The organism is Streptomyces sp. NPDC025806, from assembly GCF_055558275.1.
In genome coordinates, this window is the sequence record NZ_JBVHMU010000027.1 from 1 (window position 1) to 55,433 (window position 55,433).

58 protein-coding genes (1 of these 58 running past the window's edge) are annotated in these 55,433 nt (G+C 69.9%); 32 read left to right on the forward strand and 26 right to left on the reverse strand.

From position 1 onward, the window contains the following. Window positions 1-942, reverse strand: a 942-nt coding sequence (locus ACZ4E1_RS36545; protein ID WP_467547704.1) for a helix-turn-helix domain-containing protein, incomplete at its 3' end; no start/stop codon positions are given. 708 nt (window positions 943-1,650) lie between these two features. Here ACZ4E1_RS36545 and ACZ4E1_RS36550 point away from each other — a divergent pair. The 9 genes from ACZ4E1_RS36550 (at window position 1,651) to ACZ4E1_RS36590 (ending at window position 11,795) form a co-directional block, all read left to right on the forward strand. Then, window positions 1,651-2,178: an ATP-binding protein gene (locus ACZ4E1_RS36550; protein WP_467547706.1), complete on the forward strand. Its 528-nt coding sequence runs from the start codon at window positions 1,651-1,653 to the stop codon at window positions 2,176-2,178. Continuing rightward, window positions 2,171-2,812 (forward strand): hypothetical protein, encoded by a 642-nt coding sequence (locus ACZ4E1_RS36555; protein WP_467547708.1) that lies wholly within the window; start codon window positions 2,171-2,173, stop codon window positions 2,810-2,812. Before ACZ4E1_RS36550 ends, ACZ4E1_RS36555 begins: the two co-directional genes overlap by 8 nt. Then, the gene (locus tag ACZ4E1_RS36560; protein ID WP_467547710.1) at window positions 2,809-3,225 is read left to right on the forward strand and encodes a hypothetical protein; all 417 of its coding nucleotides are present in this window, start codon (window positions 2,809-2,811) and stop codon (window positions 3,223-3,225) included. The genes ACZ4E1_RS36555 and ACZ4E1_RS36560 overlap by 4 nt, the downstream gene beginning before the upstream one ends. Window positions 3,226-3,389: 164 nt before the next feature. Then, window positions 3,390-3,563: a hypothetical protein gene (locus ACZ4E1_RS36565; RefSeq protein ID WP_467547712.1), complete on the forward strand. Its 174-nt coding sequence runs from the start codon at window positions 3,390-3,392 to the stop codon at window positions 3,561-3,563. Window positions 3,564-3,679: 116 nt separating this feature from the next. Beyond that, window positions 3,680-6,625 carry a lantibiotic dehydratase gene (locus ACZ4E1_RS36570; protein WP_467547835.1) on the forward strand — a complete coding sequence of 982 codons (2,946 nt, stop codon included), beginning with the start codon at window positions 3,680-3,682 and terminating at the stop codon, window positions 6,623-6,625. Beyond that, complete coding sequence (locus tag ACZ4E1_RS36575) at window positions 6,622-7,767, forward strand: lanthionine synthetase C family protein (RefSeq protein WP_467547714.1); 1,146 nt, start codon at window positions 6,622-6,624, stop codon at window positions 7,765-7,767. The genes ACZ4E1_RS36570 and ACZ4E1_RS36575 overlap by 4 nt, the downstream gene beginning before the upstream one ends. Before the next feature lie 14 nt (window positions 7,768-7,781). Further along, a complete protein-coding gene (gene fxlM, locus ACZ4E1_RS36580; RefSeq protein WP_467547716.1) occupies window positions 7,782-8,984 on the forward strand; it encodes a methyltransferase, FxLD system in 1,203 nt (400 codons plus the stop codon). Between the two features lie 61 nt (window positions 8,985-9,045). Beyond that, window positions 9,046-9,594 carry a GntR family transcriptional regulator gene (locus tag ACZ4E1_RS36585; RefSeq protein ID WP_467547718.1) on the forward strand — a complete coding sequence of 183 codons (549 nt, stop codon included), beginning with the start codon at window positions 9,046-9,048 and terminating at the stop codon, window positions 9,592-9,594. A 221-nt stretch (window positions 9,595-9,815) separates the two neighbouring features. After that, window positions 9,816-11,795, forward strand: a complete 1,980-nt coding sequence (locus ACZ4E1_RS36590; protein WP_467547720.1) for a zinc finger domain-containing protein — start codon at window positions 9,816-9,818, stop codon at window positions 11,793-11,795. Window positions 11,796-11,822: 27 nt separating this feature from the next. Here the strand turns inward: ACZ4E1_RS36590 and ACZ4E1_RS36595 are convergent, their stop codons facing one another. The 6 genes from ACZ4E1_RS36595 to ACZ4E1_RS36620 all read right to left on the reverse strand — a co-directional run bounded on the left by ACZ4E1_RS36595 (window position 11,823) and on the right by ACZ4E1_RS36620 (window position 17,588). Further along, complete coding sequence (locus ACZ4E1_RS36595; RefSeq protein ID WP_467547722.1) at window positions 11,823-12,512, reverse strand: hypothetical protein; 690 nt, start codon at window positions 12,510-12,512, stop codon at window positions 11,823-11,825. A gap of 239 nt (window positions 12,513-12,751) precedes the next feature. Continuing rightward, on the reverse strand, window positions 12,752-14,518 hold the full coding sequence (locus tag ACZ4E1_RS36600; RefSeq protein ID WP_467547724.1) for a hypothetical protein: 1,767 nt from the start codon (window positions 14,516-14,518) through the stop codon (window positions 12,752-12,754). 197 nt (window positions 14,519-14,715) lie between these two features. Beyond that, on the reverse strand, window positions 14,716-15,114 hold the full coding sequence (locus ACZ4E1_RS36605) for a GNAT family N-acetyltransferase (RefSeq protein WP_467547726.1): 399 nt from the start codon (window positions 15,112-15,114) through the stop codon (window positions 14,716-14,718). 467 nt (window positions 15,115-15,581) lie between these two features. Next, window positions 15,582-16,217: a hypothetical protein gene (locus ACZ4E1_RS36610; protein ID WP_467547728.1), complete on the reverse strand. Its 636-nt coding sequence runs from the start codon at window positions 16,215-16,217 to the stop codon at window positions 15,582-15,584. 278 nt (window positions 16,218-16,495) lie between these two features. After that, window positions 16,496-16,798: a hypothetical protein gene (locus ACZ4E1_RS36615; protein ID WP_467547730.1), complete on the reverse strand. Its 303-nt coding sequence runs from the start codon at window positions 16,796-16,798 to the stop codon at window positions 16,496-16,498. 58 nt (window positions 16,799-16,856) lie between these two features. After that, window positions 16,857-17,588, reverse strand: coding sequence for a DinB/UmuC family translesion DNA polymerase (locus ACZ4E1_RS36620; protein ID WP_467547732.1), 732 nt, complete (start codon window positions 17,586-17,588; stop codon window positions 16,857-16,859). Window positions 17,589-17,657: 69 nt separating this feature from the next. Between ACZ4E1_RS36620 and ACZ4E1_RS36625 the strand changes: the two genes are divergently transcribed. Further along, window positions 17,658-19,421 carry a pentapeptide repeat-containing protein gene (locus tag ACZ4E1_RS36625; protein ID WP_467547734.1) on the forward strand — a complete coding sequence of 588 codons (1,764 nt, stop codon included), beginning with the start codon at window positions 17,658-17,660 and terminating at the stop codon, window positions 19,419-19,421. 182 nt (window positions 19,422-19,603) lie between these two features. Here the strand turns inward: ACZ4E1_RS36625 and ACZ4E1_RS36630 are convergent, their stop codons facing one another. From ACZ4E1_RS36630 to ACZ4E1_RS36665, 8 genes are all read right to left on the reverse strand, one after another. After that, a complete protein-coding gene (locus ACZ4E1_RS36630; RefSeq protein WP_467547736.1) occupies window positions 19,604-20,359 on the reverse strand; it encodes a PIG-L deacetylase family protein in 756 nt (251 codons plus the stop codon). A gap of 63 nt (window positions 20,360-20,422) precedes the next feature. Then, window positions 20,423-21,316, reverse strand: coding sequence for an aminoglycoside phosphotransferase family protein (locus tag ACZ4E1_RS36635; protein ID WP_467547738.1), 894 nt, complete (start codon window positions 21,314-21,316; stop codon window positions 20,423-20,425). Window positions 21,317-21,420: 104 nt separating this feature from the next. Next, the gene (locus ACZ4E1_RS36640) at window positions 21,421-22,599 is read right to left on the reverse strand and encodes a GNAT family N-acetyltransferase (RefSeq protein WP_467547740.1); all 1,179 of its coding nucleotides are present in this window, start codon (window positions 22,597-22,599) and stop codon (window positions 21,421-21,423) included. Window positions 22,600-22,621: 22 nt separating this feature from the next. Then, window positions 22,622-23,158 (reverse strand): MaoC family dehydratase, encoded by a 537-nt coding sequence (locus ACZ4E1_RS36645; protein ID WP_467547742.1) that lies wholly within the window; start codon window positions 23,156-23,158, stop codon window positions 22,622-22,624. After that, complete coding sequence (locus ACZ4E1_RS36650) at window positions 23,155-24,018, reverse strand: HpcH/HpaI aldolase/citrate lyase family protein (RefSeq protein ID WP_467547744.1); 864 nt, start codon at window positions 24,016-24,018, stop codon at window positions 23,155-23,157. The genes ACZ4E1_RS36645 and ACZ4E1_RS36650 overlap by 4 nt, the downstream gene beginning before the upstream one ends. Then, window positions 24,015-25,031, reverse strand: coding sequence for a 4-hydroxy-2-oxovalerate aldolase (gene dmpG, locus ACZ4E1_RS36655; protein ID WP_467547746.1), 1,017 nt, complete (start codon window positions 25,029-25,031; stop codon window positions 24,015-24,017). The genes ACZ4E1_RS36650 and dmpG overlap by 4 nt, the downstream gene beginning before the upstream one ends. Next, complete coding sequence (locus ACZ4E1_RS36660) at window positions 25,028-25,912, reverse strand: acetylating acetaldehyde dehydrogenase (RefSeq protein ID WP_467547748.1); 885 nt, start codon at window positions 25,910-25,912, stop codon at window positions 25,028-25,030. Before ACZ4E1_RS36660 ends, dmpG begins: the two co-directional genes overlap by 4 nt. Window positions 25,913-25,935: 23 nt before the next feature. Further along, window positions 25,936-26,634 (reverse strand): 2-keto-4-pentenoate hydratase, encoded by a 699-nt coding sequence (locus ACZ4E1_RS36665; RefSeq protein WP_467547750.1) that lies wholly within the window; start codon window positions 26,632-26,634, stop codon window positions 25,936-25,938. Between the two features lie 349 nt (window positions 26,635-26,983). Here ACZ4E1_RS36665 and ACZ4E1_RS36670 point away from each other — a divergent pair, with 349 nt between their 5' ends. From ACZ4E1_RS36670 to ACZ4E1_RS36690, 5 genes are all read left to right on the forward strand, one after another. Next, on the forward strand, window positions 26,984-28,243 hold the full coding sequence (locus tag ACZ4E1_RS36670; protein WP_467547752.1) for an XRE family transcriptional regulator: 1,260 nt from the start codon (window positions 26,984-26,986) through the stop codon (window positions 28,241-28,243). Then, window positions 28,240-28,761 carry an NUDIX domain-containing protein gene (locus ACZ4E1_RS36675; RefSeq protein ID WP_467547754.1) on the forward strand — a complete coding sequence of 174 codons (522 nt, stop codon included), beginning with the start codon at window positions 28,240-28,242 and terminating at the stop codon, window positions 28,759-28,761. The genes ACZ4E1_RS36670 and ACZ4E1_RS36675 overlap by 4 nt, the downstream gene beginning before the upstream one ends. Window positions 28,762-29,126: 365 nt before the next feature. Then, window positions 29,127-29,732 (forward strand): hypothetical protein, encoded by a 606-nt coding sequence (locus ACZ4E1_RS36680; RefSeq protein WP_467547755.1) that lies wholly within the window; start codon window positions 29,127-29,129, stop codon window positions 29,730-29,732. A gap of 69 nt (window positions 29,733-29,801) precedes the next feature. Next, window positions 29,802-30,347: a sigma factor-like helix-turn-helix DNA-binding protein gene (locus ACZ4E1_RS36685; RefSeq protein WP_467547757.1), complete on the forward strand. Its 546-nt coding sequence runs from the start codon at window positions 29,802-29,804 to the stop codon at window positions 30,345-30,347. After that, a complete protein-coding gene (locus ACZ4E1_RS36690; protein WP_467547759.1) occupies window positions 30,344-32,866 on the forward strand; it encodes a helicase associated domain-containing protein in 2,523 nt (840 codons plus the stop codon). Before ACZ4E1_RS36685 ends, ACZ4E1_RS36690 begins: the two co-directional genes overlap by 4 nt. 43 nt (window positions 32,867-32,909) lie before the next feature. Here ACZ4E1_RS36690 and ACZ4E1_RS36695 read toward each other — a convergent pair whose 3' ends face one another. Next, window positions 32,910-33,221 carry a DUF6300 family protein gene (locus ACZ4E1_RS36695; protein WP_467547761.1) on the reverse strand — a complete coding sequence of 104 codons (312 nt, stop codon included), beginning with the start codon at window positions 33,219-33,221 and terminating at the stop codon, window positions 32,910-32,912. Window positions 33,222-33,396: 175 nt separating this feature from the next. Here ACZ4E1_RS36695 and ACZ4E1_RS36700 point away from each other — a divergent pair, with 175 nt between their 5' ends. After that, window positions 33,397-34,761, forward strand: coding sequence for a hypothetical protein (locus tag ACZ4E1_RS36700; RefSeq protein ID WP_467547763.1), 1,365 nt, complete (start codon window positions 33,397-33,399; stop codon window positions 34,759-34,761). A gap of 3 nt (window positions 34,762-34,764) precedes the next feature. On the opposite strand, the gene ACZ4E1_RS36705 is transcribed toward ACZ4E1_RS36700, so the two are convergent. Beyond that, window positions 34,765-35,163, reverse strand: coding sequence for a GNAT family N-acetyltransferase (locus ACZ4E1_RS36705; protein ID WP_467547765.1), 399 nt, complete (start codon window positions 35,161-35,163; stop codon window positions 34,765-34,767). Window positions 35,164-35,238: 75 nt separating this feature from the next. Next, complete coding sequence (locus ACZ4E1_RS36710) at window positions 35,239-37,896, reverse strand: ATP/GTP-binding protein (protein WP_467547767.1); 2,658 nt, start codon at window positions 37,894-37,896, stop codon at window positions 35,239-35,241. Window positions 37,897-38,010: 114 nt separating this feature from the next. Here ACZ4E1_RS36710 and ACZ4E1_RS36715 point away from each other — a divergent pair, with 114 nt between their 5' ends. Next, entirely contained in the window at window positions 38,011-38,292 is a 282-nt protein-coding gene (locus ACZ4E1_RS36715; protein WP_467547769.1) for a hypothetical protein, read from the forward strand. On the opposite strand, the gene ACZ4E1_RS36720 is transcribed toward ACZ4E1_RS36715, so the two are convergent. After that, the gene (locus ACZ4E1_RS36720) at window positions 38,279-40,048 is read right to left on the reverse strand and encodes a zeta toxin family protein (protein WP_467547771.1); all 1,770 of its coding nucleotides are present in this window, start codon (window positions 40,046-40,048) and stop codon (window positions 38,279-38,281) included. The genes ACZ4E1_RS36715 and ACZ4E1_RS36720 overlap by 14 nt on opposite strands. Window positions 40,049-40,134: 86 nt before the next feature. Here ACZ4E1_RS36720 and ACZ4E1_RS36725 point away from each other — a divergent pair, with 86 nt between their 5' ends. The 3 genes from ACZ4E1_RS36725 (at window position 40,135) to ACZ4E1_RS36735 (ending at window position 42,247) form a co-directional block, all read left to right on the forward strand. Continuing rightward, complete coding sequence (locus ACZ4E1_RS36725; protein WP_467547773.1) at window positions 40,135-40,401, forward strand: RNA polymerase subunit sigma-70; 267 nt, start codon at window positions 40,135-40,137, stop codon at window positions 40,399-40,401. A gap of 815 nt (window positions 40,402-41,216) precedes the next feature. Continuing rightward, entirely contained in the window at window positions 41,217-41,777 is a 561-nt protein-coding gene (locus ACZ4E1_RS36730) for a hypothetical protein (RefSeq protein WP_467547775.1), read from the forward strand. Continuing rightward, window positions 41,774-42,247 carry a helix-turn-helix transcriptional regulator gene (locus ACZ4E1_RS36735; RefSeq protein WP_467547777.1) on the forward strand — a complete coding sequence of 158 codons (474 nt, stop codon included), beginning with the start codon at window positions 41,774-41,776 and terminating at the stop codon, window positions 42,245-42,247. Before ACZ4E1_RS36730 ends, ACZ4E1_RS36735 begins: the two co-directional genes overlap by 4 nt. Before the next feature lie 411 nt (window positions 42,248-42,658). Here ACZ4E1_RS36735 and ACZ4E1_RS36740 read toward each other — a convergent pair whose 3' ends face one another. The 3 genes from ACZ4E1_RS36740 to ACZ4E1_RS36750 form a co-directional block, all read right to left on the reverse strand. Further along, on the reverse strand, window positions 42,659-42,880 hold the full coding sequence (locus tag ACZ4E1_RS36740) for a hypothetical protein (RefSeq protein WP_467547779.1): 222 nt from the start codon (window positions 42,878-42,880) through the stop codon (window positions 42,659-42,661). 386 nt (window positions 42,881-43,266) lie between these two features. Beyond that, complete coding sequence (locus ACZ4E1_RS36745) at window positions 43,267-43,542, reverse strand: hypothetical protein (protein WP_467547781.1); 276 nt, start codon at window positions 43,540-43,542, stop codon at window positions 43,267-43,269. 45 nt (window positions 43,543-43,587) lie between these two features. Then, window positions 43,588-45,567: a hypothetical protein gene (locus ACZ4E1_RS36750; RefSeq protein ID WP_467547783.1), complete on the reverse strand. Its 1,980-nt coding sequence runs from the start codon at window positions 45,565-45,567 to the stop codon at window positions 43,588-43,590. 155 nt (window positions 45,568-45,722) lie between these two features. On the opposite strand from ACZ4E1_RS36750, the gene ACZ4E1_RS36755 reads away from it, so the two are divergent. The 5 genes from ACZ4E1_RS36755 (at window position 45,723) to ACZ4E1_RS36775 (ending at window position 48,575) form a co-directional block, all read left to right on the forward strand. Beyond that, window positions 45,723-46,466, forward strand: coding sequence for a TIGR02391 family protein (locus ACZ4E1_RS36755; protein WP_467547785.1), 744 nt, complete (start codon window positions 45,723-45,725; stop codon window positions 46,464-46,466). Between the two features lie 199 nt (window positions 46,467-46,665). Next, window positions 46,666-47,037, forward strand: coding sequence for a hypothetical protein (locus ACZ4E1_RS36760; protein ID WP_467547787.1), 372 nt, complete (start codon window positions 46,666-46,668; stop codon window positions 47,035-47,037). A gap of 111 nt (window positions 47,038-47,148) precedes the next feature. Beyond that, window positions 47,149-47,835 (forward strand): ATP-dependent DNA ligase, encoded by a 687-nt coding sequence (locus tag ACZ4E1_RS36765; RefSeq protein ID WP_467547789.1) that lies wholly within the window; start codon window positions 47,149-47,151, stop codon window positions 47,833-47,835. A gap of 272 nt (window positions 47,836-48,107) precedes the next feature. Further along, a complete protein-coding gene (locus ACZ4E1_RS36770; protein ID WP_467547837.1) occupies window positions 48,108-48,320 on the forward strand; it encodes a DUF6332 family protein in 213 nt (70 codons plus the stop codon). A 30-nt stretch (window positions 48,321-48,350) separates the two neighbouring features. Then, on the forward strand, window positions 48,351-48,575 hold the full coding sequence (locus ACZ4E1_RS36775) for a hypothetical protein (protein WP_467547791.1): 225 nt from the start codon (window positions 48,351-48,353) through the stop codon (window positions 48,573-48,575). Between the two features lie 19 nt (window positions 48,576-48,594). Here the strand turns inward: ACZ4E1_RS36775 and ACZ4E1_RS36780 are convergent, their stop codons facing one another. Continuing rightward, entirely contained in the window at window positions 48,595-48,882 is a 288-nt protein-coding gene (locus ACZ4E1_RS36780; RefSeq protein ID WP_467547793.1) for a hypothetical protein, read from the reverse strand. 152 nt (window positions 48,883-49,034) lie between these two features. On the opposite strand from ACZ4E1_RS36780, the gene ACZ4E1_RS36785 reads away from it, so the two are divergent. The 5 genes from ACZ4E1_RS36785 to ACZ4E1_RS36805 all read left to right on the forward strand — a co-directional run bounded on the left by ACZ4E1_RS36785 (window position 49,035) and on the right by ACZ4E1_RS36805 (window position 51,836). Next, window positions 49,035-49,271, forward strand: coding sequence for a type II toxin-antitoxin system CcdA family antitoxin (locus ACZ4E1_RS36785; RefSeq protein ID WP_467547795.1), 237 nt, complete (start codon window positions 49,035-49,037; stop codon window positions 49,269-49,271). Further along, window positions 49,268-49,603: a hypothetical protein gene (locus tag ACZ4E1_RS36790; protein WP_467547797.1), complete on the forward strand. Its 336-nt coding sequence runs from the start codon at window positions 49,268-49,270 to the stop codon at window positions 49,601-49,603. Before ACZ4E1_RS36785 ends, ACZ4E1_RS36790 begins: the two co-directional genes overlap by 4 nt. Window positions 49,604-49,704: 101 nt before the next feature. Next, window positions 49,705-50,280 (forward strand): transcriptional regulator, encoded by a 576-nt coding sequence (locus ACZ4E1_RS36795; protein WP_467547799.1) that lies wholly within the window; start codon window positions 49,705-49,707, stop codon window positions 50,278-50,280. A 91-nt stretch (window positions 50,281-50,371) separates the two neighbouring features. Further along, on the forward strand, window positions 50,372-51,136 hold the full coding sequence (gene lexA, locus ACZ4E1_RS36800) for a transcriptional repressor LexA (protein ID WP_467547801.1): 765 nt from the start codon (window positions 50,372-50,374) through the stop codon (window positions 51,134-51,136). A 91-nt stretch (window positions 51,137-51,227) separates the two neighbouring features. Next, the gene (locus ACZ4E1_RS36805; protein WP_467547803.1) at window positions 51,228-51,836 is read left to right on the forward strand and encodes a hypothetical protein; all 609 of its coding nucleotides are present in this window, start codon (window positions 51,228-51,230) and stop codon (window positions 51,834-51,836) included. Between the two features lie 271 nt (window positions 51,837-52,107). Here the strand turns inward: ACZ4E1_RS36805 and ACZ4E1_RS36810 are convergent, their stop codons facing one another. Then, window positions 52,108-52,695 carry an IS1096 element passenger TnpR family protein gene (locus ACZ4E1_RS36810; RefSeq protein WP_467547805.1) on the reverse strand — a complete coding sequence of 196 codons (588 nt, stop codon included), beginning with the start codon at window positions 52,693-52,695 and terminating at the stop codon, window positions 52,108-52,110. A gap of 116 nt (window positions 52,696-52,811) precedes the next feature. Next, window positions 52,812-53,336 (reverse strand): hypothetical protein, encoded by a 525-nt coding sequence (locus tag ACZ4E1_RS36815; protein ID WP_467547807.1) that lies wholly within the window; start codon window positions 53,334-53,336, stop codon window positions 52,812-52,814. A 234-nt stretch (window positions 53,337-53,570) separates the two neighbouring features. Here ACZ4E1_RS36815 and ACZ4E1_RS36820 point away from each other — a divergent pair, with 234 nt between their 5' ends. Next, window positions 53,571-54,710 carry a hypothetical protein gene (locus tag ACZ4E1_RS36820; RefSeq protein ID WP_467547809.1) on the forward strand — a complete coding sequence of 380 codons (1,140 nt, stop codon included), beginning with the start codon at window positions 53,571-53,573 and terminating at the stop codon, window positions 54,708-54,710. Between the two features lie 59 nt (window positions 54,711-54,769). Here ACZ4E1_RS36820 and ACZ4E1_RS36825 read toward each other — a convergent pair whose 3' ends face one another. Further along, window positions 54,770-55,045, reverse strand: coding sequence for a hypothetical protein (locus ACZ4E1_RS36825; protein WP_467547811.1), 276 nt, complete (start codon window positions 55,043-55,045; stop codon window positions 54,770-54,772). A gap of 353 nt (window positions 55,046-55,398) precedes the next feature. On the opposite strand from ACZ4E1_RS36825, the gene ACZ4E1_RS36830 reads away from it, so the two are divergent. Then, window positions 55,399-55,433: the 5' portion of a hypothetical protein gene (locus ACZ4E1_RS36830; protein ID WP_467547813.1), read on the forward strand. It continues 148 nt past the right edge of the window; only the first 35 of its 183 coding nucleotides appear in the window; its start codon is at window positions 55,399-55,401; the stop codon falls past the right edge of the window.

Below are 55,433 nucleotides of genomic sequence, written 5' to 3' on the forward strand. Positions count from 1 at the left end.
CCGGATGCACAACCTCGCCCTCGCCTGATAGGGCAGCGGGCACGGTAGCCCACCATGCCCGAGGCGACCAGAAGATCTTTTACGGGACAACCCTTTGGTGATGAACTTGACGGATTCCTCGAAGGGGAGGGCGGCTGCCCGAAGCCGTTCAAAGGCGGATCCATAGGTGCGAACTTCGTCTGTCTCCTCGATGTATCGCACGGCCGTGAGGCTTTCCTCGTAGACGACGTCGAGGGAGGCGTGCTCGGGGAAACTCAGAATGTTGAACGCACCGAACGCTCCTGGATGGGGCGGGACGTTGGCGGGCAAGACCTGGAGGCTGACATGCGGCAGCTCCGACACGTGGAGAAGACGCTGCAGCTGTTCACGCATGATCGACGGATCTGCGGGCTGAGCCCGCAGCGCGTTCTCGTGAATGATCGCCCAAACCTCGGGAGGTCCGAGCTGGTCGCGGGAGGTCAGCACTGCCTGCCGCGCGATGCGGATCTCGACGAGTTGGCTGACCCAGTCCTCCGAGGCTGCCGTCATGCCGGTGGCAGCGATGACCTGGCGGGCGTAGGCCGCGGTCTGGAGCAGGCCCGGGATGATGCCGAGCTGGAAGAGGCGGATCGATGAGACTTCCGCCTCGAGCCCGATGAGGTCTTCGTACGTCGGAGTCAGGATGCCGCGGTAGGAATGCCACCAGCCGCGCCGGGACCCGTCTTTGGTGAGGGTGAGCAGGGCTTTGCGTAGCTCAAGGTCCTCGATCTCGTAGACATCGAGGAGTATGTCGACATCGGAGGCCTGGGCAGCCGTGCGCGCCGTTTCCAGCCGGGAGAGCTTGACCGCATTGATCGCGCCGCTGGTCTTGTCGGCGACACCCTCCAGGGTCCACCCCCTGCTCTCGCGGTACTCGCGGAGCTTGGTGCCAAGTCGTCGCCGGCGGACGGTTGGTGCACTCACCGCCTGCCCCCCTTCTCCGTTGATGCTGGTCAGTCTGCCTTGTGCCGTGATCGCCTCGCCACCCTCGTGAGCAGGACCTTAAGCGGGCATATGCAAGTCTTGCCTCATTAGCGTGAAAGGCTTGCACGCTTTGTTGGCGATGGAGCACTCTATGTGTGACGACGCTCACCTGGAACGCGCAGGGAGTGCACCCATGGCGCGCTGATTCCAGGCGCGCAGGCGCCGAATGCGGGTCGATCTGCCGCATGCGACGCCCTGACTACCTCTCAGGAGGACGGCGCGCATGACCCAATACCTCGCCGGTCACCGTTGGGGGAGCTCGGCCCCGCCCGCGTGCGGCCCGCGGCAGCCAACGATGGTGTGTCTGAACAGCGTTGACGTAGTGCGGTTACGTCGCTCTCTCGCCCTGTACACACTGTCTGTACTCAGAGGCCGAGGCATTCCGGTCGGGCCGATTCTGCGCAGCAGGGCCCGTGCAACCATCGAGGTCGTGGTTCCGACGGGAACTGCGGCGACCTGGCCCGGCTTGCCAGGCACTCGGTGCGTTGCCGGAGTCGACCTTGCAGGCCCGGGGCGTGCCTGGATCTCACCAGCTCGCCCTGCTCGTGCCGGGACAACCGATCCGGACGCCCTGTGCGAGGCGATCACCGTCGCCCTTGTCCACCGCGTACCGCCGCAGTTCCGACCCAGCACACCGGCGCGGCGCTCATGAGCGCCCGCGAGCAGCGCACGCCGCTGGCCGGTCCGGCCTTCGCGCCAAACTCCCAGTCCGCCGTTGAATCTGTTGCGCGGCCCACCGTCACCAACAGCGGACGGCAGCAGATGCGTGTGACCGTCAGGCTGCCCTGCACCCGCGACCGCTGCGACACCCCTCGGCGGGCTCGCCACTACGTCCGTGACGCCCTGCACGAATACGGGATCCCAGGCCAGCTCGTCGACGACTTGGTCCTGGTGGCCAGCGAACTTACGACGAACGCAGTCGTGCATGTCGGTCACGGCGACATGTTCGTGCAGGTCACGGTGACCCGCTCCGAGGTGGCCGTGTCCGTGACGAATCAGGGACTGTCCTGGCGCCGCACACTCCTGCCTGCGGGCCCGGACGACCTTCACGGTCGTGGACTCGCGATCGTGCGAGCGCTTGTGGACCGCGTCGAGGTGCTCGAGCACCGTCAGACCACCGAGGTGCTGGCCACGGTCTCCCTCGCCGAGTCTGTGGGGGAGAGCAGCCGTGGCTGAAGCGTTCGAGCGGTTGCCGAAGGGCGTGCTTCTGGAGCCGGTGCCTGCTGTCGTCGCCTGGTCCGCGGAGGTCACCCCCACCACCGGGCTCCTCATGACGGGGACCGGCATCGGCTACTGGGACGAGCGCCCGCAGGACAGGGACATCGACGGGATTCTGTGGGCGCGGCGGACGGTCTGTCAGGAGGGCCAGCCGCGCTACGCGGACCTGCATCCCGCCCGTCAGCGAGCTCACATGGAACAGCTGCTGTGTCAGGTGTGCTCGGCGCCGGCCGACCGCACTGCGCAGGGCGTGCTGTGGCTGCTGCCCGACCCCGTCCCTCATGCGTGGCCGGGCTGGCCGGACGAGGTCTGCACGACGAACCCTCCCGTGTGCGCACCCTGTGCCCGCACCGCGGCAGCGGTGTGCCCGCGGCTCCAGCGCGGCCACCGCCTGGTCCGCGCCCGTGAGGCCGAGGTCGTTGGGGTGCACGGACGTGTCTACGCGCCCGCTGCCGGTGGGAACTGCGAGCTGGCGGAGGTGGGCCGGCGCATCGTCACATTCGGCGAGCGGGCTATCACCTGGACTGTCGCCTCCGCTTTGGTGCGTGAGCTCCACGCCTGCGCACCTCAGCCCTGGGAAGGCCTCAGGTGAGCGACGTCCGATACACGCAGCCTGCCGTGACCGCCGCCTCGGTGGCCTCGGCGCCGTCGCGGGGCAGGGGCGCGTCCTACTGGTGTGACGCGGCGGTGCACCTTCCCGCCGGCCGCATGATCTGGCTTGGCGGCCGCTCCTGCAGAACAGCGGAGGGCGGTCTCGCCTGGATCCGGCGCCGCGCAGCACAGATCGCAGAGCAGCTCGATGCGGATCTGGCCCGGCCGGTCCGTGGCTGGCTGTTCGACGAGACAGAGGCAGTGCGGGCTCTGGCCGAGCTGAGCAGCGGGGCGACATACGCGCTCGTCGTGTACGACGACACGACCGCCGACGACGCAGCCCAGTTCGTCGTCGCCGTCACACCGCCCGAGTGCTGCCCGGACCCGCACGAGGCGGGGGAGTCGCCTCCGTAGCCGCAGCGTCTTGCCAGCACGCGGCCCAAGTACTCGGCAGACAGCAGAGCTCCTCAGTGCCCGCGTTGTGCGCCGCACCCCTTTCCGCCCGTGCGGCTGACAACGGGGGTCCTGGAGGCCCCTCCGCCCGGTACTTCGGGCGGCACCACCAACCTAGGAGAGCCATGACGACCTCGATCTCGATGCCTCCCGCTGCGACGCACGCGCCGGAGCTCCCGGCGACCGACGAGTGGGTGCTGACGACCACCATCACGCACACCCCGATCCCGATCGTCGAAGCGTGCGACACCAGCGACGGCTGCGCCAAGACCTGCGACTCCTCCTGCACCTCCAGCTGACCCACCCTCGCGTCTGTCGGGGATCCCGGAAACGCCTGGGCTCCCCGACAGACGCACCACCGTGAAGGGGGACCCCGATGACGACCTCGCCAGTGTTTCGCCGGCGCGGCGACGTGATGGTGCTGCGGGCTGCGGCGAGGCCGTTGCGTGACCGTCCCGTTGTCTGGCCTGACCTGAACTCGGCGCAATCGAGCCTGGACTGGCTCGCCGGGATCTTTACGGACACGGACTTCGTCACCGCGTTACGTGTCGCATCACCCGGTCTGGTCACCGCTGTTGAGCGAATCCTGCGAGATGGTGACAGCGCCTCACCGAAGCGGATCCGCAAGGCTACCTGCTCGTCCGCGGCCTATGTTCTGCGGTCCATCTGCCGCCCCACTCCGTTCGGCCTGTTCGCAGGCGTTGCCCTGGCCGAGTACGGTCCGGCATCGGCCGAATTCGGCGTCGCACACCGGCCGCTGGGCCGTCCGGACACGCTCTGCGTCGACCGAGTCCGCCGCGACCTTGAGCGCCGGGCCGATGTGCTGCCGCACATCGAGCTCCAGGTCAGCACACTGGCCGCGGTGCGCGGCACGACGATCGTGGTGCCGCGCGCGGGCGGGCGTCTCGCGAGTGCGCCCATCACCCGCCCTCTGTCGGTCCTCCTGGCCGCTACGTCCGCGCCGACGCCCGGCCGCGAGGTGATCCGCCTCCTGGAGAACTCCGGAGGAAGCCGTGAGCAGGCGATCGCCCTGATCGCACAAGCCCTGACCGACGGCTACCTGACGAGCGGCCTCGCCGCCCCGATGACCGACACCGACCCGGCCGGCCACATCGTGCGCACGCTGCGCCCGCACGCCGACTCCCTGTCCCCGAGCACCCTGGACGTCGTCGACCAGCTCGACGAGGCCGGCCAGCTGCTGCACGGCCACAACGAGGCCGAGCCCGCCGCGGCCCACAAGCTGCGTGCCCTGGCCGCCGAGCGGATGCAGTCCGTGACAGGCGAGGCCGTACGCGCCCACATCAGCCTGGACCTGCACCTCGACGCACGCGTGCGCGTGCCCGAGAAGGTGCTGGACGAAGTCGAGCACGCCGCGCACGTGTTGGCTCGGCTGACCCGCACGCAGGGCGAATCCCCGGCCTGGGCCGCCTACCAGAGCCAGTTCTGGGAGCGGTACGGAGCCGGCGTCCTGGTGCCGGTCCTCGACGCCGTCGACCTGGCCGCGGGGATCGGCGTTCCGGCCGACTACCCCCACTCCGTCTGGCCCGCGCCACCGTCCAGGCTGCTGCCACGGGACGAGAAGCTCGCCGCCATGGCCGCCCACGCCGCAGCCCGCGAGCAGTGCGAACTCGTCCTCACCGACGCGGACATCGACGCCCTCTCCTCCCCGCCCGACAGCCTCGCCCCGCACGTGGAGATGGGATTCCGGATCCGCTCCGCCGGCGCCAAGGCCTTGAACGCCGGTGACTTCATGGTGGATGTCCGACCGGCGTGGACCGCGGGCGCCCTCTCGGGCCGCTTCACCGGCATCCTCGACCACCGGCTGTCAGACCTGTACCGCACACTGCCGACCATGACCGAGGGAGCGCTCAGCGCCCAGCTCAGCTTCACGCCGAGCTTTCCCCACGGCGAGAATGTCGCCCGCGTCCCCGCCCTGCTCCCGCACGTCATCCCGGTCGGCGAGCACCGCCAGGACGCGCCCGAGGTCATCCCCCTGGACGACCTGGCCGTCCTGTCCACCGGCCGACACCTGCACCTCGTGAGCATCTCCCGGCGCCGGATCGTCGAGCCGAGCGTGCTGCACGCCCTGGCACTGGAGAAGCAGGCTCCACCCCTGGCCCGATTCCTCGCCATGCTCGGCCGCGGCTTCGCCACCGCATGGACGGCATTCGACTGGGGCCCGGCCGCCGCCTGCCTGCCCTACCTGCCGCGCGTCCGCCACGGCCGCGCGATCCTCGCCCCGGCCCGATGGAAACTCCCGGCCGACGCCCTCCCGCCCGGCCCGTTCAGCCCGGAATGGCACCAGGCCCTGCGCGTCTGGGCCACAGCCTGGCGCTGCCCACAACGCGTGGACCTGCAGGACGCCGACCGGCCCCTGAGCCTCGACCTCGACGTGCCCCTGCACGCCCGACTGCTGCACCAGCACCTGCAGCACGAGGACCAGGCCGTCCTCACCGAAAGCACCCCGGACGACGACCTCGCCTGGATCGGCCACGCCCACGAATTCACCGTGCTGCTCGACGCGGCCGTCCCGCAGCGCCAGCATCCGGATCTCACCCGCGCCCCCGTCCTCGTCAACGAGTCCCTCACGCATCCTGGCGATCCGACCGCTCGCTGGATGCAGGCGAACGTCTTCACCCACCCGACCACCATGGACGAGGTCATCACCCGCCGGCTGCCCGACCTCGTCGAGAACCTCGGCACCGACAGCACCTGGTTCGTGCGCTACCGCTCCCAGCACGAGACCGACCACCTGCGCCTGCGGATCCCCCTCACCGGCACCCAGACCGACCGCGCTGACACCCTACGAACAGTGTCCGCGTGGACGGCGAGACTCACCGCAGACCGGCTCGCCTCCCGCCTCGTCATCGACGGCTATCGACCCGAGACCGGCCGCTACGGCACCGGGAACGTCATGCGCGCCGCCGAAGACGTGTTCATCGCCGACAGCAACGTCACCCGCCGCATTCTCGCCGACTCAACACCACTCGCCCGAGAAGTCCTGTGCGCCTTCAACATGATCGACATCGCGAAGGGCCTCCTCGGCGCCGACACGGGACACGAATGGCTGGCCACGACACCCGCCCACGGCCACGGGAACCTCGAGGTCACCCGCCAAGCTCTCCAGTGCGCCCCATCGTCCCCGCTCCTCGGCATCGCACCAGCCGCACTGGTCCACCGCCGCATCGCACTCACCGCCTACCGCGAACTCCTCCACCCCGACGATCTGCCACGCGTCCTCGAATCGCTCCTGCACATGCACCACAACCGGCTGATCGGCCCCGACCGCGACTCCGAAGCCGCAGCCCGCCACGCCGCCCGGCAGGTCAGCCGCTCCCGCCTGGCCCGGAGCACCACATGAGACACGACGACCTCGGCTCCGGCCTGGCCGGCACCGCCCTGTACGAAGTGGTCAAAGCCCGCGCCAGCGGCAACTGGACCGCAGCCCACGCAGCAGTCAAGGCGGTCATGAGCGAGCCCGTGTCCGGGCACCCGGACGACGCGAGCCTGTACCGCGGCACACCCGCCGCCGCGTTCGCCCTCTCCCTCGCCGACCACCCGGCCTACAAGACCGCCCTGGGCGTTCTCGACGCCGACGTCATCGCCCTCGCCCACCACCGCCTCACCCAGGCCCTGCGCCGCATGGACCGTGGCCGGCCACCCCGCATGCGTGAGTACGACCTGATCAGCGGCCTCACCGGCCTCGGCGCCTACCTCCTGCACCGCGGCCACCGCGCCGCCCTCGAGCCGGTGCTCCACTACCTCGTGCGGCTGCTCACCGAAACGCTCACCGTCGCCGGCCACCAGGTGCCGGGCTGGTGGGCCGCCGACAGCCCCACCGCCGACCTACCACCAACCGAGAGGTTCGAGCACGGCCACGCCAACCTCGGGCTCGCGCACGGACTCGCCGGCCCGCTCGCCCTTCTCGCCCTGGCCCACCGAGCCGGCCGCACCGTCGACGGCCAGGACCAGGCGCTCGCCGAAGGCTGCACCCACCTGACCCGCTGGACGCAACTCCTGCACGGCCCGGGCACCGGCTGGCCCGAGACCCTCTCCCTGCACGACTACCTCGCCGGCCCCGTCACCGGGGCCATCCCCGGGCGCCCATCGTGGTGCTACGGCACACCCGGAATCGCCCGCGCCCTGCAACTCGCAGCCCTCGCCCGAGGCGACGCCGCCACCCAGCTCATCGCCGAGAACGCCATGCTCGCCTGCATCACCGACCGCTGGCAGCTCTCCCACCTCGACCAGGCGATCGTCTGCCACGGATGGGCCGGCCTCCTCCTCGCCGCCGCCCGGATCGCTGCCGACTCGGACAACCCGCGCCTCACCGCCGAACTCCCCGCGCTCCGGGCCCACCTGAGCCGCCACATGGTGCAGCACGAGATACCCCAGCCCGCCGGACTCCTCACCGGCGCCTCCGGCGTACTCCTCACCCTGCACACCCTCACCGCCCCCGACCCTCATGACCTGGGCTGGGAAACCTGCCTCCTCCTCAACTGAAAGCGACCATCCCCGTGAACGACGCCCCCACCTCCACCGAACTCCGCAACCGCCTCGTCGACGAGATCCTCAACGACCACCCCCTGCCCGCACCCGTCGAAAGCGCCCTGCGCACTGTCAAGCGCGAAGCGTTCCTCCCGGGCATCGACCTCAACGACGCCTACACCGACCGGGCCGTCGCCATCAAGGACAACCCCACCGGACCCCTGCCCCTGTCCTGCGCCTCCGTCCCGTCCCTCGTCGCGACGATGCTCGCCCAACTCGACGTACACGACTGCGACAACATCCTCGAGATCGGCGCCGGCACCGGCTACAACGCCGCACTCCTCGCCGAACTCGCCGGTCCCACCGGACACGTCACCACCATCGACATCGACCCCGACGTCGCCCTCCACGCCCTCACCATGATCGACCGCGCCGGATACACCCACGTCCACGTCATGCAGCGCGACGGACTCAAAGGAGCCCCCGAAAACGCCCCCTACCAGCGCATGCTCGCCGCCGTCGGCCTGTGGGACCTCCCCAAGGCATGGTGGGACCAGCTCGCCGACGGAGGCCGTCTCGTCCTGCCCCTGCGCTGGCGCGGCCAGACCCGCTCCGTCGCCCTGACCCGCCACGGCAACACCCTCGTGTCCGACGGCATGGAACTCTGCGGATTCGTTCCGATCATCGGCCAGGACGGCGAGAAGACAGCCCCACTCAACCCCGACGACACGATCCGGGTCCACTACGACGACGACCAGGCCATCAACCCCACCGCCCTCGGCGCCAGCCTCCTCACCACGCCCTGCCTTGAGGCATGGTCCGACCAGCACATCGGCCTCGAGGAGTCCTTCGACGGCGTGTGGCTGCGCGCCACAGCCACAGACGACCGCGTCTGCCGGCTCGAGGTCACCAAGCAGGCCGTGGCACAGGACCTCGTACGCCGCCCGGTGATGCCGGTCCGCAGCCCCATGCTCGCGCACGGCGACTCCCTCGCCTACCTCATCTCCGCCCGCGACACCGCCGACCCGGACCGCCCGGTGCGCCTTGGTGCGGCCGCCTACGGACCGAACGGCGACGCCCTTGCCCGGGACCTCGTCACCCACATCGACGCCTGGGGCCAGGACCGCACCGCAGTTCCCCACCTGACCATCACCCCGGCAACGACCGAGGACGGGCCAGAGCAGGGCCACGTCATCACCAAGCACGAGAGCCGCATGCACCTCACGTACTGAGCAGCCGCAGAGGCGGGCGCGCGGTGCCCGTTGTCATCCCAAGCTCCTCTAGGGTGACGGGATGGCACGCGGCACCAACGTCTCCTCTGCACGGATAGCGACCGACCTTGCCCTGTCGATCCACCAGGGCAAGCTGAGCGCCGGACAGAAGCTCCCCACCCAGGCCGAGCTTGCACAGACCTACGGTGTGGCGCCCGCGACCGTACGCACCGCACTGCGCAGGCTCGTCGACGCCCAACTTGTCAAGCAGGATGGCCGCACCTGTTCCGTACGTGAGTCCCGCGCGGTGTTCCCGGCGAGCCCCGTGCGCGACATCCTCACCGCCGCATCCATCTGCGCCCACCTGGCCGCCACTTACGAGGACACCGCGCCCTCCACACACACGCTGGGCCGCTGGCCCGCGGACACGACCCTCCTGCAGGAGATGGACCGGCATGTGCTGGCCTTCCTCGGAGACCAGTTCGTCACAGAAGCCCTGCGCCTACTCGCGGACGGTGTGGACCCGACGGGCGCCGACGAGCGCGTACTGACGGCCGCGCGCGCGATCCTGCATCACGGGGGTCGCCGGCCACACGAACAACTGGCCGTCCCCTTCCGCCGCCTGCCCTGACCATGGTTCCAGTCTCAGACACGTGATTGCCGGATATTGGGCAGCCGTGGGGAACGACTCCTGGGCCTGCTGCCGTCGTCTGAAGATCGCCTACCGTCACACCGAACGGTGTGATGACCTGGACACGCACAGTCGTCGGACAGCAGGGGCTGCGCGGGGACAGGTCTCCGCGCTCGGCTCCTGCCGGACAGAGCCGCGTGCGCGGGACAATGGGGGAGTGTGTGCAGGCAGATAAGCGGCGGATCCAGACGGCGGTCCTGGGCAGTGCGGACTCGGACGAGCCGCTGATGCTGCCCATGGAGGCTATCGGGCTGGATGCCTTCCGGCGCGTCCATGAGCACGACACCTATTGGTGCGGAACGCTTCTTGGCGGCTGCGGCGGTCAGCTGACCACGAAGCTCTACACCGATCGAGCCTGTCACTTCGCGCACTTCCCGGATCCTGACGGACTGCCGCACGTCTGTGGACGGCACGCCCGCGGTGTGAACAGCGCTGACCACTTGTATGTGAGGTCGGCGGCCACGGCCTGGCTCTCCAGCCTGGGGGAGCAGGCCAGCATCCAGTACCCGCGCCCTGGTGGTGCACCGCTGGGCTCCGTCGTCGACGTCCGCTGGCCACGGGGTGCCCTGCGAGTGCACTTGGACCAGGCTGTTCCACCCGAGTGGGACGAGGGCCTCGAGCCTGTCCTGGGCACCATGATCCCGGTCGACCGGGACACGCTCATCGAACGCTGGTACGTCCATCGGATCCGCCTGCACAGTGAAGGAACGTCGAGGGTCGTCCGGATCGGCACCGAGGCATTCGCCAGGAACACCGAATGGTTCTCGCTCGACGACTGCGAGATGACCGAACGAGGGCTCTCGACACCGGCGGTCGAGGAGATCGTCAAGTCCCACACGGCACCGCGCCCGTCGCGTTGGACGCCCGGGACGACGAAGAAGGTGCCGGAACCCGACGCTCGAGCCCAGGGGCTCCTGCGCCAGCTGCTCTACGCACGTCGGATCGAGTCCGTCCTCCTGGTGTCGCAGCGGTGCCGTGAGATCGAGGATCTGACGGGCGCACACGCAGAAGTCCAGGCGCAGCTGGAAGCTGCCGTCCGTAACGCTCGGATATGGCTGTCCGACCAGGATGAGCAGCGCCGCAAGCTGTTCGCGAGTTTGGACGGAGCGGTGTCGGAACGGAAGCCGGGTCGGGTGCGCAGGCTCCTGCTCCGCGCGAACGCGACCGCCTCGGAGGACCGGACCGAGGCCGAGACCGAGATTGTGGAGCGAGCGGTCGCCTACTACGACGGCCTTGACGCACTCACGCACGAAGCAGTCGAGGCGGAAGCTGCCACGGAGAGTGCCGCGAAGGATGCCGCTGCCAGAGTCCGCAGCATCCTCAGAGACCTGCGCAGGCACGACACCTACACGACCGACCTGCGCCCGACGGTGGAGCAGCTGCTGCAGGCCGCGGCGGCGGCCGGGGACCTTCTGACGCCGGGGCCGGCGAGCAGGGTAGAGGTCTGGAGGGCGCGCGCGGCTGACGGCCCGCAAAGACCGTTGCACTCGCAGGTGGCGCGCCGCTACTGGACGCGGCGCACCTGCCCACGCTGTCAGGCGGCCCAAGGTGAGAGTTGCGTCGTGGCCGACGGGCCCGAGGTAGGGAAGATCCGGCGGTTCCCTCACAACGAGCGGCTGCAACCAATCGTGGACGAGCGCAGGGCCAAGAAGCAGAAGCCGGCAGCGACCGACGTCACGCGGCCGTCAGTGGCAACAAGGGCGGCCGCCGGTCAGCCCGATCCCGCACCCGGCGGGGAGCGCCGGCCGGCTCCGCAGAAGGCAGAGCCCCGACTGCATCATCAGGTGTCCCGAAGAGACTGGTACAGCGGAACGTGCCCACGCTGCCACGCCGGTCCCGGCAAGCCGTGCGACAACGACGACCGCGTCGGGCCGGGCAGGACCCGTCAGATCCCGCACGACGAACGCCTCCGCCGCGTCCTGCAGTCCGCCCATCCGGGAACGGGGTCGCGCACAGCCAAGACCGCGCGCAAGCTGCGTGCCGAACAGGACAGCGGATCCCCGGCGCGCACCTGGCACGCAGACGAAGTCACCTGCCCGAAGTGCCAGGCCCAGCCGCACACACCGTGTTCTCCCGAGGGGCGCATGCATCAGGAACGTGTCACTTGGGCCAAGGAGTTCACTCGGAAACTGTGGGGCTGACCGAAGACGGACACTTCGGGCCGGCGGCTACTGTCGGGCGGATTCCTCTTCGTCGGCGGCGGTCACCGTGGCGGGCTTGCCGTCCTGCAGCTGCTGGAGTCGCTTGAGCGTGGCGGCGAGGATCGTCTGCGTGCCGGACGGGTCGCCGCCGGTGCCACCCTCGACTCGGACCCGGATGTTGACGGTGCCGGAGCGGACGTATCCGTAGACGGAATCGTCGGAGGCGCCGGGGTTGACGACGAGGACGTTCTCGTCCCCGATCGGCTTCTTCGGCGTCTGTTGCTTGGCCGCCTCGGTGCCCTTCCAGGCCGTGTACTGACGGTGCGCGGCGCTGGCCGAGTCGAACTGGCAGATGCCGATGTGCGCCATGTTGATCGTGGAGTGGTTGTACTCGTAGGAGGAGTCGGCGCCGCGGACCCAGCCTGCGGGGGCAGAGTCCGCGTCCTCGGTGCCGTTGCAGTACTCGCCGTCGGTCACCGACTTGTCGCCGTGCAGCGACCAGCCGGGGAGCGTCTCGCCGTCGCCGAGCAGTGCCTGCGTCAGATGGGCCTGGGGGAGCTCCTTGGTGATCGGCTTCGGCGCGGCTACGGTTGCGGGCTTGTCCGCCTGGCGCGTGGCGGCATCTCCGGTGCCGTTGCTGTCACTGCTCGAGGAGCAGGCGGTAAGCGCTGTGATTCCGGCGAGGGCGGCGACGAGGGCGATGCGTGCGCGTGACATGTACAAAGCCTATCCGGTGGTGATCTTCACGCCGCCCGGATGCGGGGAGCTGTTCTGTGGAACCGGTCCCCAAAGTCCCGTTGGGGTGGCAGAGTTCGAGGTATCCCGATGTGACGGCGTGCACGGCACCCCTCCGTATCGCCGTGTGCGAAGAATCGGTTCGTCTGCCCCTGGTCTCCCGTGAGCCAGGGGCAGACGTGTCACCGGGCACCGTTCGAGCACGCGGCAACCGGGAGAACTCAGCCTCCGTCCCGGCAGTAGTGGCACCCGCGCTGCTCGCCTTTGGGCTCAGGGCTGACGAGTCCGGCCAGCTGCTGCCACCCAGTCGGCTGAGGAACTGCGGAGAGCAGACCTTCCATGGCATCGACGAGCGGTTCATTTGCGCTCGGAACCAGACCGACGGTGAGAACCTTACGGCCCGGGTGCCACACGCAGTGCTCGACAACTGCGGCAAGTTCGGCAGCCGTGCCGTATTCCGGGAGAACGAACACTTCGTCCTGATCGGTGGTCACCAGGACCACGCCGCGCGCTGCGCTGTACTCGTTCTCCTTGACCGCGACCACGACCGCGTCGATGAACCCTGCGGAGGGCGGCGGGCTGTGCCGGGGCACGTGCAGAGCGATCAGAGAACTCGTCGGGGAAGTGGCGCACCAGGACGGTCCCACGGCAGTGGGCCAGTGGCCGAGTTCGCCTCCGCCGGCCACGGAGGGGTGCTCCTCGAGCGCTTCCAGGACGCTCAGTGCGCGAAGGCTCTGGCTCCGCTCGGCTCGGCGGACGGCATGGGTCAGGCCGTCTCGGACGGGGGCGGGCAGGACAGCGGTGTCGAGGACCACGATGCCGGCGCTGCCCGGGTCACGGAAGACGTCGCGGGCGTCCCGGGCCAGGCGAAGGGAAGGCGCCTGCTCCATGAGCCACTCCAGGCCGGCCCAGAAGTCACCGCCCGATTGGCGTGGGGCCGGAGGCAATGCGACGCGGACGGCCACGTCCCACACGGCGGGGTCACAGTCTTCGGGCAGCTCGGCGTAGTCCACGGAACTGCCGGGCCTCCAGGACGCGGACGCGATGTCCCAGTACGACTCGCCGAGTTCGGCGACAGATCGGGCAAGGTCGCCCGTGAGCGTTGCGGCCGTTGCGCTGCAGCGCTTTCGGAAGGCGTCGGCGAATGCGAGGGGTGGGGGAATCTGTGTGGAGACGGGTGTTGGCGGGTTCCACGCGGCGACGAAGACCGGAGTGGCACAGCCTGGCGGCCACCAGGGCAGCCGGTGGCCGAGGGCAGCCACGAGGTCTGCCATCTCCGGCGCCCGGACGGACAGCTGCCGGGTCCGGCGCACCAGTTCATGCAGACGCTCCGGGTGCCCGATGCCCTCCAGGTCGGCGCCGAAGATGTCGAGAGTCCGCACGAATCCGGTGTGCCGGCCGAACCCGGGTTCGGCCTCGGTCGGAAGCAGCACCAGTGTCCCGACCACCTCGTCGGCGCCGAAGCGGTACGCGTCGACGTCCTCGAGAAGGCGCACGATCAGGTCCTGCAAGGGGCTCCCGTGAGGCCAGTGCGGAGGCCAGCCGAGCAGACGTGAGGTCTCTCCAGGGGTGAGCACGGTCGTGAGCCAGACCGATGGCCCCAAGCCAGCGGGTGCGCAGTAGCGGGAGACGTGGAGGTCGATCTGGTCGCGGCGGGTCTCGGCGTCGACAGCAGGATCGCCGGGGACCTGGCGCAGGGCCACGGACCGGCGCTCGACGGCGGGCAAGTGCGGGCCGTCAGGGCCGGGCAGCAGCCACGAGGCCGTACGCGGAGGAAGACGCCGGCCGGTCGCCGCGCACCACCGGGCGACAGTGGCGCCTCGCCACAAAGGACGCTCCGGAGTCGTCCCCTCGGCATCGGGGTCGGGCAGGGCTCCCGGAACGCCCGGGGAGCGGAGTTGGGTGATGCGCCCGCGTGTGAGTCCCGTGAGGCGCGCGATGTCCGAGGGACTGTAGACCGTGGCGAGCTCGGCAGACGTGCTGCGCATGCGGAGTAGGTTCACACCGACAAGCCTAAACAAATGTTTAGCAGTGGGGGGCGTTTTCACGGGCATGCGCCGCGAAGCCCGGACTGACGCTGCCCCGACCGCAGGGCAAAGCCCTGATGCGTGCAGGCGTGACGAGCTGTGCGGGATCACCCTCTGGAGCGAGGCCCCCTCCTCTCAGCCGCCCAACTTGGGTGGGGCTACAAGGGGTAGGTCAGTGAGCTCGCGTCGAAGTCCGTAGGTGTGCGGGGTACGCGAACCATGCCTTCCCTGGCAGCCCGCATCTCGCCGCGGCTGGTGTTCGTGACGAAACCAAAGCGCTGGTAGAACGTGAGGAGCCTGCTCGGATCCCCGCCATAGTTCGCGCTCGGCGTGAGCGTCATCGGTACTCCATGGCCATCCGCTGCAGCAGTGATGCGTTCCATGACGCGGGTGCCGAGTCCCTTCCCTCGCTCGCTCTCGGGCAGGAGGATCGAGGACACCACGAGGAACGGCCCACGGTCGATTCCCAGCTCAAGCCTCACGCACGGGTAGTTGGTCCGTAATTCCTCCGCCAGAGCCTCGGCCCATGACGACGACACCTGATCCACGAAATCCATCCTCGGTGACTGGCAGAGCTCAAGAACTCAAGCAGCTCGACAGGTCGCTGCTCCTGATTCAGAGCCCACTTCCGATCAAGGCAGCACGCTGTTCGACGAGGCCACGCCACCGAGTGCGGGTGCGGTCCTCACCGTCGAGCCAGAAGGGCCCGGTGTGGTCGTTCGGCAGGGGGAGCGCGGCCATGAAGTAAGCGATGTCAACGCCCGGCGGTCCGCTAATCCTCCGCCAGGCAGCGGGCGTACTCGGGGTGGTCGGGCTTGTACAGGTCGCGGCCGACCAGCACCGCGCCGCCCCGCAGGTCCAGAACCCGTTTCAACTCGGTGCACACCGCTGCCGGGAGGCCCGGCGACCAATACCCGGACCGGACGTTCCTGGGCGACGGCGGTCTTGGTCCAGGCCGGGATGATCTGCGTGTCGAGGATCTGTGCGTGCTCTGCTTAGGACAGTGCGTGCGGGGCAGGGTCGTTCACTCGGCGGCCTCGGACGGGCGCAGGTAGGCGATCGGCCCGCCGGACCGTGCAGTGGACACGTCCGCGCCCAGAAGCTGGCGGGTCAAAGCTGCCAGGGCCGGATCGCGCGTCAGAATGCGAAAGCTCGACGGATCATGGAGTGTGCCCACCCGGCCGGCGACCTCTCCGGTGAAGGAGTAGCGGATCTCGTTTCTCCCGAAGCGTCGGCAGCCGTCGGTTCCGCTCACGGAGAGCACCCCGACGACCCACCCGGACACCGACACGGCCAGGACTCCGCTGGAGATCACCTCCTGCGGCTCGCACCGCCACCACATGCGGCTCGCCTCGAGGAACTCTGCGTCGGTCAGGTGAGGGCCGGCTCCTCGGAAGGTGCGGGTGTCCCAGGGCTCCTGTGCAGGGGGCGGCTCGGCGGCCGCGGTCCGCAGCACAGGCAAGTGGCCGGCCTGGACGACCACCGCCGGGGCGTTCGCCAGCGCAGCGACGCTGGTCGCCCTCAGATCCTGCAGGAAGCCGCTCTGCTCCACCTTGGCCACCGTGTTGACCGAGCGGCTCAACATTGCTGCGGCCTGGACGCGGGGCAGGACCTCTGATGTGGAGGCAGATGTGGGCTCCAGTGTGACCGTCGGCAGCATCGAGCTACTCCATCCAGTTGATAGTAATGATTCAAGGCTATAGGTGAGGGTCGCAAGGAGCAACTCGCCGACGGGCAGGGGCCGCCACCCGCGGGCTTGTACGAAGGCTCCGGCCGTTCCAGGTCCACGGCGTCCACAAGTGAGTGTCTGGCGCCGCCAACCGCGCGTACCGTGGAGGCGTGCCCATGCCACAGGTCAGGCCTGTGCCGCCTTCAGCCCAGGGGTCGAAGGGGCTGAACTCTCCGGTTAGGAAAAGCTCCGAGGCGGGCGCATCTTGATCAGGGTGCCGTCTGGGGCGGGCCCCCGGCCGGGCCGTGCGCTTGGTCGCTCATGAAGCCGTGCAGCATGTTGATCTGCCACTGAATGTCGGCGACTTCGGATTTGAGCGCTTGCAGTGCGGCCGCCGCTCGGGCACCGAGCACCTGGATACGGGCTGTGTCGTCCGCGATGATCTTGCACACTGCGTCCACGGCCACATCCATTTCATCCTCTGTGACGCGGTCGGCGAGGTCCTTCAAGGCCACCGTCACCGCCTCTACACCGCCCCGTTCGAAGACCTGCTGCAAGAAGTCCTGATCCATGAGCGCTTAACTGATGATCAGGCCGATCGGATACGGGATCACCCTGGTTCGGCAGAGATCAGTTCCTCCGGGCCAGCGCGGCGCGTGCGACGGCGCCGTTGCCGAATCGGTCCCGCACCCTGTCCGCTGCCGCTTCCAGCCGGTGCGCCCTGTCGTCGCCCGGATCGAGTACGAGCTGGTGATGTGCGACATCGGCGTCAGCGAGCTGTTCGGCACGCGCCGCGATCCTCCGGACGCGGGCTCGCTGGAGGCCGAGTCCCTCAAACAGGCCGAGCAGCCCCGTGGCGAGGGCAGGGCTGTGTGCGGTCGGCTCGGTCAGCGTGCGGGTGCGAGTGGTCGAGGATCGGTCGGCGTAGTGGACGGTCAGGCTGACGCTCCGGCAGACCTCGTCATCCCGACGCAGGCGCCGGCCGAGCTTGTCGGCGAGCTGTGGCTGCTCGCGGACCTCTTCGACTCTCTGGCCGACAAGCCGGGCACCATCGACGAGTTGATGCGCGAGACGCTCGAGAACATGGGTTCCGATGACCGCTGACGCAGCGGGACGCACCGGCCAGACGACGCGCCAAGCCCGATTCAGGTGGAAGTGCAGCACGTATCCGGCTGGACGACGATAGTGCCGACCCTCGGCTGGCTTCGAGAGGCCATCGGGAAACCGCGGTCGGCTCCACCGCCTCGCCAAACCCTGAGTTCGGGCCAACTCTCCTTGTTCACGGCGATGAGGTCGCTTGATCGGAAGCCCCCGTGCCATCGCCGATTTGATCCGGCCTGAGACCAGACCTCGGCCTGTCATCGTCGGGCTCGAACCGTGACGCCCTCCAGGGCGTCGATAAGGGCACCGAACACCGTGGAGTCCTACCCCATGAGCGCACCCGAACCGCCAACCTGGCCGCACTGTGCACGCGGCGCAGACCCTGCTGCCGACCCCGTTGGTTGCCGCGGCATCAAAGTTCTTGGCCACACAGCGTGCCTCGCTCACCTGGATGACGCTGACCGTGACGCCTACCTGGCCGGCCTGGCTCCCGGCGCCAGCATCGACCACAAGGGCACAACTTTCACCCGGCCTCTCCTCAACGCCCTGCTCAACGCCCTCCGTGACCCGGCAACCAATAGCTCGCGCATAGGCGACGCCGGATTCGATTCGGCGACCTTCGAGCACATCGCCGACGAGTTCGCGTTGGCCACTTTCGAGGGCGACGCCGAGTTCGATTCGGCAACCTTCAAGGGCAACGCCGGGTTCGTGTCGGCGACCTTCAAACGCAGTGCCTCGTTCAGATCGGCAACCTTCGAGGGCGACGCCGAGTTCGAGTCGGCAACTTTCAAGGGCAACGCCGGGTTCGTGTCGGCGACCTTCAAGGGCAGCGCCGGGTTCGTGTCGGCGACCTTCAAACGCAGTGCCTCGTTCGGGTCGGCGACCTTCAAGCGCAGTGCCTGGTTCGGCTTGGCGACCTTCGAGGGCGACGCGGGGTTCGGGTCGGCGACCTTCGAGCACAATGCCTGGTTCGGCTTGGCGACCTTTGTGGAAGCTGACAGGGTCGGGCCTTTGGTATGTGCGGGGCGGGTTGTGCTGTCCGGTGCGAGGTTCGGCGGCCCGGTGACTCTCTCGTTAGTTACGCGCCGTCTGGAGTGCCGTCGCACGCGCTGGTCGTCGACAGCGGAGATCCGTCTGCGCTACGCCACAGTGGACTTCGCCCATGCGGTGTTCGAGTACCCCCTCACGATCGCCGCCGAGCCGGATCCGTTCGTTCGCACCAACGGACAGCGACTGCTCGACGATCCCTTCTCCAGCGTGTCCGACCCCGGGGTGCGGGTGGCGTCGCTGCGCGGGGTGGATGCGGCCCACCTGGTCCTCTCCGACCTCGATCTGTCGGGATGCCTGTTCGCCGGCACCGTGCACCTGGACCAACTCCGCCTGGAAGGCGCCTGCACCTTCGACACGGGCCCTCCCGCCGTTCACTGGCGACGGTGGCCACCTGTGCGGTTCACCGAGCGGCGCGTCCTGGCCGAGGAACACCACTGGCGTGCCAGCCGGCCGGGGGCAGCACCGGGCTGGAACGTCGCGGTCTTCGGCGCCGGGCGGGTGGGCCCGCTGCAGCTCGCGCCGGTCTACCGGGCTCTGCGCAAGGCATTCGAGGACGGCAAGCACGAGCCGGGGGCCGCGGACTTCTACTACGGGGAAATGGAAATGCGCCGCCACGCCGACGACATCCCCCGCAGTGAACGGGGTCTGCTGACCGCGTACTGGGCGCTGTCCGGCTACGGACTGCGCGCCTCCCGGGCTCTGACCTGGCTCGGCGCCGCCATGCTCCTCACCATCGTCCTGCTGATGGCCTTCGGCCTCGCCCAGGACACCCCGAAACAAACCGCGACCGGCACCGTCCCGGCCGGCGGAGGCAAGGTCACCTTCGAGATCGACAAGGACGATCCCCAGAACCCCACCGGCAACCCGTTCACCAGCGAGCGCTTCGAGAAGGCCCTGAACGTCACCCTCAACTCGGTGGTGTTCAGAGCCTCCGGCCAGGACCTGACCACCGCCGGCACCTACATCGAGATGACCTCCCGCCTGACCGAACCCGTCCTGCTGGGCCTGGCCGTCCTCGCCGTGCGCAACCGCGTCAAACGCTGACCGGCCGGCACGGCCGCACCCTGAACTGCGACCGACGGCGACCGGGCCTTGCTGTGGTGGACCAAGGCGGGGGGCCGGATCCAGTCGCGCAGCGGACAGGACGTGACGTCCGCCTGGCCCGACCTCGCGAGGCAGCCCTGCACCTACGCCTTCGCCGCCGGCCTCGGACGCAGAGAAGCCGTTCAGCAGCGACCCTGTGCAGGCGATCGCCGAGTTGCGGGCAGCAGCTCGTGCCGGAGCGCGTCGACAGAGGCCGGATCTGCACCGCCTCCGGGATTCGCCGTAGCCGGTTTTTCGGCCACGTGAACCAGACGGTGGACGCTGAACATCTCGGCGTACTCCGCGCCCGGGGGAAAGCCTGCGACGACGTTGTGGTGAAGGTGCTGGCGGTGGGCGACCTCGGCGAGCCGACGGAAGACGTCCATGTCGAGCTGCGTCTGCGAGGCGAAGCATTTGAGCGCGAGTACCTTCGCCTCGAGTAGCTCGGCGCCGCCGATGAAGAACTCGTTCGGTTCGAACCCGGTGCTGTAGGGGGAGCGGAAGTACTTCAGGTTGCGGACTTCCCGCTGGGCGACGGTGGTGACTTCGTGCGCCGTGGTGCTGTGGTCGAGGTGCTGGTCGGTTGGGTAGTGGGTGTAGACGATGTCCGGACGCGTCTGGTCGAAGACAGCGAAGAGCTCGGCATTGATGCGGCCGCGGTGCTCGACGAAGCGCGTGTCAGGGATGGACGAGAAGGTATAGCTCTCGACGCCCAGGAACTCGCCAGCGGCCAGACACTCCTGGCGCCGTACGTCGTTCGGGCCGTCCAGCGTAGGCCTGCCGGTGCTCAGGCAGTGGATCCGCACCGTGGCGCCGTTGAGGGCGTACCAGCGGATGCGCATACCCATGGCGATCTCTGCGTCGTCGGGGTGGGCCACTACGACGAGTACGGACGTCATCGGCTCCTCCGTGAGGTCTCAGCGCAGCGGCCGACCCGGCGGCGCGGGCGGCCGGGGCTGCGGTCAGTTCGGCGGGGTGGTCATCCGGTCGAGGACGAGGTGTCCGCGTTCGACGAGGACCTGGTCGTGCTTGGTCAGGCCGGCGTTGAGGTAGGAGATGCCGAGGCGGGCGGACAGCAGGGTCAGCACTGTCTGCTCGGTCTCGGTGAGCGCGCGGCCGTATCCGGTGAAGTACGCGTCGGCGAGGGAGGGGCGTGGTGTCCACAGGGCGCTGTGGAGCCAGACGAACTCCTCGGCGGCGATGCCGGGGCCGGCCATGGCGAAGTCGATGATCCCGTGTCCGTGCTTGCGGTCCCACAGCCAGTTGCGGGTGGCGTAGTCGCCGTGGCGGTAGACGACCGGCAGTTCGGCGACGAGGTGGGGCAGGTCGCGGGCGACGCGCTCGACGAGTTCCTGTTCGGCCGGGGTCAGCCGGTCGCGGGTGGCCTTGAGGCATGCGGCGGCTTCGTCGGCCTGGTCGAGCGCGGCGGAGCGGATCGCGGCGCGGGCCTGGTCGGTGGCTGGTGCGGAGTGGTCGTGCCAGCGGCGCAGGAGGCGGCCCGCGGCCTCGTGGACGCGGAGTTCCTGGTCCTCGTCCAGGAGGAGGCCTCGCACGATCTTGCCCGGCTGCGGGGTCGTCAGGATCGCGAGCTGATCGGGGTCCGCGGCGATGACGCGGGGGGCCTGGTGTGGTTCGAGGGCGTGGGCAGCGTAGGCGTAGCCCTCGATCTCGCGTTCGTAGTCGGGGACGCTCGGGCTGATCTTGACGTATGCGGCGGTGTCGTCGGTGGTGGTGGAGAGGCGCCACACGCGGGAATCGCCCCGTGCCCAGGACACGTCCGTGGCGGTGCGAGCGCCGGGGAGGTGGGGGAGCAGCCAGTTCCACAGGCACGTGGGGATCGGGGCGGGGTGGTTCATGCGGCTCGTGTCTCCGGTTCGCTCGGGTTCGGGCTGGGGGTTCGACGGTACGCACCGTCGGGCCCGGCGCGTTCGGCCTCTGGGTGGGCCCCGGATTGGCGGTGTCAGAAGTGGTCGGCCATCCACGGTTCGTGGTCCCAGGTGGGGCGGAGGAGGGCGGTGACGTCGGCGAGGGTTCCGCGGACTCCGGCGAGGAGGGCCGCGGGGGCGCTGCGGTAGCCACCCGCGTACCAGACGGCGAACTGGCCGCGGGTCAGGGTGACGGCTCCGGCGCTGCGGGTGGGTTCCAGTTCTGCCTTGCCGTCGTGGATGCGGAGGGTGAAGCGGGTGGTTGCGCCCTCTTGGTCGTCGGCGACCTCGAGGGGCAGGTCGACGTCGGTGTCGTGGGGCCAGCCGCGTAGCCGGACGGCTTCGCGCAGGTCGAGTACGCGCAGGAGCCAGGGGTGCCAGGCGTGGGCGGTGACGCTGCCGGCGCGGTGCAGATGGTGCAGGAGCAGGGGAGCCGGGGGCAGGGCGGTGCGCTGGAAGTAGATGGTGGGGATGCGGCTGTTGTGGCGGCCGAGGAAGGAGAACATGGCGGCCGCGGCGGTTGCGCTGGCAGCCCAGAAGTCGTGCACCACCAGGCGCGGGCCGGACCCGTTGTGTTCATGGGCGAGGCAGAGGCTTCCGCCGAGGCCGCCGTCCGGGTGGTGGAACTCGTAGGTGGTCAGGCCGGGGTGCTTGTTCTGCTGCCAGGTCTGCCACCACGCCGGTCGCTTCCACGGGCCGTTCCAGCGTACGGCGAGCTGGTCCTGCAGGCTGTCGGAGTGGTGGGTTCGGCCGTGCGTGACGTCGTAGCCGTCGTTGCTGAAGCCGCGCCGCAGCTCGTCGGTGGGAACGGTCCAGGAGAAGACCTGCGCGGGCGCGGCGAAGCCCATCCGCTGGACGTAGCCGGTGGCCGCGGTCCACAAGGTGGCCAGGACGGCGCCCTGTTCCTGCAGCGGGGCCAGACGTTCGCTGATCATGCGGACCGAGAGGCGGCCGCCGCGCTGCTCGGGGGCGACACATCCGGCGCCCAGCAGCGCTGCGGGGACGGGGTTGCCGCCGAAGTACTGGTGGCCGTGCAGGCCGAGGCCGCCGGCGACGACGCGATCGTCCCCCTGCGCGATGCGCAGGTCCGCGTGATGGCGCAGGAGCGTGATGTCGCCGACGGGATGGCCGTAGCTGCGGGTCGCGACGTCCGCGTACTGCTGCCAGTGCGCGTCGGTGGTGGCTTTGACGATGGTCAGGGCCGTCTCGTCCATGGTGCTTCGCCCCTTCGTTCAGTCAGTAGTTGGTGCGTTCGCGGACCGCGCCGGCGTCGAGCGGGACGAGGAAGGTGCGGGTGAAGGCCGCGACCTGTGTGCCGTCCTGGTTGTGGCCGGTGGTGTGGCAGGTGACCAGCCCGGTGCCGGGCCGGCTGCGGGAGGGGCGGCGGTGGCGGATCTCGGTCTGTGCGTAGAGGGTGTCGCCGACGAAGACGGGGTGGGGGAAGCGGACGTTCTCGAAGCCGAGGTTGGCGATCGTCAGTCCGCTGGTGGAGCGCACGGTCATGCCGCCGACGATGTGGAGGGTGATGCTGGAGCACACCAGGGGGCGGCCCCACGGGGTGCGCGCGCTGTAGTGGGCGTCGGTGTGCAGGGGTGCGTCGTTGCCGCCGAGGGTGGTCATGAGGACGTTGTCCGCGTCGGTGAGGGTGCGGCCGGGGCGGTGCTCGATGACCAGGCCCTCGATCAACTCGTCGTAGGTGAGCCCGACGTTCTCGCGAAAGCGGCCTTCGGCGATCTTGCGGTAGCCGGTCGGCCCGGCCGGGTGCGATGTCACGGGGTGGCCTCCGGTGCGGATTCGCTGGTGCGTGCGCGGGTCAGCAGATCGCGGGCGGCCTGGACCATGGGCGGGCCGACCATCTGGTGGCCGATCCGGACGATGCCGCCCGCGGCCTGGTCGGCCGCGGTGACGACGGTGCGGGCGTGAGCGATCTGCGCCGCGGTGGGGCGGAACACGTCGAGCACTACCGGCAGTTGGCGCGGGTGGACGCAGCTCTTGCCGGAGAAGCCGAGGTCACGCACGCGGACGGCTTCGTCGTGCAGGCCGTGGAGGTCGTCGAGGTCGAAGTACGGGGAGTCGATGACGGGCAGGCCCGCACCGGCGGCGTGGGTGACCAGGGCGGAGCGTGCGTACAGCATCGGCTCCCAGCTGCGGGCGGAGCCGATGGCACGCGCGTAGTCGGCGGTGCCGAACAGCAGCCCGGCCAGGCGGTCGCAGCGCACGATCTCGCTCAGGTTCTGCACCGCCCGGGGCGTCTCGATCAGCGCGTACAGCAGGGGGCTGTAGTCGGTGGTGTCGAGGGCCGCGGCGACGAGGTCGAGGTCGCGGGGCGTCTCGACCTTGGGCACGAGGACGAGCGGCGGCCGCAGGGGGTAGTCGCGCAGGGCCGTGAGGTCGTCGATCGCGTCCGGGGTGGTGGGCGCGTTGATGCGGATGCCCGGGGTGCAGGTGCCGGTCGTGCCGGGGTGGGTGAAGAAGGTGCGGGCGGTGGCGCGGGCTGTCGTTTTGGCCGGGGCGGGGACGGAGTCCTCGAGGTCGACGAGCGCGACGTCGGCTCCGGCGGTGCGCGCGCCGGCGAAGCGGGAGGGGGTGTGGCCGGGGGTGATCAGCCATGCGCCGGCGGGTGCGGTGTTCATGCGCGGGCTCCTCGGGTGGTGAGGGTGGTGATCGCGTCGGGGATCAGGTCTTCCTGACCGGCGATGACGCCGCGGCGGCCGAGTTCGACGAAGACGTCCCAGTCGCTGACGCCCGCCTGCCGGGCCGCGGCGAGGACGGGCTTCTTGAAGCCGGAGAAGACGCCGGAAAGGCCCGAGACGAGGCTGGTGGAGTCGATCGTCGGCGGGGCGGGCATGAGGGTGCGCTCGGCGAGGTCCGCGGCCTGGGCCACGGCGCGCAGGTCGATGCCGGTGTGGTGGCCGTAGCGTTCCAGCACCGCGACGAGGACCTCGAGCTGGGTGTTGCCCGCTCCGGCGCCGAACCCGCGGGCGCAGGCGTCCAGGACGCGGGCGCCGGCACGGACCGCGGCCAGGGAGTTCGCCACGGCCATGCCGAGGTTGTTGTGGGCGTGGAAGGCGACCGGCACGTCGACGGCGGCGGTGATCGCGGTGATGCGGGTGGTGACGTCCTCGGGCAGGTAGGTGCCGGCGCTGTCGAAGACGCAGACGGCCTGCGCCCCGTAGCCGACCATCCGGGCGCACTGCTCGGCGAGTTCGTCCGGCTCGGCCAGGTGGCTCATCAGCAGGACGCCCTGGGCTTCGGCGCCGAGCTCGCGGATGACGCCGAGGTGGCGTTCGGTGACGTCGGCCTCGGTGCAGTGGGCGGCGACCCGCACGATGTCGACGCCGCGGTCGACCGCGGAGCGCAGGTCGGTGGAGGTGGCCCAGCCCGGCAGCATGAGCGTGGCGAGCCGACTGTGGGGCATCGCGGCGCGGGCGGTGGCCAGCATGACGTCGTCGTCGAGCTTGCTGAGTCCGACCTGCCGGGAGGAGGCGCCGATCCCGTTGCCGTGACCGACCTCGAGAACGGGGACGCCCGCGGTGTCGGCCGCGGACGCGTAGGCGCGGATCTGCTCGGCGTCGAGCTGGTGGCGGACGGCGTGCTGGCCGTCGCGCAGGGTGGAGTCGTGCACGGTCACGGCGGGCTGGTTCATCGGACGGCCTCCGTGTGGCGTCGGGCGTGTGCTTCGGCGGCGTGGATCGCGGCGGCGCTGATCACTTCGAGGTTTCCGGCGTGGCCGGGGATGCGGTTGCGGGTGGCGGTGACTTCGACGACCACGCGGACGGTGCGGCCCTCGCTCGTGCAGGACACCACCCGGTAGCCGGGGACGAGCGCCGTCATCTCCTCCTGAACGGAGGCCACCAGGGCGGCAACGCGATCCGCCGGCGCCGGGTCGGCGGTGATGAGCGTCATCGCCGTACGGAACGCCTGTGCGGGTGTCGCGGCCGAGATGTTGAGCATGGTCTTGGCGCTCGCGGCGCCGGTGAACGAACGGATGGCCTGCTGGGTGGTGTCGATGTACTGGTCGAGGTTGAGCCGGCTGGCCCGGCCGACGCTGGCGCTGGCCGCCGTGGCGACCATCTCCACGGCCTCGGTCGGACAGGCGCCGGCGAGGGCGTGCAGGACGGGCAGGGCGGCCTGGCCGCCGCAGGAGACGAGACCGATGTGCTGGTGAGCGGCCGCCTCGTGTCCGTTCACGGTCGGCACGATCAGCGTTCCGGTCGTGGCGGGGGTCAGGTCGATGAGGGTCGCGCCCGTGCCGGCGAGCTTGTCCCAGTGCACCGGGTGCGCGAAGGCGTTCGTGGCGTCGAAAACCACATCGAAGTCCTGTCCGGCGTCGAGGACGGCCTCGATGCCGCCGAACCGGGTGACGCAGCCGAGTTCGGCCGCCTGGACCAGGCCCTTGCTGGCGGGCCGGTGGCCCACGACGAGCGGATCACTCAACTCGGGTGAGGCCTGGATCCGTTCGATCAGGTCCAGGCCCAGAGGGCCGGTGCCCAGGACGGCGGTGCTCAGCCGGCTGGTGTGCATCATGGATGCTCCCGTAGGACGAAGGGTCAGATGACCTGCAGATGGACGTCGGGAAGACGTGAGGACTCCGCCCGGTACGCGGTGCGCGGGGTGAGCGGGATGCTGGCGTGGACCGAGCCCGCCAGGACGATGTCTCCGGCGCGGAGCCTCACCCGCGGCCGGCGGTGGACGAGCCAGCGCACCGCCTCGACGGGGTCGCCGAGGATGTCGCGCCCGCTGCCGGCGGCCACGGGGATCCCGTCGGCGTACAGGGTGATCTGCTCCGCGCGCGGGTCCGTGTGGAGGCCGAACGGGCTCCGCGGGCCGGTGACCACGGCCGCACAGGCCGCGTTGTCAGCGACGCTGTCGACCAGCGTGATGTCCCAGGTGCCGTAGGAGGTGTCGAGCACCTCGAACGCGAGGAAGTACTCGCTGATCGCGGCCCGGACCGTGCCGAGGCCGGCCGGACCGGACAGGTCCCGCCCCAGCACGAACGCGATCTCAGTCTCGATCCTCGCGTCGAGGTAGGCGCCGGTGCGAAGCCGACTGCCCGAGCGGGCGAGCGCGTCGGTGTGGATGACGCCCGAGTCCGGCTCGTCGATGCCCATCTGCCGCTGCATGGCGCGAGAGGTCAGGCCGACCTTGTGGCCGACAATGGGCGCGCCGGCACGGACCCGGCGTCCCGCGTTGGCCGCCTGAATCCGGTACGCATCATCGAGGCCGACCTCGGGATGCCTGCTGGACACGGTCGGGCACGGGACGCGTAAGCGCCGCGCGGACGCCAGCTCGTCCGCCACATCATCCAGGACGCTCGGCAACAAAGGCATCGTCAGTCCCTCCGACAGATCCGGTGGCCCGGCCGCCGAGACATCCGCGACCGCGGGGCTCGGCGGACCGCGCATGAGGTCCGGGGCCGCCCTGCCCGCATACCTCGGGGGAGAGTGCACGGACAGGGCAGCGGCCCCGAGGGGCTGAGAGCAGTCAACGCGCCGCGACCGGTGCCGGGAGACCCCGCGCTGTGACTCCAACACGGAGTCGCCCAGGCCGCGTTGACCCTGGGTAGCATCAACACACAGCTACTCGGGGGAGTTGCCGATGAACGTTCAGTCACCGAAGCCGAGTGAGGTCATCGCCGGTCTCCTCAATGACGAACGCCTGCTGAGGGCCTGCTCCGAGCGGGACATGGGCGCCGTGTTCCGGCTGCTCCACCACCGCGGAGTCAGCACGCGCCGCATCGCCGCAGCCGTCGACATCACCCAGGGCCGCCTGTACGACTACATGAACGGCAAGTGCCGTATCGAGAAGATGACGCTGTTCGAGCAGATCGCAGACGCCTTCCGCATCCCCGGACATCTGCTGGGGCTGGCCCGCCGCCCCTGGGAGCCCCCGGACAGTCAGGATCAGCAGGCCGTCCAGCCCATGCCCGACAGCGACGACCTGACGGCCATCGACCACTTCCGCAGCGCCGACCGCCAGACCGGCGGAGGCCGCCTGTACCGCGCGGTCGTACAGCACCTCGCCACCCAGGTCGGCCCCCGCCTGGTCGACCTCGCCAGCGGCCCACACACCTTCGCGGCCGCGGCCGCCCTGACCGAGATGGCCGGCTGGATGGCCCACGACTCCGGCGACGACCACCGGGCCGCCCAGCACTTCGTCCAGGCGCTCCCCCTCGCCCGAACGTCCGGTGACCTACGGCTCGCCGCCCACATCGCCGCCAGCAACAGCCACCTCGCCCTGCACACCGGCGACACCGCAAGCGCCGTCAGCTGGGCGGGCAATGGCCTCGAACTCGCCGCCCGTGGCCCGCGCACCCCCGCACTCACTGCCCGGCTTCACACCATGCGCGCCCGCGCCCTGGCCGCTACTGCACAACACACACCAGCCGCCCGCGCACTCGACGCCGCACAACGGGACCTCGAGACCGCGGCCAGCACCGCGCACCCCTGGCTCAGCCCGTTCGACGCCGCCACATTGGCCAGCGACTCCGCCCTCATCTGGCGCGACCTCGGCAACCTCGACACAGCTCTGGCCCAGGCCCAGGCAGCCATCGCGCTCCGGGAGGCCGGCCGCGCCCGCTCCCTGGCACTCAGCCGCATCACACTCGTCGACATTCACGTACGCCGAAACGACCTCGACTCCGCCGTCCAGGCCGGGCACGACCTACTCAGCACCAGCCCCACGCTCGGCTCGGTCCGAGTCGTCCGCCAGCTCGACACGCTCCGCCAGCTCCTGGCCCCCCACAGCTCGTACAGGCCCGTACGCCAATACCTGACCCGCTTCGACGAAGCCCGCAGAGCGAGAATGCTCCTCCTGGCCGACATCATCCCGCCACCCCCAGGAGGACCCACCGGATGAGGCCCGCACCACACCCAACCCCCGACAACCCCGAAGCGTGGAACGCCTACCTTGCCGAAGGCAACGCCAAGCAGGCCCGCAAACGCGTCGCCGCCGACGTCCTGCTGCGCGACGCTGCGGGGCGAGTGCTGCTGGTCGACCCCACCTACAAACCCGGCTGGGACCTGCCCGGCGGCATGGCCGAGGCGAACGAGCCCCCGCAGGACGCCGCACAGCGCGAACTGGCTGAGGAACTCGGACTGTCCCTGACGACGCTCACGCTCCTCGTCGTCGACTGGGTCGCCCCTCACGGCCCCTGGGACGACCAGCTCTCCTTCATCTTCGACGGGGGCACTCTCGCGGAGCCCCACCGTGCTCTCCACCCTCGCGACGACGAGCTCGCCGCCGCCGAGTTCGTCGGCCCCGAACAGGCCCTTGCCCGGCTCAACGGCCCCATCCGACCACGCCTGGTCGCCGCCCTCCAAGCAGCCGCGGATGGCCACGCCCGGTACCTCCACAACGGATCACCTGTGCCGTAGGTCGAACGTCCGGGGAGTGGAACCGGCCGTCGGTGGCCAGAGGTCTGGCAAGGACAGCAACCGCCCCAGGAAGATCACATTCGAGCCAACTCTGCTGGAGTCTGCCGCTGATCGAGAACTACCCGTTCGACGCGGAGGAGGCCATCACCTGCGCCGAGGCCGGTGCGTGCTCACAGGGGACTGGGGCGTCGGAGGGCTGACACCAGCTCTCACAGGCCGCAGCGGACCTCCACCCGACGGAACTTACCCCATGGGGTTGTCATTACCCCTTGGGGTAAGTAGTCTGCGGGTGTCCGAGGGGTAGAGCCCTCGGACACCCCGCCGGGCGGCTTGCAGCAGCCACCCGACAACACCGGAGGGTATCCGTGACTGACGTGAAGATCATCGACTGCACCAGCCCCACCGAGCTGTTCCGCCAGTACAGCGGCCAGTCCGAGGCGCAGCCGGCCTACATCGAACTCGACCTGGAGCAGGGCACGCTGAGCGCCGACTACGACGCGATCGTCGGCAGCGGCAGCCCGGCCGAGGTCTACTACGGCTTCGAGCGCCGCTACCGCATCCCCGTGCTGACGGCCGAGGCCGCGAACCGTGTCATGCGCGAAATCGCCCCGTTCGCGAATCGGGTCCTGGCCGACTGGGAGGAGACCTGGGACGAGCGCCGGGGCAACCGGGTCGCCGTGCTCGGTGACGACGCGCAGGCCGCCGAAGAGGAGATCGAAGCGCTCCTGGGCCACGGTGAGGACGCCTTCGGCGACCACGACCTGGTGGCGCAGTGGGACATCGACGGCGCGGTCAACGGCTGCGAGGCCGAGGAGTACGGCATCACCGCCGCCACGACGGACGAACGCCTCGACGAGATCGCCGACGAGATCACCCAGGGCCTGGCCGAGGTGGGCGAGAGCAAGGTCGCCGTCGTCGACGGCCTGCCCGTGTACCTGAAGAACCTGCGCGACGAACTCGCCGCGCAGTAGCTTTGCCCGCGGTGTCTGCCCCCGAGGCTCCCCCGGGGCAGGCACCGCCGTCATGTTGAGGAGCAGACCGTGTCACCGCAGCAGTCCAACTTCCACGAACGGCTCAAGGCCGCCCACGCCCGGATCGAGTTCGGCACCGCCGAGCGGACGGCCGGCGCCGACGACAAGGCCCGCGCCATCGCGCAGGAGGCCGAGCGCCGCGGCCGCGGCGCCCAGAAGGAGATCGCCGACGAGCTCGGCGTGTCCGAGAAGACCGTCTCCCAGGCCATCGCCCGCGCCCGCCGCGCCCCCGATCCGGCACGCGCCCTGCCCGCGGACACCCTGGAGCGGCTCCTGGCCGCCGAACTGCCCGCGCTCACCCCGCTCACCCGGGCCCAGTGGCAGGCGCTCGCGTGGATCGTGCGCGGCACCTTCATCGACGTCACGTGGATCGACCAGCCCGGCCGGATGCTCGCCCTGGAGGTCCAGGACGCCGAGCTCGACAACTCGCTCGAGCCGGCCCGCCTCGCCAGCGTGTGCGCGGCATGGAGCCGGGTGCAGGCCCTCGCCGTCATCGACGCCTGCCAGCGCGACGACACCGACAGCCTTCCCACCGTCGAAGGAGAAGGCCGGTGACGCTGCGGCTGCGCCCGTACCAGGAAGAAGCGATCGACGCGATCACGGCCGGCCTGACCGCCGGCGGCCGGGGCCAGTTACACGCCGCCTGCGGGGCCGGGAAGACCCTGATCGCCTCGGCTTCCGCCTCCCGGCTCGTGCCCGGCAGCGGCCTGATCGTGGTCCTCGCCCCGTCACTCGCCCTCGTCGCCCAGATCATCAAGGAGTGGAAGAGCCTCTGCCCCGTGGACGCGGTCCTCGCGGTGTGCAGCGACGACACCGTCACCGACGCGCCCGCCCACCTCGGCGACATCACCGAGCAGACCACCACCGAGCCCGACGAAATCCTCACCTGGCTGGGCCGCACCCGCGGCCGCCGGCTCATCGTGTCGACCTACCTGTCCGCCCACCGTCTCGCCGAAGCGCTGCGCACCGCTGGTACCGTCCCGGAGCTCGCCGTGCACGACGAGGCACACCACCTCGCCGGCCACATCGAACGGATAACCCGCAGCCTCCTGGACGACCGCTTCCTGCCCGCACGGCGCCGGCTGTTCATGACCGCGACGCCACGCATCGACGACTTCCGGGCCGACAACACCGACATGCTGACGATGTCGGACGAATCCGTGTTCGGCCCCGCCCTCTACCGCTACCCGTGGGCCCGGGCGATCAGCGAGGGCCACCTCGACGACTACCGCGTCGTCGTCATGGGCGTCACCGAGCAACAGCTGCTGGACCTGCTCACCGACGACCAGCACGCGCACGTGGAAACCCCCGGCGCCCCGGACCTGCGGACCCTGGCCGCCCAGACCGTCCTCGCGCAGGCCGCCCGCCAGCACGGCCTGCGCCGCATCATCGCGTTCTGCCACCGCCTGGACGCCGCCCACGAATTCGCCCGCACCCTGCCCTCCACCCTCGCCCGCCTCGATCCTCACAAGCAGCCCCAGGGCCTGGTCCACAGCGAACGGATCAGCGGCGATCACACCCACGCCCAGCGCGAACAGATCCTCGACAGGCTGCGCGAACCGCCCGGCGAGTGGACCGTGGTGACCAACGTGCGCTGCCTGTCCGAGGGCGTGGACGTGCCGGCCGTCGACGCCGTGCTGTTCACCCACCCCAAAAGCTCCCAGGTCGACATCGTGCAGGCCGTCGGCCGCGCCCTGCGCCGCTCCACCACCGAGCAGAGCACCGCGACCGTGATCGTCCCGATCGTCGTCCCCGACTCCACCGAACAGATCGGCGACCTCGAGCCGCGCGACTTCCGCACCCTGTGGCAGGTCCTGCGGGCCCTGCGCGCGCACGACGAGACACTCGGCCTCGAACTCGACACCCAGCGCGCCCACGAAACCACCACCAACCCCCAGCTCCCGGCCCGGATCACTGTCCAGCTGCCGCCCGGCTCCACCGACACCCTGCTCGCCCAGCTGACCGCCCTGACGGTGCGCCAGACGACCTCGGCATGGTGGACCGGCTACGGACACGCCCGCACCCACCGGGCCGAGCACGGAAACCTCGACGTGCCGTCCACGTACGTCACCCAGAACGGCTTCAAGCTCGGGCAGTGGATCACCAACGCGCGCCAGCACCGCCGCAAGGGCTGGCTGCGACCCGAACGCATCGAAGCACTCGACAAGATCGGCATGATCTGGGACAGCCGCGACGTGCCCTGGAGCCGGTTCCTCGACGAACTGCGGACCTTCCGTGACACCTTCGGCCACACGCTGGTGCCCCAGTCCTACGAGACCCCCGACGGCTACCGCCTCGGCAGCAAGGTCAACACCACCCGAACCAGCGCCCGGCGCATTCCCCACACCATCCGCCGGATGCTCGACGACCTCGGCATGGTGTGGGACACCCGGGACCTGCGCTGGCAGGAACTCCACACCAACTGCCAGCAGTACGCCGCAGAACACGGCCACCTCGACGTCCCCGTCGGCTACACCACCCCTGACGGGTTCCCGCTCGGCAGCCGGCTCAAGACGGTTCGCCGCGCAGCCAGGAAGGGCCGCCTGGACCCCGCCGAGCGTGTCTCCCTGGAAGAACTCGGCATGGTCTTCGACTCCCGCAGCGACCGCGCCTGGAACGACTTCCTCGCCGCCTGCGACCGCTACACCGCGGCCCACGGCAGCCTCGCCACCGTGGAGAAGTCCTACATCGACGAAACCGGCTACCGCCTCGGCGCCACCGTCTCCTACTACCGCAACCTCAACAACGGCACCAAGACCAACATGGCCGAACTCCCGGCCCAGCGCCGCGCCGAGCTCGACGCCCGCGGCATGATCTGGCGCAAGGTGCCGCTGCGGGACCTGCGTCCCGACGAGGCCTCCCGCCTGCGCACTCTGACCGGCGTCGAGCTCGGCACGGCAATCGTCGACCTGGTCGACACCGAGGGTGTCACCCAGTCCAGCATCGCCGACGTCCTGGGCATCCACCGAAGCTACATCTCCACCAAGGTCAAGAAGTTCCGGGAGACCGGCACCTGGCCGGACCGCAAGGCCTCAGCGCGGTCGGCTTCCTTGCCCCGAGCAGACGGAAAGTGAGGCGATGGTGCTCCGGGGTGCTCAGGCCGCCGGCGGCGACGCACTACAGCGCGTCGCCGCCCTGTCCTGGGCGCCACTGCCATCCGTGCGCCGCCATGACTTCCTTCGTCCAGTCAGCCATCAACTGAGCAGCCTCCCGGGCCCGGGTCACGTCGTGTCCTCCGCCGTCGGCAAAGAACTGAACAAGCAGGCCGGCGGCTGGCCGTTCGACATCTGCTGCGTCGCAGGACGGGCACAGTTCGAGATGGATGGGTCGCCCTGCTGCGTCATTCTTCGGCGCCACGGCGCTGAGGATCAGATCCCCGCGGCACCGCGAGCACTGGGGAAGCCTGTCGGACTGGGAGATGTGCGCCATGAGAGAGACCCCTTATCGAGTGGGAGCCACTCCATCCTGGAGAGACTGCTCCGTCAACGGCGTCAGACGACGGGAAGATCGCAAATGAGTCAACCTTGCCCGGACGGGGCGCGAGGCGGCTCCCGCTCCTGGAACGATCGGAGCAGACAGGCTCACGTCAGAGGGAAGGGACAGGGTGTCCAAGCCGGCGCAGAAGAGCGACGTCAAGATCCCGTGGGTGTACGACGCGCACGATGTCAAATACGAACGGGACGCGATCGACGTCAAGCCTGCTCCGCCCTACACGACGCCCTTGCGGTGCGGCGGATGCGAGACTCCTGTGCACGCCCGGCCGGGCAACGCCGACAACCCGGACTCCCGCAAGTCGCACTACGCGAAGAACCCCGGAGGCAAGCACAAGCCCCACTGCTCCTTCGACCTTGACGAACGCGGCAAGGAGATCGTCATCGATTCGGCCGGCACGGTCGTCCGCAAGGACGGACAGTGGCGGCTGCTCTGCCCGCCGGTTGGCCGGGCCGGAACGCGCGGCCCGGATGCCCCGTCTGGCCCTCGAGCCGGCGGCCGGGCGACGAGCACCGGCTCTCGGAGGACGAGCGACAAGCAAGGGCCGGCGATCGCCTCCGCCCGGCGCATCGTGCAACTGCTGGAGAAGCTGCGCCGTGACCCCGACGCGGTGGGTCGGTTCGCAGCCGTCGTGCCCGGCGGCCGCCGTGACATTCCATGGACGGAGTTCTGCCGCAGCCGCGGCGACGTCCATGAGATTGCGCAGGACCTCATCGATCGGAACGCGACCCGCACGACCATCCCGCATGCCGTCTGGGGACGGGTGTCAACCGCCTCAGCCGTCGACGGAAAGTCCGGCCGGCGCAGCTACGTCATCGCGTACGTCGCTGAGCACCCCGTCGTCCTCGCCGACGGACGCCGCCTCCGGCTCGAGGTGGTGGCCCGCAGCAACAATGCGGACTGGATCGCGGCAGCATCACGCTCGGGCAAGTTCCTGGGATACGGCTACTGGCAGCTGTATCCCGCGCCCGGCAAAATTCAAGACCGCGTCGAACTGCAGCTGTGGGTGGACGAACCCTGGCAGGTCGAGCGCTGGGACACCGACGGCACCACACAGACGTTCCCTACCCCTCCGGCGCGGCGGGCTGCTGCGGCGCAGCCGACGAGTTCGGAACCTGCGGCTGCGCCAGAGGCGAGCGCGCACAAGGACGGAGACCAGGAACCCGGACCTGTCGACGCCGCGGACACCACGCCCTCCACCACGTCGGTGGTCGGCGAACGTGACGCTGCCGCGTTGCCTGCACCGGCATCAGGTCCAGACGAGACTGCGCCGCCGGAGCCGGCCGGGTCGGAGGCGGGATCGCAGCAGAACCCCGCAGCCGACGATCCTGACGATGGAGGTCCGGCCGTTCTGCCCGCGCCAGCGGCACCTCCGATGCCGGCTCGGCCGCCAGTGCCCCCGTCACCTCCAGTAGTGCGCCCTCGCCCGCCGTCTCGCGGCTTGATCAGCCGCATTTTTGGCAAATGGCGCCGCTGAACCTCACACCGGGGCCAGGGGATAGGTCAATGAGCTGGCGTCGAATGCTGTGCGGGTGCGGGGTACCCGAACCAGGCCTTCCCGGGCAGCCCGCATCTCGCCGCGGCTGGTATTCGTGACGAAGCCAAAGCGCTGGTAGAAGGTGTGGAGCCTGCTCAGATCCCCGCCAAGGTTCGGGCTCGGCGTGAGCGTCATCGGAACACCATGACCATCCGCTGCCGCGGTGATGCGCTCCATGACGCGGGTGCCGAGCCCCTTCCCCCGCTCGCTCTCGGGCAGGAAGATCGAGAACACGACGAGGAACGGACCGCGATCGATCCCTAGCTCAAGCCCCACGCCCGGGGAGTCGGCCCGGATTTCCTCCGCCAGAGCATCAGCCCATGACGACGAAACCTGATCCACGACATCCACCCTCGTGTGGCTGGCAGAGCTCAAGGGCTCAAGCGTCTCGACAGCTCCCGATTCCTGATTCAGAACTCAGCGGATCAAAGCAGCACGCTGTTCGACGAGGCAACGCCACCGAGTGCGGGTGCGGGCCTCACCATCGAGCCAGAGAGGCCCGGTGTACTGGTCCGGGAGCGGGAGGGCGGCCATGAACTGCGCGATGTCGACGTAGTACGCGAACCCTCCGCCCCGGGTCTGCTCGCGGAGCCGGCCGATGGTTTCGGCGACCGCGTTCTGGTCGCCGCGCACGGCCTGGTGGAAGGCGAGCGCGATCTCGAGGGTGGGTTTCAGCGTGGTGAGGCCGGCGACGTCGAGCTCGGTGCGCAGTGTGCGGATCCGGTCTTCGACGCCATGGTGGCCGGCGTCGCGGATGACGGCGGCGATGGCCGCGGTGTAGGTGGTGGCTCGCAGGTCCAGTCCGGTCAGGAGCTGCTGGGCGAGGTCGAGTTCGGCGTCGGCGGCGGCGGGGTGGGTGAAGGCGGCGGAGAGGGCGAGGTGGGCCTGGGCGATGGCCTGCTCGCCCTGGTTTCCGTGCTGCTCGGCCTCGGTGCGGGCAGCGGCGTACGCGGTGGCGGCTGTGGTCATGTCGCCGTGAGCGAAGTGGATGTCGCCGAGGACGCGGTGGCCGCGGCCGGGCCAACCGAGGGCCTGGGCGGTGGTGAGAGCGGTGGGAAAGTCGCCGGCCGCACGGGCGAGGTGGGCCAGTCCCCGGGCGGCGTCGGGGGCGTAGCGGCCGCCGGCCGTGGCGACCTGCTGCATGCCGTCGCGGGAGGCGGCGGTGTTGCCGAGATCGCGGTGGGCTTTGGCCAGGAAGTACCGGGCCATTTCGGTGAGTTCGGCGGGCAGCAGGTTGGTGTCGAGGACTGCGGTGAGGCGTTCGACGGTGCGGGAGCGGTGTTCGTGCTGGCGGCGGGCGAGCGTGGCGAGGAGTTCGGCGAGTGCGTCCGCGGCGGTGGCCGGCCCCTCGGTGTCGGGGAGGGGGAGGGGTTCCCAGACGTAGTCGTCGGTGTAGGCGTGTGCGGCGTCGGTGAGCCAGTCGAGGTCGAGGCGGTGTTCGCGGGCGATCGCGAGGCCTTGGCGCAGGCAGCCGACGAGGAGCCGCCGGTCGGGGCCGGTTGCTGCGCGCCACTGTTCGCCGAGTGCGGCCAGGGCGCGGGTGGCGGCGGCCGTCCAGTCGGCGTCGGTCCACCGGTCGTCGGTGGCGTCGTCCGCGGTGCGCAGGGTGCTGCGGATGAGGGCGTGGAGGCTGTAGGCCCACAGGGCGAAGGGGCTGTGGCGGACGAAGGGGCGCTCGATGAGCCGGGCGGCGGCGGCCTGGTGGGGGAGTCCGGCTGTGCGGGTGGCGAGCTCGAGGTCGAAGGCGTCGAAGATGCTGACCGAGCGCAGGATGTGCCGTTCGTCCGGTGTGAGGTCGGCGACGGTGCGGGTGATGAGCGCGGGGAAGTCGGCGTCGAAGTCTTCGGGGGTGGGGGTGTGGCCGGTGCGGCGCAGTTCGAGGAAGCGGAGCACGGAGAGGTCGAGGTATAGGGGCAGGCCGTGGGAGCGGGCGGTGATGACGGCCCGCAGCTCGGGCCCGATCAGGGGCTGGCCGTCCTTGACGAGGCGGCGGGCGAGGTAGTCGTCGCAGTCGTCCGCGCTGAAGTCGCCGATGAGGACCTGCCGCCCGCCGGCGGTGGCGCCTGCGGTGCGCGGGGCGGGGACGGTCTGCTCGGCGAGTCCGGGCCAGGCGGCCGGGCCGGTGAAGTCGAGCTGCCCTTCGAGGGCGGGGTCGGCCCACTGCAGCCGGCCGCGGCCGGTGACGATGAAGAACGCGCCCGGCATCAGCCACACCAGGCGTTGCAGCAGGCGTTCCAGGTCGCGGTGGGTGCGGGTGCCGGTGTCCTCGAAGGTGTCCAGCAGGATCACGGGCACCACCTGCTTGTCGGCGGGCAGCTGGGCGAGCTCCCAGGCGAGCAGGTGCGGGTAGTACGACAGGGCGTCGACGTCGGGTTCGGCCTCGAGGAGGTCGGCGAGCCGGGCGCAGCCGGCCAGGGCCCGTACCGTTTGGCGTCGTTCGCGCAGGGCCTGGGTGAGGGCGCCGGTGAGCTGGCCGACGGCGCCGCCGATGCTGCCGGGCAGCATGAGCGCCTGGGCGATGTCGCCGAGCGCGGCCTGTATCTGCTGCGGCAGGGCTTTGCCGAAGCGGCCGGCGAGGCCTCCGCGGGTGAGGTATTCCTCCAGGCTCTCGCCGGGGTGCTGGTGGTCCCAGTAGCGGCGCAGCGCGATGTCGAAGGCGGGCAGGGGCCGGCCGATGCGGGCGGCGAGTGCCAGGCGGATGGTGAGCAGGACCTGCTCGAAGTCGGTGCCGGCGGAGCGGGCGAGGTCGATCCGTACGGGCAGCAGCGCGGGCCGGGGCGGCCAGGAGGGCGCGCCCCACCTGGCGGGGCGCCCGTCGACGCCGGCCAGCGCCGCTTCTAGGGTGCGCGACAGCGTGGACTTGCCGATCCCGCCGACGCCGTGGAAGACGATGACGTTGTTGCGTGGCGCCTCGAGGTCCTCCACGTCGAAGCCGGGCGCGGTGAGGCGGGCGAGGTGTTCGGTGAGCGCGGCCTGGACGAACTGCCACTGCCCGCGGCGGTCGGTGAACGCCTCGCGGGCCTCCATCTGCCGGTCGTTGGTGCTGAACAGCGCGCGCAGATCCTGCCCCGCCATGAAAACCCCCTGGTGATCGACTCGATCCAACCTATGCCCAGGGCCCGGTCGGTGAAGCCGCGTCACGGACAATGGCCGGTCACACACTCAGCACGACCCGAAGGTGGTACCCGCATGACCGACCCAGTGACTCCCGAAGACCCCCGGCCGCTCCACCGCGCAGGCGGGGATGCCGGCCAGGCCTACGAGCTCGTGAGGCGGGTCCGCGCCTGGTACGAGGCCCGCCTCGCCGAAGCCCGTACCGGGGGCCATGATCCGGAGCAGGTGGCCGCGTGGCGCGCGGGCCGGGACCAGGCCGCCGACGATCTGGACCAGCTGGAGGACGCCGACGAGGACGAGACCGTGCAGATCGCCCTCCTCTACGCCGCCCGGCTCAAGGAGCTCACCCAGTCCTGAGCCCGGTGGCGAGCAGCAGGGGCCGTGCGGGGCCGGGCCGGTGCTCCACCGGCCGGGCCTGCCACCGGGCGGGCATCAGCGGTCGGGCCTGCGCCGTGATGTCGCTCAGTTCCTCGCGCATCCGCGGCAGCATCTTGTGCAGGGCCTGCTGGGCGGCGTGGAAGCGGGCGGCCTCCCGCTCGGTGTAGGGGCGCAGGCTCTCGGCGGTCAGCGCCCATGGCGCGGCGTGGTCGCGGCCGAGCGTCTGGAGGTCGGCGTCGAGCACGGTGACGGCGGCGATGTCCGGGTCGGCGGCCGCGGCCTCCACGATCTCGGCGGCGACCCGGCGGGAACGGGCGTGCGCGGCCGGGGTCGGCAGCGTGGTCATCACGTCGAGCTCCAGGGCGCGGGCATGGCCGATGAACGTGCTCTGCCTGCTGTCCGCCACACGGCCGGCGAGCGCGACGACCTCGATCCGGTAGCGGGCACGCGCGAACCGGGACACGCTGAGGCAGAAGTCGTCAGCCGTGAGGTAGTCGGCCTCGATGGTGAGGTCGCTGCGCTGCTCGCGCAGGTACGCCTCGGCCTCGGCCTGCCACTCGTCCGCGTCGGGGCGGACCAGTTCGTCGGCGAGGCGGGGACTGTCGGTGACGAGCTGAAAGTAGTCCGGGTGCGCACCACGCAAGCCGCTTGGTTCGAGACGGACAGGGCGCGGTCGCATCGCGCGCCGCACCATCCGGCCCGCCATCAGCTGCCCGGCCCCGTACTCCCCGACCAGGTAGACGACGACCGGGTCCGGACGGAACGTGGCACGCCGCAGGTGGACCGGGGCGATGAGCTCATCGAAGGCCCACCGGTGCTCCTCGACGCCGAGGCGGTGGTAGCCCGTGCCGGGCGGGCCCGGCAGGGGGTGGGCGATCCGCCGTACGGGCTCGGCGGCCGCAGCTGCGCGTTCCGCATCCCTCGACACCGCGAGCCGCGCGTCGGCCGGCAGCCGCTCGTCGTGGACGAGCACCTCCGCGCGCGTCAGTTCCCGGCGGAAGGTTCGAGTCTGCCGTGCGCCCCACGGGCGTAGCTGCTCGGCCTTTGCCGTCGTGGCCGCGGCCGCCGGCCGGGCCCAGATGCCCTCGCGGGTGAGCTCGTTGGCGTACAACGGCTCCATGCCCCGTCGGACCACGACCACCCGGTCCGCCAGCTGCTCCTCCTCGATCGCCGCGAGCGTCCGCAACATCCCTGCAGTGCACGTGTCCTGGTTCTCCCAGGACACGTACCGGAGCTCACCGGCGAGGAAGCGGTCCAGGACGCCGAGCTGGGCCAGCGCCTCGGCCGTCGAGACCGCCACGACCTCGATCCGGTGGCCCGAGCTGCGGTAGCCGGCCGACAGGGCACGGAACTCGTCCTTTGAGGCGAGCGCGGACTCGACCACAGCATCGAAGCGGTGACGGCGAACGAACTCCTCCACCTCGTCCTGCCAGCGGATCGTGTCCGGGCGCACCCGCACACCCGCGGTGCGCACGTCCTCCTCCAGGAGGGCGGCGTACCGACGGTGCACCTGCTTGTAGAGATCGCGGCCGACGCGTACGGCGCCGCCCCGGCGGTCGAGGGCCGCCTGGACCAGGTCGCCGACCTCGGTCTTGCCGGACCCGGGCGGCCCGGCGACGACCACCAGCACCGGCCTCTCCTGCGGCACGGCGTGCTCCGTGGCCGAAGGAAGGATCAGCCTGTGCAGCACATCCTGGTGCTCGTTCTCGCTCAGAACCGCTGCCGCGCTGCTCAACTCGCCCTCCGTGCCGCCTGGTTCATCGACGACCAAACGTAAGGGGACCCCTTACGAGGTGTCAAGGCACCCCTTACACTGCCCTCATGGCCACGCCACCGAGCCCCTTCGAGAACCTTCAGCACCTGATCGAACAAGGCGATCCGACGGAGCGCGCCAAGGACATCAGTAAGGTGCTGGAAGCAATCCCCAACCTGCAGCGGTGGCTACGCGAAGCCCGGCAGACCGCCGTACAAGAGATGCGCGGCGCAGGGATGAGCCACGCCGAGGTCGGCAAACACCTCGGGGTCAGCCGCGCCCGAGCACAGCAAATCGCCGAGGGGCGGGCCACGGGCAAGCGAGCCGACAGATAGACCGGGCCCGGCTGAATCACGGCTGGCGTGCCGGGTCTCGGACCAGGCGAAGGGCAGGCGGGGGCGATCCCTTCTCAGCCACCGTCTGTGGGCTCGGAATCGGGGTGGGCTTGCCGCTCCCCGCCGTCACGGATGCGGGCGCGCGAGGCGAGCTTGCGCCCGGTCTGGGGTAGCGGCTGCTGCTGTGCTGTGGCGGGCGTCAACGTACTGGTCAGCCCTGTGGCTCTAGTTGGGGCCGAGCGCCCTGCGAACGCGGAGCCATCACTCACCAGCAACGCACTGCAAGAGTTCATCTCTGAGTGCCGAGACCTCGACGACTATCGTTCTCCAGCACCGCTCGATACTCCACCTGACGACCTCAGCCGACGAAAGCCCGCCACAACGTGGCCGCAAGCCGACGACGGAGGCGCGCGTGTGCTGTCTGCACCACCCACCCGGCTCAGTCACCTCTTCTGCTGCCGAGTCCTGAGTCGCCGAGGGCCTGTGCTGGTGAGGAGGCCTGGAGTGGCACCCCGAGGGACCGGAGCGAAGGCGGAGGGGCCCGCAGGGTCCACCCGTGGATCGGTGCACGTGGAAACCGGCATCAGGTGGCTGAGGTCTTGAAGAGGCCGAACAGCTCTGACCTGCGAAAACGCGAAAGTTTTGTGCAGCATGACCTGCACAAAGCCGGGCGTGTCGATCTTCGAAAGTTATGCAGCTGCATGCACAAGTCTCCCTGAGCAAGAGCAACGCGCCGTGTCGTGCACAGCACGCCGAATTACATACCTCGTTAGTTATATTGAGCGGCATCTGAAGATCGGCAAAGGAGCAGGTCAGTGCCCCAAGCGAGGCGGAATGCCGCCGGCCCGGCAGTGAGCAGGACCGTGCGGCTGTCTCCTGTGCCGGATCCGGCGAGGAAGGATGTGCAGGATCAGTCGCCTGCGCTGCTGAAGGCTCTGGAAAAGCTCGGGCGTAACGGGGGCACCTTCCACTCGAAGCCTCCGCCGAAGCCGTACGCATTCCCCGGCGGCACGCATCTGGCGATCAGCGACGAGGTGCACCAGAACCTGTGGCGCTTCGAGCTGACGCCCATGGCCCGGGACCTGCTGGACCACTTCGCCGTCACACACGACGCAGACGGCATCGTGACGGCCTCGCAGCAGGAACTCGGCACGTACTTCGGCTGCCATCACTCGAAGATCAGCCGGGCGATCAAGCTGCTGGACCAGCACAACTTCGCGTGGAAGGTCCGGCAGAAGCGGTATCAGCTCAACCCCCTCTACGCTTACAGGTGGGGAAGCGAGAAGCACCGGGCGTTGTCGGCGAAGCTGAAGAAGGTCCTCACCGAGCGCCAGATCACGCCTCCGCTCAAGGACTCCGAGATGAGGAACCGATGACTTCCACCGGCGTACCCCTCGTCCACAACCCCGCGATCTGGGAAGACCTGCCGAACGCGAAACTGACGAGCACCGCCCGCGACGTCCTGGATGTACTGCAGGCCCGGCAGGAACCCGGCGGACTGGTGAGGCTCACACAGGCCGATCTCGCCAAGCGGCTCGGGATCAGCCAGGCCGCCGTGTCACGTGCGATCGGGCAGCTGCGGGACATCGGGATCCTGGAAGGCCGATCGAAGCGGGGCACCCTGCTCATCCACCCGCTGCTGGCCGGATACGAGTCCGCAGCGCACATGCTGAACCACCTGAATGATCCGGACACGTACATCTGGCCGCTGCTGTACGAGTCAGGGGTGCGACCGCCACGCCGCACCGACCCAAGGGCCGGCACGATGTTCGACCCTGATCCCGACGGTGGCGAGCACGCGCCGACGCCGCAGATGGAACTGCCGAAGCTTCGGCTAGCTGGCTAATTCGGCACATAACGCTGTCTCATCCGGTGCCTACCTCGGATCAGGCGCCGCTCAATTTCTCCAGAAGCGGAGCCTCGAGCGTACGAAGAACCGGTTCGTCTGCCCCTGGTCTCCCGTGAGCCAGGGGCCGACGTGTGACGCACCGACATCCACGGCATCCACCGCACCTACATCGTGCCTCGATAGCTGGGACACCAGGCACAGGCCGCTCGACCCGCGACCTGTCCTTCAGCTTCGCCAGCCGTCCCAGCCTGAGACCAGCGAAGACCGCGGGGGCGCAGCCTTCCACCACCGTCCGCCCGGCCGCCAACGTCGCGACCTCCGACGCAACGGATGACGACCACTACGACCAGCTCCACTACGAAGCCGAAGGGGAAGCCCATTGGCGGTGATGGACGCCGCTTGCGGGAGTCACCGGTATCGGTCGAGCACGGACTGCGGCGTGCCGTCGCCCGACGGGTGAATTTCCAGATTGCCCGCAGAGTTGATAAGCGCCCGCCGCCCCGGATAGGTGCGCTCCGCGCACAGCCGGTCCCGCTCGTCGAACACCCCAGTGAAGTAGAGGACTCCGTCGACGAGCTCACTCTTCTCCGCAGCAGTGGGCCAACGGGCCAGAAGGGCCTCCACCGTCATGGGATCCTGAGCCGGAGGCAGATCAGGACTTGTCAACGTTCTCACCCTTCGTACGACGGACAGCCGCAGCATCGCAGCCTCTGCTCCCAGACAACATGCGGCGCCTCCGCTGCCACGTCCTGCGGCCTCCCCGAGAGTGGCGTGGATAGTGTGCTGCGCGTGGGCCGCCGCTGCGTACGCACAGCGTTAGGGGGAGGCCCTGGCGTCAAGGCCGCGGCCGCATCGTCAACGACGCCCGAGCCATCCTGCTCATGCATGGTCTTGCAGTCTTCGAACCGACCCTTGCCTTTCATGCCCGCGTACGTCAGCACGCTGCGCGCAGCAGGGCCCTGAGCACGCCGGTGTGCTGATACCCACCGGCATCCGCACGGCAAGGTCCGTTGCTTTCAGTTGTAGTCGTAGCGAGTGATCCGGGCATGCATCTCACGGTCGTACTCTGCGAGCCGATCGAGGAAGGGAGCGAGCGCCTCCTGGGCCTGGGCTGCGGTAATCTGCCCGGTCTCGATGGCAGCGAGAAGTTCCAGCATGGCGGGGAGCTCCACTGAGCCGCCGTATCCCGGCTTGTCGGTGCGGTGCTCGGAGTACACGGCCCCTACGGATCCGCGAACGCCCGGCAGGGCGATGGGGCCGGCGGTGATGTCGCGTGTGACGTGGTACGGCATTGGGTGTTCCTCCAGATGGTCAGGCAAAGCGGCGGCGCCGTGGCGTCACACCCAGAAGGGGCCGCCGCGCTGGGACAGGGCGGTGGGGGTGAGCGTGCTCTCGAGGACGGCTTGCCGCCACTCGGTGCGGTTCTTGTAGCGGGCCTGGTCGATGTTCTGGGGGTTGTGCTGCCACTCGGCCAAGTGCTGGGCGACTGCGGCGAGGACAGTGGCGTCACCAGCCTCGGCCGCCTGCGGGCTCGCCGCGCGGAGAGCGGCCACAGCGGCATGGGCAGGGTGATAGCTGAGTCCCATCACGGGCTCCGGGGCGTCGATGCCCTGACGCAGCGCGGTGATCGCGTCCTGGAGGTGCTCGTCGCTGTCCGGTGTGGGAACCGTCTGCAGCGCTTCGACGAGCACCGCGGCCTCGGTGGCGTTCAACAGCGTGGTGGAGCTGCCGCTGAAGGTGTGGTGGAAGATCCGCAGGAGCACGTCGGCAAGGCGAGGCTTGGCCCGCCGGTCGAACAGGCAGTGGGCGCACAGCCAGCCCATCGGCACGTATGGGCGACGTGGATGGGGCATCCGGCCGGTGAGCTCGCCGGCCATCACCGGCGCGGCGCACAGGTTGCAGGCGGAGTCGGCGATGGCCTTCTTCGTGCGCATCGGCGCGGCCAGACCGCCGGGCTCGGGTGCCTCCGGGTGGGTGTAGGCGCGGTACGAGCCGGGGTCCTCGATCCAGGCCCGGGACTGGATGATGGCGTCGCGCAGTTGCTCGTCGGTCGCTTTGGCGCGGCTGGGCGCGCCCATCCAGTCGTTGAGCTGCTTCTGGACGAAAGGGATCGGTTCGCGGAGCGCGCCCGCCAGCGGCCCCACGTTGGTGGTGAGGAGTTTGCGCAGTTCGGCCCCATGCAGCTTGTCGAGATCCTCGGTGGAGGGGGTGGGAAGCCCGGCGGGCATGGACGACGGGTCTTCCAGCCACCGCTCGACGTTGGTGAGCGCGACGCCGAGCTCAGCGAGCGAGACCCCTGACCGCGTCTTCGCACCGATCGAGTCGTTGACGATGCCGTTGACCCGGCGTGCGTGCATACCCGTCGCGGCAGCGAGCTGATCTACCCTCCAGTTGAGCCGCTGCCTCGCCTGGTTCTCCGTGAGCAGGACGACCGGCTCGCACGTCCGGCACGGAACACCGGCCGCGGAGGCCGGCCGTTCGCCGCACAGCCCGCACACGAACCCTGGGCACGCCGAGCACAGCGTGGCGAGGCCCTCGCTGTCCTCGGCAACAGGCGGACGCAGCTCCTGGCGCAGCTGCTCGGCGAGCGACCGGCACTCGCCCGCGCAGGTCGCGGCGGCGGCCGCGGCGCCGGGTTGATCGACCAGGGCCTCGCGCACGGTAGGCCACAGCACGGTCGCGTGCGGGTCGGTGAAGTCGTCTGCATGCCACTGCTCGAGCTGCGCGGCCCGGTAGGCGGCCAGCAGGCGTTTGTCGCTGCCTCCTGCGACCTTATGGTGCTCGCGGTCGTCGAGGCATCCGCAGGGCAGCCGCTCGGCGTAGCCGCAGAACTCTGCGCCAAAGGCCCCGCACTGCGGGCACATTGTCCATTGATAGGGCTCGTCGTCGTAGATGCTCATCCCGTTCGCTTCGTGGAACCGCCACGGCCCGTCCCAGGGGTCAGGGCGACCCCACGTGTCGACGCCTGCCGTGTCATCTGGGAAGGAGGGTCCCTCGGCCAGCAGCGCTTTGCCGTGCCACTCCTCCGCAACTTCCACTGGCGGGCAGCCGTCTGCCTCCTCATCCCGGTCGGCGAACCAATCGTGGCGGCCCGAAGCCGCCATTGAGAACCGGGCCCACCACACCGGGGCTGTGACCTCCGCCATGAACCAGATCCGCTGCTCTGGCAGCCAGAACGCTGGCGTGCGCGGCGAGCCTTCGCTGTCGTAGAAGGTCACCGGCTCGTATGCCCACGGCACCCGCAGGTGGTCGAAGAACACCGACCACCGGGCGTGAAGCTCCGTACGGAACGCCACCTTGATCACCTCATACGCCATGTGCCGCTCCTGCCGCTGCTTCTGGGCTGTTGCAGGGCCTCACCCTCCACCCGCCAGGACGAGAACCGATGCGCGCCGTCACCGGTTCGGCCCATCGGTGTCCCTCTGCCGAGGTACGGAACTCGGCTGTCGGTGCCACGCCGTAGCGTGCGCTCATGACGTACACGTTCATACCGCCGGTTCCGGCGGAACAGATCCGGCAGCTGCCCACCCGGGATGTCGCGCTCCTCCTTCTGCAGCATCTCGCCGCCAGCACCGGCTTCCTGCAGTACGGCGCAACGATGGGCTCGGCCCGCCAGGCGTTCCAGGACGAGCCGGACGCGGAGGGTCTCGTCGACCGCCTCTCCGATGCCTGGGCCTGGCTGGAGGCACACGCGCTGCTGTCCCGGGTTCCGAGCCAGTCGGAAGCCTTCCGTCAACTCGCCCTCGACGGCAGAAACCTGGCGAAAGACCCTGAGAGCATCACGCGGTTCGAAGCCCGCCAGCGGCTGTCCGGCCCGCTCCACCCGGCCCTGGAGGGCACGGTGCGCACCAACTTCGACCTAGGCGATTACGAGACCGCGTGCTTCGCAGCGATGAAGGCGGTTGAGGTCGCCGTCCGGGACGCCTCCGGCCTCGACAACTCCCTGGTCGGTGTGCCGCTGATGCGCAAGGCATTCCAGCCACACCAGAACGGCAAGGTCGGCGGCCCGCTCGCCGACGCTGGAGCCGAAGGCGGCGAGCAGGAAGCCGCCTCCGCCTTGTTCGCCGGCGCCATGGGCGCGTACAAGAACCCCGCCAGCCACCGCACCGTCGATTTCGACAATCCCATCGAGGCAGCCGAGATCATCCAGTTCGCCGACCTGCTGCTGCGCCAGGTCGAACGCGCCAAGCGCCGCCAGACCCCCGCAACCACGTAGCGGCAGAACGGACCATGGGTGGGCAGTGCACCTGGCGGAGCCAACCAGTCAGGGTCCTAGGCCTGGTCCGGTGGTGCTGGCTCGGCGGGGAGTCCGGCATCACTTCTTCTCCGGCTTCTCAGTGAGTCCGGGGTCCGTGCGTCCGCACCCCGGCAGTGAGCAGGGAAGCCTGAGGGCGCGGGAACATATAATCAAACATGTGAGCGATTTGAGTCCGGAGGAGCGGCTGGCCAAGCACAGGGCGGTCGAGATGTGGCTGGAGTACCAGCTACGGGAGACCCGGAAGGCCATCGCCGGCCTAGAGAAGAAGGCCGCTGAGTGGGAGCGCATGAAGGAGGTCGCCTACCGGGAGTCCCGTTTCACGATCGAGGCGGCCCGCACGGACGAGGGGCCGGACATCCTGCATCGTGGCGGCTGCCGTGACCAGCCCAGGCCGCTCGACTTCTACAAGCCGGAGGAGCTCGGGTGGGAGGTCGGGCAGCGCCAGCTGGTGCCGTGCACGCTGTGCAACCCCATGCCTGGTCTGCGCGGCGTCCGGATCCCGCGTGCTGACTCCGATGAGGGCGCCTGAACGTGGAGGGCCGCGTCAGCTGCCTCCGTGGTGACGTGGGAGATGAGGCGTCCTGGCCCGGCCGGAGCAGCCCCGCGCGCGAAAGACCAGGTCACACGAGAGGCTGACGGCGTGGAGTACCCGGTAGAGGTGGCACTGGCCGAGCAGGTGGCGGCGCTGCCCGCCGGTGATGGCTGGTTCTACGAGCCGAAATTCGACGGTCACCGCCTCGTCATGCACCGCACTGACCAGAGCGTGCTCTGCCAAGCCCGCTCTGGCCGCACCGTCACCGCCTCCTGGATCGACCTCGCCGTCGCCGGTCAGAGCGCACTGCGACCGGGCACGGTGATCGACGGCGAGGCCGTCATCTGGATCGACGGCAAGTGCGACTTCTCCGCCGCGCAGTCCCGCGCCAACTCCACCCCACGCCGGGCCGCCGCCCTCGCCGCACAGCACCCCGCTACCTACGCCGTCTTCGACTGCCTCGCCGTCGACGGCCGCGACCTGCGAGGACAGCCCTACCAGGAACGGCGCCGGATCCTGCTCGAGGTGCTGGAGGACGTGCCGCCGCCGATCCAGGCCGTCCCCGCCACCGACGACATCGAGGTCGCCCGGCTGTGGATCGACTCCCTCAAGGACCAGGGCATCGAGGGAGTCGTCGCCAAGCGGGCGATGAGCCCGTACCGCAGCACCCGCGTGTGGAGAAAGGTCAGGCACAGCAACGTGGTCGACGCCGACGTCGTCGGCTACACCGGCAGCCCGGCCCGGCCCAAGCAGCTCGCCGTGACCCTGCCTGACGGACGCATCGCCCTCACCTAGACCCTGACGACCGCCCTGGCCGGCCAGATCTCCCCCTACCTGGCCGACATCGGGCCACGACAGAGGGAGGTCACGGCGGCGGGCGAGCCGTACACCCCCGTCCGTGAGGGACTCGCCGTGATCGAGGTGGCCGCCGGCACCACACGCCACCGCGTCGTCACGATGATCCGCGTCCGGTAGCCATACACCCGACCGGCCGTCCACGAGACACCCGCGCACGGCACCCGGGGCCGGGCGCGACCGGGTGTGAGACTGGCGGAGTGGACAGGGAGATGGGGCGTGAGTCGCGGTGGGAGAAGGACGCGGTGACGGTCGAGATCGGCTACGCGCTGGTGACGGCCGCGTTCCTGGCCGCGCTCGTGTTCGCGGCGTTCTGGGCACCCACCCTGGTCGTGGAAGTTTCCACGCCGGTGAAGCACGCCCTGCTCCGCCGCGGCCGCGACGGCAGCCGTGTGGCGCGCCGTGCGGGTCCTGAGGCGTTTTGACGCCAACCGGCGGCAAGGCCGGTGAGCGACGTGACCGAGCCGCCGGGCCGCTACCACGTGGCCCTCATCCGGGACGGCCGGCGAGTCCTCGACGGCTGGTGGAACGAGCCGGAGACGGCCGAGAGGAAGTGGGCCGCTCTGGTCCACGAGCACGGCAACTATCCGGGCGCAAGGATCATCCTGACGGAATGGGGCGCCGACACCGAGTGGCCGTTGCAGGAGTGGCCGGAACCTTCGGCAGGGGCAGACGCCTGAGCCGACTGCGCGCCGTCGCCTAGGCTGCGTCACTCAGCTCGGGGTGCCGGACGGCCTTCTTCACGGCCTGTTCGGCGGCGAGCCGGTCGTCGGTTTCGGCCTGGGCGGCGAGCGATCTCCAGGCCGCGTCCCTCCACACCCGCCACTGCGCGTCGAACTCCGCGTGCTGCTCCGCCGACCACTCGCCGGGCGGTACCCGCACATCCTCCTCGCCCTGGCTGGTGAAGCGTTCCTGCAGTTCGAGGAGTTTCGCGTGTTCGTCCTGGGCGGCCTGCTCAAGAGCGACGAGGGCATCGAAATCAGTCACCGCCGGATCCTAACTCCGCCCCGCCCCCGCCATGGCCTGCGCGGATCCCGACTCGCGCCGCAGGCGAGCACCACCGAACCCCCTCGGACGGAGGGCGCCGTCAGCGCCGACTCCCCAGCAGAAGTCGTATGCAAGTAGGTATGCTGATGGGTATGACCACCCGTAAGCGCGTGACCGTGAGTCTGCCCGAGGATGTCCTCGCGGCAGTGAACAGCGAAGCCGGCGGGAACCTGTCGGCCTACGCGGCCAAGGCGCTCATGGCGCAGGCCGTGCGTGACTCCGCCGCCCGCCTGTCCCAGTGGCAGGAATCCCGGCTCCGCACGTACGCCGAGCTCGACGAGCTGCAGCTCGACGCTCTGGATGAGCTGCATGGCGGGACCGCGGCGTGAGCGACAACCTTCCGCCGCTGCGACGCGGCCAGGCCTGGGAGATCCCGGGCCGGCACAGCGGACACACCCTCCTCGTGATCGAGGCGGACCCCGCCCTGTCGGTGTTTCCCCGCACCGCCGTGACCGTCCTCGTCGACACCACCGGCACCGCGCCCGACACTCTCCTGTCCACCAGGATCACCACACCCGTGACCGGCGATGTCATCGGCACCCAGATCATGACCCTCACCGTGTCGGCGATCACCTCAGGTAAGTACCTCGGGATCGTCTCCGACGAGGAGATGGCCGCGGTCTCACGGACCCTGCGTATTGCGCTCGACCTCACCGACTGAGCGGGCTGGCACTGCTGGAGAAGTTCCGCACCGCACTTGTCACGGCCCGCGAGACCGCGATCGCCGACGACACCACCAAGACACCGGGAGTGGAGCACTAAATGCCCGACAGAAACCTGGAGTTCGGCAAGTTCGGCGCCCAGGGGATCAAGGGCTACGAGGCCGCCGCCCGCCGGCTCGACCAGCTCGCCGGGTTCATCGCGACCCCGGTCACCCAGCGCCGCGGCATGCTCGCGCGCCTGCACTACCTGACCCGCACCGAACATGCGAAGGCCGCCGCCCGCGCGGCCGGTCTGAAAGTCACCGACCGCACCCTGAAGCGGTGGGCCGAAGGCAAGGCGAACCCGTCCAGGAAGTCCCTGGCCCAGCTCGAGGCCGCCTACCTCCAGGTCCGCCGCCAGAACGTCGCCCGCCACCTCCTGCAGCGCCTGAACCGTGAAGGCCGCGGCACCCGGGTCGAGTTCCACCCGCTGAACCAGTCCCAGGTCACCCGCCCCCGACAGCGGGACGTGTCCTTCCGCAGTCTGAACGTGCGCCGGTGGGACCAGATGGTCTCCGCTTGGGCGGCTGATGATGACGAGGCGATGGACGAGGCCTGGTTCAACGGCATCACCGTCGACCTCGGCTCCGAGTACGGGGCCTACGAGTACGTGATGAACATTGGGTTCGCCGCCTGACCCGTGAGGCAGGCGCACGAGGCGGTGCGTTGTCCGACACGCGCGGTAATGTGCCTTTGCCATATGCGTGAGGCTGAAAGAGGGGGCCGCGATGGGCACGGTGCAGCACCGAGCGGGAAGGCCGGCCGGGATCCGCTTCGACGAGGACGGCCTGTCGGACCGGCAGTGTCAGATCCTCCGCTTCGTCGAGGGCCACATCCAGCGGCACGGCTACCCGCCGTCCCTGCGGGAGATCGGCCACGCCGTCGACCTGTCCAGCACCTCCAGCGTCTCCCACCAGATCCGCAGCCTCGAGCGCAAGGGCTACCTGCGCCGTGACCCGAACCGACCGCGCGCGTACGTGCCGGCCGAACCGTCGCAGCGCCGACGCGATCCCGCGTCCTCGGTCGGCCCACGACCGGCGGGCACGCGTTCGGGTGCCGAAGTCCCGGTGCCCGCCCAGCCGCGGGACGGCGCGCTCCCGTTCGGCCGGACGGACTCCGGGGTCGATGTCCCTGTGGTCGGCCGTATCGCGGCCGGTGTGCCCATCACCGCGGTGGAGAACATCGAGGACACGATCACATTGCCCCGCACCCTTGTCGGCGCGGGCGAGCTGTTCGCGCTGACCGTGGTCGGCGACTCCATGAACGGCGCCGCCGGAATCCTGGACGGCGACACGATCGTCGCGCGGCGCCAGCAGACCGCTGAACACGGCGACGTCGTGATCGCGATGCTCGACGGCGAGGCCACCGTAAAGCGGCTCCGCAAGGACGGCGCCGACACCTGGCTGGCCCCGGACAACCCCGCCTACCAGCCGATCTGGGGCAACCATGCGGAACTCCTGGGCAGGGTCACAGCCGTCCTGCGACGACTGTGAACCACCACGCCCGCACACCCGACGCAGGGCCGCGGAGGAGCTCCGGCCCTGCGCGGCGCCCTCAACCGACCAAGGAACGGAGGCCCTGAGAATGACCGCACCTTCCGACAACGACGGATACGCCGGGTGGGACCTGTGGGCACCCAAGCCTCCACGACCCCGCCCCCGGCGGACTCCTGCACCGCGCCGCACCACCCTTGAGCGGAATGAGACCTGCAGGACGAAGACCAACAACTGCGCCACGGTCGCGCCCGAACTGAAGGACGCCATCGGACACGATCCCGAAGGACACCGCATCGCCAGCCGCCTGGTCGGGCGGGGCATCACCACCCCGGCCCAGCTGTGGACCATGACCGTCAACGAACTGCAGCAGCAAGTCGCACGCCTTGGCGACAGCGCGCACCGCCGGCTGCGCGACCGGGGCCTCATGCAGCCCGAAGGCCCCGACACACGGGTCCTGCTGTCCATGACGGCCGCGTCCAGCCTGCTCACCCCAGCCGAGACCGCCTCGTTGACGACGCTCCTGCAGTACGCCACGGACATGTGCTGGACGATCGCGGGAGTCCTCATCGCCATGCCCGACGGCGAGCAGCAGCAGACGATTGAGTCGGCGGCTGGGAGCACGAACGCGGATCTGATCCTCAGCATCGAAGACGGAAAGATCGCAGCGCTGCCTTGGGCGGTCCTCCAGGACCTCTGACTGCGCCTCAAACCCTGGGGCGTAGCGGTCGACTGGGAACGAGGAGCCCCGGGACGGCGACGGTGACCGGCCTGGACGTGGCGGATTCACGGCAACTGGGGGACCGCGGGACACCGCGACCTGGCACGCCCATCAAACCCGGGGAGAGCCCGAGACTGAGCATTCGGCCTGGTCGTCCGCCGCTATGCGATATCCGGCGACCGCCGTGCTCTGCGCTCTGCTCGGAACGGCCCGGTAGCCGCTGCAGCGCACGGGCCCGATTCGCGCTGCTTCAGATGGTGCGGGTGATGGTCTGTGTGTACTGGCCGGGGCAGTGCATGGTCAGGTGGGTGGCCTCCGGCGCGTTGGCCCAAGGCCATGGCTGCTCGGGAGGATCGGGGACGGGCTGTTCGCCGTCGTCGCCGTCCCACATGCGTCCGTACGGGTCGGGGATGGTGCCCCAGCCCCAGTAGGGGAGCGGCCGGTCGGGGACGATGCCGAGTTCGGCGACTGGGTTGATCGGTGCGGGTGCGACCTGGCAGGCGTGACGCCAGTTGTCCCCTAGATCGAAGGTGTACTCGAAGCTCGCGCCGGGCGTGAGGACGTCGTCGACGCGGGTGTGGTCGGCGTCCAGTTCCCGGGCCGCGTCCTCGACGTCCCAGCGCCGGTGTTCGGTGGCCATGAGGCCGGTGGCGGGGAACTCGAACATGTGGAGGTGGCTGCGGTCCCAGCGGGCGAAGGCGTCATCGACGGCCTCGGCCAGAACGTGCAAGGAGTGCCGCGGATGTACAGCGAAGATCCTTCCAGGACGCGGCCAGAGCTCCCCGCTCGACCCGCCGCCGAGAAGTTCGACCCGCACGCTCCACCACTGCTCTGTCATGCCTGAAGTCTTCCGCTGCCCGTACCTGGCATGGGCGGGGGACGGGCAAACCACTCCTCTTGGGGAAGCACGGCCTTCTGCAGGCGCGGCGGCCAGCACGCCGGGACGGCGACAGGTCAGCTCGGGCTGAGGTGATACCGGGTGAAGATGCGGCCGTTGATGCTGTCGAGCAGGGGCCGCTTGAGGACCTGGGACAGCCGAGGGGTGCCGGTGAGGACCAGGGACAAGGGACGGTTCCGGTCGTCGGCGGCACGCCAGGTCCCGTACAGGCATGTCAGCCCGTCCGGCCGCAGCTGCTGGGCGTCGCGGACCACGAGTGCGGTGCGGCCGCAGCGGGCGAGTTCGGCGTCGATCTCCCGCTCCGCGTCGGACAGGATGCGGGGCCGGGCCCCGTGCCAGGATCCAGGGAAGAGGACCGAGTAGAGGGCGTCGATGACCGCGGTACGGTTCGCCGGCGCCCGCACGGTGACGTGGACCGGGCTGACGCCCTGAGCGCTCAGCACGGACGCGGCCGCCTGTTCGGCCGCATCTGCATCGTCTGCAGTGAGCACCATCATCTGGTGCACCTCCACAGTGGAGGCGATACGGTCACCCAGCTCTTCGACGACCCGGGACGGTAGTTCAGGCACGGAAGGCGACACGGCTTGCTCCCTGACAGTCGAGGTCTGCTCCCAGTGCAGCACCTCGACCCGCCACCGTGTGAGTGATGCCGTCAAGCAGACCCCATCGGGCGCAGTCACTTGACAAGAGGACAGGACCGCTGGGCCTGAGCCGCCCCGGCAGCCGCCTGGGCTAGCTGCGAGGTACCGTCGACGCCGCCCCGCTGGGCGCCACCGGCGGACGCCGATGTCAGAGCGTGCCCCTAGGGTCCGCGCATGGCGAAGAACAAGCTGCGCAACTCTGCGCACCGCGCCCGCCCGCAGCGCAGGCTGATCGCGTTCGTCGACGCGGACTACGCGAAAGGCGGGCGCGTCACGCGTCACCAACTGACCAAAGGCCCCGAGAGCTGGCTGACTGATCGTGTCGGCATCGTCTGGGCCCGCGCTGACGACCGCACCTACACCGTCGTCCGCGACGAACTCTTCGACGGCCCCGACGTCGCCGACCGCACCCTCGCGGCACACGCCGACGCCGATCTCGTCATCGGCCACGGTCTCCTCCAGGCCGACCTGCGCGGCCTGGCGATGGTGACCCGTATCCCTGATGCTCTGCTCGACCGCTGCATCGACACCTTGGTCGTGCTGCACCAGGCCCGCGGTGGCCGCTGGGCCACCGGCCTGAACCTCCAAGCTCTGTCGTGGCACACCCTGCGCACACGCCGGGCCAAGCACGGCAACGGCCGCTTCGACCTCACCCGGGCCCGCGGCGACTTCGACCCCCGTGAAGACGCCCTGCTCCACGCGCGCCTGTGGCAGCACCTACGCACCCACGCCACGTTCACCACACCAGCAACGACGACCAACCACACCCCCGTCACCACCACCCTCGACCCAACGACGCTCGCCCGCCTGACCGGTGGTGAGATGCTCGGCGCCGGCGAGTGGCATCGGCGCCGACTGTCCACCGGCACCATCCACACCACGGGCGACTGGGACATGGCCGCAGCCGAATTGGCAACCGCGGCCAGGACCACCCTCGACGACGACCTCGCGCCGCTGCGCGCGTGCGCCGAACTCCTTGACGGCGGGCCGGCACCGACGGGCTCAGTCCTGACAGGAGCGTTCCAGGTGCTCGGCCCGGGAGCCAACCTCAAGGCACGTCAGGCGCTCAGCGCCGGTCACTTCGCCCGCTCGACCGAGCGCCTGGCCGCCTATACCAGGGCCCTGTTCAAGACGCTCCATCCCGATGTTCACCGGCGGTGGCGGTCTGCCGAGCCCCTCTATGACCCCGTACGCCGGGAGATGGACTTCACCGCCCAGCAGACTGCCGAGACCGAACAACGCGAGGTCTTCCGCCGGTGCGCAGCCGTTGCTGAGCAGGTCCATCACGCCTACCGGCAAGGCGGTCGCGGATAGAACGGCGAGGTCCTGAGACTGCTGCGGCGATCGGACGACGCGTTCGACTCCCTAGCGCTCTATTGAGGCGGGAATCCCAGCGCGGCCTGCAGCAGACGGCTGGTCTCCGCGGCGGTTGCTCTCTTCGTCTCGTCACTCGTGGTCTCGGCCAGGTCGTCGAGGAGGAGCACGGCGGCCTGGAGGACGCCGAGTTGTACCGATACCGGCTGCAGGGCCGCGAGGGCGGCGGCTGCCTGGCCGGCGGCGGACACCTCGGTGCCCGCCTGGGGGATGAGCGCGGCCACGCCACGGCCCAGTTGCCGCGACAGCGGAGGAGGAACAGTCACGCACGTCATTCTCCACCGGCCCTCACCGAACCATGGCACGCGGACCGCAAAAGGCCAGGTCAAACCTCACACGCGCACTGAGCCTTGACCTGGCCACGCCCAAGCTGGTCTCATCCTCCAGCGCCCCGGGCAGGAAGCCCTTGCGCTCGAGGGCTAGCAGCCGAGCAGGCCGCGGGACCAGGCCCACTCCCACGCCCGGAGTGGCCAGAAGCGCCAGCCCAGAACGGACTTGCGCGCCTAGCTCCTGCTCCCCGTACCTTCCGTGCCGAACCGAAGCCCCGCCCGACGGCGGGGCTTCGGTCTTCTCTTCACCCGTGCCGCGGCGCCGCCGTGCGCCCTGAATCTCCGAGGAGTCATCCATCATGAGCCCGGCCCCGACTTCTTCCTTCCCCGCCGC

Coding starts and splice junctions, on each gene's coding strand:
- ACZ4E1_RS36550 (WP_467547706.1), top strand. CDS start 1,651: ATGAGCGCCCGCGAGCAGCGCACGCCGCTGGCCGGTCCGGCCTTCGCG.
- ACZ4E1_RS36565 (WP_467547712.1), top strand. CDS start 3,390: ATGACGACCTCGATCTCGATGCCTCCCGCTGCGACGCACGCGCCGGAG.
- ACZ4E1_RS36570 (WP_467547835.1), top strand. CDS start 3,680: ATGGTGCTGCGGGCTGCGGCGAGGCCGTTGCGTGACCGTCCCGTTGTC.
- ACZ4E1_RS36575 (WP_467547714.1), top strand. CDS start 6,622: ATGAGACACGACGACCTCGGCTCCGGCCTGGCCGGCACCGCCCTGTAC.
- ACZ4E1_RS36585 (WP_467547718.1), top strand. CDS start 9,046: ATGGCACGCGGCACCAACGTCTCCTCTGCACGGATAGCGACCGACCTT.
- ACZ4E1_RS36595 (WP_467547722.1), bottom strand. CDS start 12,512: ATGTCACGCGCACGCATCGCCCTCGTCGCCGCCCTCGCCGGAATCACA.
- ACZ4E1_RS36600 (WP_467547724.1), bottom strand. CDS start 14,518: ATGCGCAGCACGTCTGCCGAGCTCGCCACGGTCTACAGTCCCTCGGAC.
- ACZ4E1_RS36605 (WP_467547726.1), bottom strand. CDS start 15,114: ATGGATTTCGTGGATCAGGTGTCGTCGTCATGGGCCGAGGCTCTGGCG.
- ACZ4E1_RS36610 (WP_467547728.1), bottom strand. CDS start 16,217: ATGCTGCCGACGGTCACACTGGAGCCCACATCTGCCTCCACATCAGAG.
- ACZ4E1_RS36615 (WP_467547730.1), bottom strand. CDS start 16,798: ATGGATCAGGACTTCTTGCAGCAGGTCTTCGAACGGGGCGGTGTAGAG.
- ACZ4E1_RS36620 (WP_467547732.1), bottom strand. CDS start 17,588: ATGACAGGCCGAGGTCTGGTCTCAGGCCGGATCAAATCGGCGATGGCA.
- ACZ4E1_RS36625 (WP_467547734.1), top strand. CDS start 17,658: ATGAGCGCACCCGAACCGCCAACCTGGCCGCACTGTGCACGCGGCGCA.
- ACZ4E1_RS36630 (WP_467547736.1), bottom strand. CDS start 20,359: ATGACGTCCGTACTCGTCGTAGTGGCCCACCCCGACGACGCAGAGATC.
- ACZ4E1_RS36635 (WP_467547738.1), bottom strand. CDS start 21,316: ATGAACCACCCCGCCCCGATCCCCACGTGCCTGTGGAACTGGCTGCTC.
- ACZ4E1_RS36640 (WP_467547740.1), bottom strand. CDS start 22,599: ATGGACGAGACGGCCCTGACCATCGTCAAAGCCACCACCGACGCGCAC.
- ACZ4E1_RS36650 (WP_467547744.1), bottom strand. CDS start 24,018: ATGAACACCGCACCCGCCGGCGCATGGCTGATCACCCCCGGCCACACC.
- dmpG (WP_467547746.1), bottom strand. CDS start 25,031: ATGAACCAGCCCGCCGTGACCGTGCACGACTCCACCCTGCGCGACGGC.
- ACZ4E1_RS36660 (WP_467547748.1), bottom strand. CDS start 25,912: ATGATGCACACCAGCCGGCTGAGCACCGCCGTCCTGGGCACCGGCCCT.
- ACZ4E1_RS36670 (WP_467547752.1), top strand. CDS start 26,984: ATGAACGTTCAGTCACCGAAGCCGAGTGAGGTCATCGCCGGTCTCCTC.
- ACZ4E1_RS36675 (WP_467547754.1), top strand. CDS start 28,240: ATGAGGCCCGCACCACACCCAACCCCCGACAACCCCGAAGCGTGGAAC.
- ACZ4E1_RS36695 (WP_467547761.1), bottom strand. CDS start 33,221: ATGGCGCACATCTCCCAGTCCGACAGGCTTCCCCAGTGCTCGCGGTGC.
- ACZ4E1_RS36710 (WP_467547767.1), bottom strand. CDS start 37,896: ATGGCGGGGCAGGATCTGCGCGCGCTGTTCAGCACCAACGACCGGCAG.
- ACZ4E1_RS36715 (WP_467547769.1), top strand. CDS start 38,011: ATGACCGACCCAGTGACTCCCGAAGACCCCCGGCCGCTCCACCGCGCA.
- ACZ4E1_RS36725 (WP_467547773.1), top strand. CDS start 40,135: ATGGCCACGCCACCGAGCCCCTTCGAGAACCTTCAGCACCTGATCGAA.
- ACZ4E1_RS36735 (WP_467547777.1), top strand. CDS start 41,774: ATGACTTCCACCGGCGTACCCCTCGTCCACAACCCCGCGATCTGGGAA.
- ACZ4E1_RS36740 (WP_467547779.1), bottom strand. CDS start 42,880: ATGACGGTGGAGGCCCTTCTGGCCCGTTGGCCCACTGCTGCGGAGAAG.
- ACZ4E1_RS36745 (WP_467547781.1), bottom strand. CDS start 43,542: ATGCCGTACCACGTCACACGCGACATCACCGCCGGCCCCATCGCCCTG.
- ACZ4E1_RS36750 (WP_467547783.1), bottom strand. CDS start 45,567: ATGGCGTATGAGGTGATCAAGGTGGCGTTCCGTACGGAGCTTCACGCC.
- ACZ4E1_RS36755 (WP_467547785.1), top strand. CDS start 45,723: ATGACGTACACGTTCATACCGCCGGTTCCGGCGGAACAGATCCGGCAG.
- ACZ4E1_RS36770 (WP_467547837.1), top strand. CDS start 48,108: ATGGGGCGTGAGTCGCGGTGGGAGAAGGACGCGGTGACGGTCGAGATC.
- ACZ4E1_RS36785 (WP_467547795.1), top strand. CDS start 49,035: ATGACCACCCGTAAGCGCGTGACCGTGAGTCTGCCCGAGGATGTCCTC.
- ACZ4E1_RS36795 (WP_467547799.1), top strand. CDS start 49,705: ATGCCCGACAGAAACCTGGAGTTCGGCAAGTTCGGCGCCCAGGGGATC.
- lexA (WP_467547801.1), top strand. CDS start 50,372: ATGGGCACGGTGCAGCACCGAGCGGGAAGGCCGGCCGGGATCCGCTTC.
- ACZ4E1_RS36805 (WP_467547803.1), top strand. CDS start 51,228: ATGACCGCACCTTCCGACAACGACGGATACGCCGGGTGGGACCTGTGG.
- ACZ4E1_RS36810 (WP_467547805.1), bottom strand. CDS start 52,695: ATGACAGAGCAGTGGTGGAGCGTGCGGGTCGAACTTCTCGGCGGCGGG.
- ACZ4E1_RS36820 (WP_467547809.1), top strand. CDS start 53,571: ATGGCGAAGAACAAGCTGCGCAACTCTGCGCACCGCGCCCGCCCGCAG.
- ACZ4E1_RS36825 (WP_467547811.1), bottom strand. CDS start 55,045: ATGACGTGCGTGACTGTTCCTCCTCCGCTGTCGCGGCAACTGGGCCGT.